The 41,038-nt window shown below is 54.0% G+C and carries 41 protein-coding genes and 1 pseudogene; 24 read left to right on the top strand and 18 right to left on the bottom strand.

Annotated elements, in window-relative coordinates; genetic code table 11:
• From NY78_RS20125 to NY78_RS20180, 13 genes are all read left to right on the top strand, one after another.
• A partial coding sequence (locus tag NY78_RS20125) for a type 4 pilus major pilin (protein ID WP_043640217.1) occupies nt 1-435 on the top strand: 435 nt, incomplete at its 5' end.
• 137 nt (nt 436-572) lie between these two features.
• Nucleotides 573-1,460, top strand: a complete 888-nt coding sequence (locus NY78_RS20130; RefSeq protein ID WP_197084284.1) for an ATPase, T2SS/T4P/T4SS family — start codon at nt 573-575, stop codon at nt 1,458-1,460.
• Entirely contained in the window at nt 1,457-1,885 is a 429-nt protein-coding gene (gene pilM / locus NY78_RS23285; RefSeq protein WP_043640225.1) for a type IV pilus biogenesis protein PilM, read from the top strand. Before NY78_RS20130 ends, pilM begins: the two co-directional genes overlap by 4 nt.
• Before the next feature lie 4 nt (nt 1,886-1,889).
• Complete coding sequence (gene pilV, locus NY78_RS20140) at nt 1,890-3,002, top strand: shufflon system plasmid conjugative transfer pilus tip adhesin PilV (RefSeq protein ID WP_043640227.1); 1,113 nt, start codon at nt 1,890-1,892, stop codon at nt 3,000-3,002.
• A gap of 2 nt (nt 3,003-3,004) precedes the next feature.
• Nucleotides 3,005-4,207: a TrbI/VirB10 family protein gene (locus tag NY78_RS20145; protein ID WP_043640232.1), complete on the top strand. Its 1,203-nt coding sequence runs from the start codon at nt 3,005-3,007 to the stop codon at nt 4,205-4,207.
• Entirely contained in the window at nt 4,197-6,200 is a 2,004-nt protein-coding gene (locus tag NY78_RS20150; RefSeq protein WP_043640233.1) for a type IV secretory system conjugative DNA transfer family protein, read from the top strand. Before NY78_RS20145 ends, NY78_RS20150 begins: the two co-directional genes overlap by 11 nt.
• Nucleotides 6,197-6,730, top strand: a complete 534-nt coding sequence (traF, locus tag NY78_RS20155; protein WP_043640234.1) for a conjugative transfer signal peptidase TraF — start codon at nt 6,197-6,199, stop codon at nt 6,728-6,730. The genes NY78_RS20150 and traF overlap by 4 nt, the downstream gene beginning before the upstream one ends.
• A complete protein-coding gene (locus tag NY78_RS20160) occupies nt 6,731-6,916 on the top strand; it encodes a hypothetical protein (protein ID WP_043640239.1) in 186 nt (61 codons plus the stop codon).
• Nucleotides 6,906-9,173, top strand: a complete 2,268-nt coding sequence (locus NY78_RS20165; protein WP_043640252.1) for a zincin-like metallopeptidase domain-containing protein — start codon at nt 6,906-6,908, stop codon at nt 9,171-9,173. The genes NY78_RS20160 and NY78_RS20165 overlap by 11 nt, the downstream gene beginning before the upstream one ends.
• Nucleotides 9,170-9,790, top strand: coding sequence for a lytic transglycosylase domain-containing protein (locus tag NY78_RS20170; RefSeq protein ID WP_231584054.1), 621 nt, complete (start codon nt 9,170-9,172; stop codon nt 9,788-9,790). The genes NY78_RS20165 and NY78_RS20170 overlap by 4 nt, the downstream gene beginning before the upstream one ends.
• 8 nt (nt 9,791-9,798) lie before the next feature.
• Nucleotides 9,799-11,808: a type I DNA topoisomerase gene (topA, locus tag NY78_RS20175; RefSeq protein WP_043640256.1), complete on the top strand. Its 2,010-nt coding sequence runs from the start codon at nt 9,799-9,801 to the stop codon at nt 11,806-11,808.
• On the top strand, nt 11,805-12,497 hold the full coding sequence (locus NY78_RS24005; RefSeq protein WP_082140121.1) for a phage tail protein: 693 nt from the start codon (nt 11,805-11,807) through the stop codon (nt 12,495-12,497). Before topA ends, NY78_RS24005 begins: the two co-directional genes overlap by 4 nt.
• 61 nt (nt 12,498-12,558) lie before the next feature.
• Entirely contained in the window at nt 12,559-12,978 is a 420-nt protein-coding gene (locus NY78_RS20180; protein WP_043640261.1) for a MucR family transcriptional regulator, read from the top strand.
• A gap of 151 nt (nt 12,979-13,129) precedes the next feature.
• On the opposite strand, the gene NY78_RS20185 is transcribed toward NY78_RS20180, so the two are convergent.
• The 4 genes from NY78_RS20185 to NY78_RS25645 all read right to left on the bottom strand — a co-directional run bounded on the left by NY78_RS20185 (nt 13,130) and on the right by NY78_RS25645 (nt 14,802).
• Nucleotides 13,130-13,393 (bottom strand): hypothetical protein, encoded by a 264-nt coding sequence (locus NY78_RS20185; RefSeq protein ID WP_043640265.1) that lies wholly within the window; start codon nt 13,391-13,393, stop codon nt 13,130-13,132.
• A gap of 15 nt (nt 13,394-13,408) precedes the next feature.
• Nucleotides 13,409-14,044 carry a ParA family protein gene (locus tag NY78_RS20190; protein ID WP_043640268.1) on the bottom strand — a complete coding sequence of 212 codons (636 nt, stop codon included), beginning with the start codon at nt 14,042-14,044 and terminating at the stop codon, nt 13,409-13,411.
• A 328-nt stretch (nt 14,045-14,372) separates the two neighbouring features.
• A complete protein-coding gene (locus NY78_RS25845; protein ID WP_331428933.1) occupies nt 14,373-14,606 on the bottom strand; it encodes a type ISP restriction/modification enzyme in 234 nt (77 codons plus the stop codon).
• Nucleotides 14,551-14,802: a type ISP restriction/modification enzyme gene (locus NY78_RS25645; RefSeq protein ID WP_043640274.1), complete on the bottom strand. Its 252-nt coding sequence runs from the start codon at nt 14,800-14,802 to the stop codon at nt 14,551-14,553. The genes NY78_RS25845 and NY78_RS25645 overlap by 56 nt, the downstream gene beginning before the upstream one ends.
• A 57-nt stretch (nt 14,803-14,859) precedes the next feature.
• Between NY78_RS25645 and NY78_RS24010 the strand changes: the two are divergent.
• Nucleotides 14,860-15,188, top strand: a pseudogene (locus NY78_RS24010) (IS3 family transposase); the annotation flags it as partial.
• 152 nt (nt 15,189-15,340) lie between these two features.
• On the opposite strand, the gene NY78_RS24905 reads toward NY78_RS24010, so the two are convergent.
• The 5 genes from NY78_RS24905 to NY78_RS20225 form a co-directional block, all read right to left on the bottom strand.
• Complete coding sequence (locus tag NY78_RS24905; protein ID WP_156181022.1) at nt 15,341-16,033, bottom strand: hypothetical protein; 693 nt, start codon at nt 16,031-16,033, stop codon at nt 15,341-15,343.
• A gap of 9 nt (nt 16,034-16,042) precedes the next feature.
• On the bottom strand, nt 16,043-19,204 hold the full coding sequence (locus tag NY78_RS24015) for an HsdM family class I SAM-dependent methyltransferase (RefSeq protein ID WP_082140124.1): 3,162 nt from the start codon (nt 19,202-19,204) through the stop codon (nt 16,043-16,045).
• A gap of 670 nt (nt 19,205-19,874) precedes the next feature.
• A complete protein-coding gene (locus NY78_RS20215) occupies nt 19,875-20,420 on the bottom strand; it encodes a recombinase family protein (RefSeq protein ID WP_043640283.1) in 546 nt (181 codons plus the stop codon).
• Between the two features lie 62 nt (nt 20,421-20,482).
• Nucleotides 20,483-21,193 carry a nucleotidyl transferase AbiEii/AbiGii toxin family protein gene (locus NY78_RS24020; protein WP_197084286.1) on the bottom strand — a complete coding sequence of 237 codons (711 nt, stop codon included), beginning with the start codon at nt 21,191-21,193 and terminating at the stop codon, nt 20,483-20,485.
• 1,137 nt (nt 21,194-22,330) lie between these two features.
• Nucleotides 22,331-22,828 carry a C-GCAxxG-C-C family protein gene (locus NY78_RS20225; protein ID WP_043640289.1) on the bottom strand — a complete coding sequence of 166 codons (498 nt, stop codon included), beginning with the start codon at nt 22,826-22,828 and terminating at the stop codon, nt 22,331-22,333.
• 163 nt (nt 22,829-22,991) lie between these two features.
• On the opposite strand from NY78_RS20225, the gene NY78_RS20230 reads away from it, so the two are divergent.
• The gene (locus tag NY78_RS20230) at nt 22,992-23,972 is read left to right on the top strand and encodes a LysR family transcriptional regulator (RefSeq protein ID WP_082140126.1); all 981 of its coding nucleotides are present in this window, start codon (nt 22,992-22,994) and stop codon (nt 23,970-23,972) included.
• 386 nt (nt 23,973-24,358) lie between these two features.
• Here NY78_RS20230 and NY78_RS25905 read toward each other — a convergent pair whose 3' ends face one another.
• From NY78_RS25905 to NY78_RS24030, 5 genes are all read right to left on the bottom strand, one after another.
• Nucleotides 24,359-24,619 carry an SHOCT domain-containing protein gene (locus tag NY78_RS25905; protein WP_082140127.1) on the bottom strand — a complete coding sequence of 87 codons (261 nt, stop codon included), beginning with the start codon at nt 24,617-24,619 and terminating at the stop codon, nt 24,359-24,361.
• A 71-nt stretch (nt 24,620-24,690) separates the two neighbouring features.
• A complete protein-coding gene (locus NY78_RS20235) occupies nt 24,691-25,179 on the bottom strand; it encodes a periplasmic heavy metal sensor (RefSeq protein WP_043640292.1) in 489 nt (162 codons plus the stop codon).
• A 525-nt stretch (nt 25,180-25,704) separates the two neighbouring features.
• Complete coding sequence (locus tag NY78_RS24910; protein ID WP_156181026.1) at nt 25,705-26,208, bottom strand: hypothetical protein; 504 nt, start codon at nt 26,206-26,208, stop codon at nt 25,705-25,707.
• 165 nt (nt 26,209-26,373) lie between these two features.
• Entirely contained in the window at nt 26,374-27,114 is a 741-nt protein-coding gene (locus NY78_RS23290) for a rhodanese-like domain-containing protein (RefSeq protein ID WP_082140128.1), read from the bottom strand.
• Between the two features lie 36 nt (nt 27,115-27,150).
• Nucleotides 27,151-27,741 carry a disulfide bond formation protein B gene (locus tag NY78_RS24030; protein ID WP_082140129.1) on the bottom strand — a complete coding sequence of 197 codons (591 nt, stop codon included), beginning with the start codon at nt 27,739-27,741 and terminating at the stop codon, nt 27,151-27,153.
• A 686-nt stretch (nt 27,742-28,427) separates the two neighbouring features.
• Here NY78_RS24030 and arsM point away from each other — a divergent pair.
• Both arsM and sigZ read left to right on the top strand, forming a co-directional pair.
• The gene (arsM, locus tag NY78_RS20245; RefSeq protein WP_043640295.1) at nt 28,428-29,225 is read left to right on the top strand and encodes an arsenite methyltransferase; all 798 of its coding nucleotides are present in this window, start codon (nt 28,428-28,430) and stop codon (nt 29,223-29,225) included.
• A gap of 11 nt (nt 29,226-29,236) precedes the next feature.
• Nucleotides 29,237-29,806 carry an RNA polymerase sigma factor SigZ gene (gene sigZ / locus NY78_RS20250; protein WP_053062282.1) on the top strand — a complete coding sequence of 190 codons (570 nt, stop codon included), beginning with the start codon at nt 29,237-29,239 and terminating at the stop codon, nt 29,804-29,806.
• Between the two features lie 145 nt (nt 29,807-29,951).
• Here sigZ and NY78_RS20255 read toward each other — a convergent pair whose 3' ends face one another.
• The 4 genes from NY78_RS20255 to NY78_RS20270 all read right to left on the bottom strand — a co-directional run bounded on the left by NY78_RS20255 (nt 29,952) and on the right by NY78_RS20270 (nt 35,564).
• Nucleotides 29,952-30,380 carry a universal stress protein gene (locus NY78_RS20255; RefSeq protein ID WP_043640298.1) on the bottom strand — a complete coding sequence of 143 codons (429 nt, stop codon included), beginning with the start codon at nt 30,378-30,380 and terminating at the stop codon, nt 29,952-29,954.
• A 123-nt stretch (nt 30,381-30,503) separates the two neighbouring features.
• Nucleotides 30,504-33,653, bottom strand: a complete 3,150-nt coding sequence (locus NY78_RS20260) for a molybdopterin-dependent oxidoreductase (protein ID WP_043640301.1) — start codon at nt 33,651-33,653, stop codon at nt 30,504-30,506.
• 9 nt (nt 33,654-33,662) lie between these two features.
• Entirely contained in the window at nt 33,663-34,799 is a 1,137-nt protein-coding gene (gene nrfD, locus NY78_RS20265) for an NrfD/PsrC family molybdoenzyme membrane anchor subunit (RefSeq protein WP_043640303.1), read from the bottom strand.
• 12 nt (nt 34,800-34,811) lie between these two features.
• Nucleotides 34,812-35,564, bottom strand: a complete 753-nt coding sequence (locus NY78_RS20270) for a 4Fe-4S dicluster domain-containing protein (protein WP_043640306.1) — start codon at nt 35,562-35,564, stop codon at nt 34,812-34,814.
• 250 nt (nt 35,565-35,814) lie between these two features.
• Between NY78_RS20270 and NY78_RS24035 the strand changes: the two genes are divergently transcribed.
• The 7 genes from NY78_RS24035 to NY78_RS20295 all read left to right on the top strand — a co-directional run.
• Nucleotides 35,815-36,162 (top strand): ArsR/SmtB family transcription factor, encoded by a 348-nt coding sequence (locus tag NY78_RS24035; RefSeq protein WP_082140130.1) that lies wholly within the window; start codon nt 35,815-35,817, stop codon nt 36,160-36,162.
• A gap of 21 nt (nt 36,163-36,183) precedes the next feature.
• A complete protein-coding gene (gene arsB, locus NY78_RS20275) occupies nt 36,184-37,281 on the top strand; it encodes an ACR3 family arsenite efflux transporter (protein ID WP_043640308.1) in 1,098 nt (365 codons plus the stop codon).
• A 143-nt stretch (nt 37,282-37,424) separates the two neighbouring features.
• Nucleotides 37,425-37,724: a nitrile hydratase subunit alpha gene (locus NY78_RS24040; RefSeq protein WP_082140131.1), complete on the top strand. Its 300-nt coding sequence runs from the start codon at nt 37,425-37,427 to the stop codon at nt 37,722-37,724.
• A gap of 82 nt (nt 37,725-37,806) precedes the next feature.
• Nucleotides 37,807-39,216: a radical SAM/SPASM family putative metalloenzyme maturase gene (locus tag NY78_RS20280; protein WP_043640311.1), complete on the top strand. Its 1,410-nt coding sequence runs from the start codon at nt 37,807-37,809 to the stop codon at nt 39,214-39,216.
• A gap of 185 nt (nt 39,217-39,401) precedes the next feature.
• Nucleotides 39,402-39,716 (top strand): ArsR/SmtB family transcription factor, encoded by a 315-nt coding sequence (locus tag NY78_RS20285; RefSeq protein WP_043640314.1) that lies wholly within the window; start codon nt 39,402-39,404, stop codon nt 39,714-39,716.
• Between the two features lie 100 nt (nt 39,717-39,816).
• Nucleotides 39,817-40,200 (top strand): putative zinc-binding protein, encoded by a 384-nt coding sequence (locus NY78_RS20290; RefSeq protein WP_043640316.1) that lies wholly within the window; start codon nt 39,817-39,819, stop codon nt 40,198-40,200.
• Nucleotides 40,201-40,285: 85 nt separating this feature from the next.
• The coding region (locus NY78_RS20295; RefSeq protein WP_043640328.1) for a permease at nt 40,286-41,038 on the top strand (753 nt) is incomplete at its 3' end.

Below are 41,038 nucleotides of genomic sequence, written 5' to 3' on the forward strand. Positions count from 1 at the left end.
ATTCTGGCCGGAGCCGCCTTGGGCCTTAACGCGGCCTTCTCCTCGTCCAAGCTGGGCGAGACCGAACAAAACCTCGTCACCCTGCGCATGCAGGTGCAGCATATGTTTTCCGGCTCAGCCGATTACAGCGGTCTGGACAATAGCTTGGCGCTCAAAGCCGGGGTGGTGCCCAAATCATTTATTAAGGGTGAAGTTCTCAAAAACGCGTTCGGCGGCAACATCACCTTGACCTCAGTGACAGCCGATGCGGCCTTTTCCATCGAGCTCACCAGCATCCCCCAGGAAGAATGCACCAAGCTGGCAAAATTCCAGACGGATGCCTGGCTCGGTGTGGATGTCAACGGCCATGTCGTGGATCGCCTCTCGGATACGGTGGTCACGGACATCGTTTCCTATTGCGAAGATACCAACACCATCCTCTTCACGGCGAGATGACCATGACCTCGCTGGCTGAGCTGTCCTTTTCGGACCTGATCATCTTGCCGGACGGGTCCGCGCGCCTCAAAGGGTGCCCCGACTCAGGACAGCAGCTCATCCCCGTCCCACAGGATTGCGCGGCCGAGGTGAGGGAGTTGCCCAAGAAGCTGATCGACGCGGTCTTGGCCAAACGCCAGACGGACCCGGCCACGGGGCTTCGCGTGGAACCCCGAACGATTCGGTATTCCCATAACGACGTGTATTACCGGGTGGCCGAAATCCAGGATGTCGATTCCGGTCAGACCTGGTTCATGCGCCGGCTACCGGCAGCAGTGCCCGTACTGCCGGAACTCGGATTGCCGTCGTACCTGACCGATTGGCTGCTTCTCGCGGAACAGCGACAGGGCCTTATCTTGGTGGCCGGGGCGCAGGCTTCGGGCAAGACCACGACGGCCAGCGCCTTGGTGGCCGGCCGGCTCAAAAGACATGGCGGCCATGCCGTGACGTTTGAAAACCCTGCGGAATTGCCCCTCGGCGGCAGTTGGGGGGACCACGGCTACTGCTTTCAGACGGAGATTCAAGGGGAGCACGAACTTCCCATGCAAATCGAGCGGGCGCACCTATACGCTTCGCCCAACGTCATTTTCATTGGCGAGATCCACACCAAGTTCGCGGCGCTGGAGGCCCTGCGCGTGGCCCTGGGGTCCCGGCAGCAACTGGTGGTGGCCACCATCCATGGCCTTGATGTCATCGCGGCCCTGGAGCGGCTCATCAACTGGGCGCAGGAGCTTGATGGGGTTAACGCCTGCGAGAACCTAGCCAATTCCCTCCTGGCCATCCTGCTTCAGGATTTGGAGAGCGAGCCAAAGTTGCAGAAGTGCCCGCAATACCTGCTTCTCCCTTTCGCCGCTTCCAACTCCGAAAGCGCCATGCGCATAAGAGGCCTTCGGGCGAAACTGCGCGAACGACAACTGCAGACGCTCGGTGACGATATGCGTGATTTGCGCAACCGCATCGCCGACCATGGACTCAAGGCCATATGAAAGCCCTGGCCGTTCTCATGATTCTTCTCGGCCTCCTGGCCACGCTGCGTTTCAGGGGCATGGACTCCCAGGATGATCAGCGGACAGAGACAATAGCCGCGAACTTCGCGGTCTACCGCAATGAAGTGCACCGCTACGTTTTTAACAGTCACAAAACGCCTGGAGAGATTGCGACGGCATCCCTGGACCTACCTACGGGCTGGTCGATGCTACGTCCTTGGCACGCCCGGATCGAGGCGGGCTGCCTCTACGTCTGGGGGGAAGCGTCGCCCGAGGAAATAGCAGTCGTCCGGGATTTGTACTGGGGAAGCTACGCCATCGGCCGCGCGGCGGCGGGCCGGCTTTTCCCCAGCTACGGCGGCGTTACGCCGGTCCCGGCCTTCGTCTCCGAGGGCGACATCGTGAGTGTGGTCAGCGTGGAGTAATCGCATGAAACTCATTGAAACTATCGGCGCGCTGCTGGTCCTTTTCATCATGCTCCCAGTTCTCTTGAACCTGTGGGAGCTGGGCGCAAACGAGCTCGAAAAACGGCAGGCCGCCGACCAGCTCGTTGCGGTGACCAAGGCCGCTTCCGCCTATGTCCGCAAGCACCAGACGGACCTTTTGACGCAAACCTCGTCCACCAGCGGCCCGACGATCAGCACGGACCCGTTGGTAACGGAAGGGTTCCTGGAGGCCGGCTTTCAAGGGCACAACGTCTGGGGCCAGACCTATCAAATCGTCTTTCGGCAGCCAGCTTCCAATACGTTGCAGGCCGTGGTGCTGACCACAGGTGGACGAGGACAGGATTCCAAGGATGTCCGCTTCGCCACCTCGGTCGTTCCTTCGGCGGCTGCGATGGCGGGAGGGGCCGGCGGCTTCATCCCCACTGGGGATATTCCAGACCAGCCGTCGAGTTCGCTACGCGGAGCTTTCGGCGGGTGGACAATCAACCTGGTCAGCGTCGGGATCACATCCCCAGGGCCTGGGCATCTTGGGGCACTGAGCACGTTCGACAGCTCAAGCCTCGGCCAGGATTTTCTCTACCGAGTGGCCGTCCCGGGCCACCCGGAACTCAATCAGATGCAGACGGAACTGGATATGACGGATCACGCGATCCGAAACCTCTACGCGGTCCAGTTCACGGCCCGAAGCTTAGGCAGCGAAGTCTGCGATTCGTCCGTGGAAGGCAGGGTGTTTCTAGATACGACCCAGGGCCTTTACATCTGCCGGAACGGCAACATGGAAATCCTGGCCGACACCGGAAACAGCACGCTTTTGAAAAACGCCACTCTGGCCAAGGACGGGGATCTCATCGACAAGCCGTCCTGTCCGCCGGGCACCGATACCACTCCGCAAATCTTCGTGACTCCGACCATCGCCGCTGCCGGGGCTGCGGCTCCACCCCTCACGTCGTTTCAGACCTGGGCGACCAGCACCAGCGATACGCAGTGGCAAGTGCATCTGCGGCTGCTGACCACAGATGACACTTTGGGTTGGGTCAATCCCGTGTCGGACTACGGCCGCATCATGGTCTGTACAACCTGCGCCAAAGGAAGTTGATCATGCTCAATGATCCCAATGAATATATTGAGACCCAAAGGATGCGGAAGTGGCCGTTTTATGCCGCAATTTTTGGCGGGGCTATACTGCTCGGCGTCTTGGTGTACTCGGTGGAGTTCTCCAGCCAAAAAAAACAGGAGGAGAAAACAAAACCACCGATTGCAGCCCGAGACGACAAACCCTTGGTCAGCGATGCCGGCGGTATGGGCATGGCGACGCCTCCAGCGTCGCCAGCGCCAACAACACCGCCCAAGCCCATCGTGCAGGTGGTCACCAGCAACGAGCCGCCGGAATATAAACGCGAACTGGAAGAATTGCGCAGACAGCGGCATCAAGCCGCCATGAGCGCACTTTCTTCGCCGCTTGTCATTCGCAAGGTCAAGGACGAGGCGAAGACAGGGCTCCTGGGTGAAAACAATGCACTGAAGCCCGAAAAAGAGCCGGCTGATCACCTCGATCGACTTGAGCGGCTCGCGGGAGCGCCCCGGGAGGGGGACTACAACCCGGCGGCGGACAAAGACAAGGAAGCGTTCTTTGATCGGGCAAAGAAGACCGATAAGCAGTGGATTTCCCCCAACACCCGAATGGCAGGCCAGCGGTATGAGGTCAAAACTGGTGCCGTGATCCCAGCGGTGATGATCGGCGGCATCAACTCCGATCTCCCCGGCCAGATCATTGCCCAGGTCAGCCAGAATGTCTTCGACACGGCCAACGGCCGGTTTCTCCTCGTTCCGCAAGGGGCACGGCTGTACGGAGTCTATGACTCCCGGATCATCTATGGCCAATCCCGTGTGCTCGTAGCCTGGAACCGCATCATCTTTCCCGATGGCTCGGCCATCACCTTGGAATCCATGCCCGGCACGGACAGCGCCGGCTATTCGGGATTCAATGATGAAGTGAACAATCACTATTTCCGGACTTTTGGCGGCGCACTGCTCATGTCGCTCATCACAGGGACCACTTCCTGGGCCGTGGACAGCATGACCCCGACATCCAACAGCTCCAATTCCACAAACAGTTCCTCGAAACCGACTCTCCAACAGGAAATGGCCTCGGCCCTGGCCACGCAGTTCGGACAGACCACCTCCAAGCTTCTCGAAAAAAACATGAACATCAAGCCGACGCTGGAAATCCGGCCTGGATACCGGTTCAACGTCATCGTCACCAAAGACCTGGTCTTCAAGGAGCCTTATCGTGAGCAGTGAGATCATTCAGCACGGCCTGGGTGGAATCAAGACGCGCCGCAAGCTTTGGCGATGGGGCTACCTCATTTTTATGGTGCTCTTGGCCTTGGTCAGCTTGTCTTTGGCTACCCAGCAGGTGGCGAACATCTTCGGCAACCATCCGTCCTTGGGCAAACCTTGGGGCTCGGTCTTCGGCATGGCCTGGTACGCTCCCTGGAAAATTCTTTCGTGGCACCAGTGGAGCAACGAATACGAGGCCGTGCGCCGGGCCGAATTCTATGGGCAGATGCTTTTTATCGTGCCCCAGTTTCTCTTTCTGGGTTTTGCCCTACTGAACATGCGCAAACCCAAGCAGGCCTCCGATCTGCATGGATCAGCCCATTGGGCGGCCGAGGATGAGATCAAGGAGATGGGGCTTCTGGGTGGCCAGGGCATCTATGTCGGCGGCTGGGTCCAGAAATTCCACGGCTGGCAGGCCGTCAGGCAATGGCTCCATGGCCGTCGCGCGCAATTGCAACGCTATCTGCGGCACGATGGTCCCGAGCACGTGCTCCTTTATGCGCCGACTCGGTCGGGCAAGGGCGTGGGTATCATCCTTCCGACGCTGCTTTCCTATCCCGATTCGACAGTGAGCCTTGATATCAAGGGCGAAAACTGGGCGCTGACGGCAGGCTGGCGTCACTCACAGGGGCACAAGGTTCTGCGGTTCGATCCCTCGGATGCCAGCTCGGGCGACGACAGGATCGGCACGTGCTTTAATCCCCTGGAAGAGGTGCGCCTGGATACGCTCCAAGCCATCCCGGACGTGCAAAATATTGCAACAATGATTGTGGACCCCGAGGGCAAGGGCCTTCAGGACTACTGGGCCAAGGCAGGATTTGCCTTCATTGCCGGTGCCCTGCTGCATTGTCTGGTTTGGGTGCGCCACAAACAAAAGCGACCGGCCACCTTGAGCGATCTGGGGAATATGCTGGCCGACAAGGATCGCACGATTGAGCAGCTCTTTGAGGAAATGCTCAATGTCGATCATGCGGCTCTTGTCGCGGAATGCTTCCCTTCCGGAGCAATCGGCGGTGAGGACATCCACACGTTTATCGCCAGCTCAGCCCGGGAGATGCTCAACAAAAGTGCCAATGAGTGCTCGGGCGTGGTGGGGACGGCGGTGTCCAACCTGGCGCTTTACCGCGATCCCGTGGTGGCCATGAACACTGCGCGCTCCGATTTTCGAATTCGCGATCTCTTGCATTTTGAAAAGCCGGTGAGTCTCTATCTCGTCGTCAGCCCAACAGATGTGAACCGGGTGCGCCCGCTGCTTCGGCTGATTCTAAACCTCATTATTAGCCGCATTTGCGAACGTATGGAATTCGAAAACGGAGTCCAGAAGAAACCGCCACGTCGCCTGCTGATGCTGCTGGATGAGTTCACGTCCATCGGCAAGATGGAGGTCGTCAACAAATCAATCGCCTATGCCGCCGGCTATGGCATCAATTATCTGCTCGTCATCCAAAACATAGAGCAACTTAATGAGACCTACGGCAAGGAAAACGGCATCAAGGGCAACTGCCACATTCGAATTGCCTACGCGCCGAACACGCTGGAGACAGGCAAAGAGCTTTCGGAAATGACGGGCAAGACGACCGTTGTGACCGAAAAGACCTCTTTATCGGGCTCTCGGAGTGGCCACTTGAAAAACGCCTCGGTCAGCGTCAGCGAAACAGCCCGTCCCCTTCTGACACCGGATGAATGCATGCGTTTACCGGGCCTTACGAAAGAGGGAGGGAAGGCCAAAAAGGCCGGCGACATGCTCATTTTCGTTGCCGGCCGTTCCCCGATCTATGGTCGTCAAATACTGTATTTCCTGGACCCCGTTTTTTCTGATCGGGTCAAGGTGCCGACTCCCGTCCAATCCGATTCCCTCAATCGGGCCACCACTGCCAATCCTAAGGCTCAAACCTCTCTTGAGAGGCAAAGCGGCTACGCCGCCTACCTCAAAGCGCAGGAGGTTCAGGCATGAGGCCCGTCGTCTTTCTCATGTGTTTCATGGGGTGCGCGGGAGTCCTTCTTTTCGAGGGCGGGTTTCGATTCAACGCCACAGCCTCGATGCCCCGGGGGTTTTACCAGCTTGTCCCTGGCAAGGCTGCGGTGATCGAGCACGGCGACCTCGTCAGCTTTTGCCTGGAAGACGCCTCCTTCACGCCGTTGGCCCTGGAGCGGGGTTACCTGCGGCCCGGGGCATGCCCGGGTGGGCTGCAACCATTGCTCAAGGTCGTAGCAGGGCTCCCAGGAGACGAGGTGGACCTGGCTCCGGACGGCATTCGGATAAACGGCCAGCTTCAGCCGGAGAGCCAGGCGCATTCGCAAGACAGCCATGGCAGGCCGCTGCCGCCTATTGCGCTCTGCCCTGTCCAGATTCCCCCGGACATGGCTCTGATTCTGTCCTCTGGGCATCCAGGCGGTTTTGACGGCCGATACTTTGGCTTGGTCCCCTTTGCCTCGCTTCAACTGGTGAAGCCGGTTCAACTCTTCGACACAGGAGAAAAATGAATGGAACGGGAAACTCTCAAAGCGGCGGCTCGGGCGGTGGATGTCCAGGCCTCGGAAAATCCGAGTCTTGGCATCCCGGCCGATCCTGAGGTGGCGGACTTCATGGGGGCGTTCGAGGAAACAGCCGTCAGCCTCGATGATCTGGATGATGGGCATGAAGGGGAGGAAAGCGGGCATGGCGCATAAAGACCGCAAACCCTTTCACGAAGAATTTGCCGCGCAGCTGATCGATGACCTCAAAAAAGGCACAGCTCCTTGGCAAAAGCCCTGGCAGCCCGGCGAACTGCACGCGCCGCTGAATCCCGTCTCGGGCACGGTCTACAGCGGCATCAACCGGGTGATGCTTTCCCGAAAAGGGTACGATGACCCGCGCTGGATGACGCTGCGGCAGGCGAACTCCTTGGATTGCCGAGTCCAGAAAGGCGAAAAGGCTCAGCCTATCGTCTATTGGCAGTTCTCCAAGGATGAGCCCGCCCGGGACAATGACGGGAAGCCGGTGCTGGACGGCGAGGGCAACCAGGTCATGGAAAAGGTGGAGCTGAGCCGCCCCATCGTGCGCTTCTCCTCGGTCTTCCACGTCAGCCAGTTGGAGGGGAACATCCCGCCTTTGGACCCGTCCACGGTCAGGCTAGCCTGGGACCCGAATCAAAAGGCGGAGACGATCCTCGAAAACTCCGGCGCGACCATCAAACATAATCAGCGCAACCGGGCGTATTATAGCCTGCGCTCCGATGAAATCTGCCTGCCTCCTAAAGACCACTTCCCCTCGGCTGATGGCTACTACGTTACGGCGCTCCACGAACTTGGCCATTGGACCGGCCATCCTTCCCGGATGGACCGGGAGTTCGGCCCCTTCGGCTCCGAGCCCTATGCCCGCGAGGAACTGCGGGCGGAAATCGCTTCTTGGATGCTCGGTCAGGATTTAGGAATCGGCCACGATCCCGGGCAGCATTTGGCCTATGTGGATTCGTGGGTCTCCGTCTTGGAAAAAGATCCTTATGAAATCGTCCGCGCCTGCCGCGACGCGGAGAAAATCAAGCAGCACGTCCTCAGCATGGAACAAAAGCAGGAACTGTCCCAGGAGATGATGGCCCAAGACAAAGCAGTCGCCAGCTCCCCGGCCGAGAAGAAAGAGCACCTCGATGCTCGTGTTCATTTGTGGCATGAAAATGAAACCGGCAAGCCCCTCCAAGAGTTTTTGGGGCTTAGCGACGACGCATTTGCCGCCTATCTGCGTGACGAGGGCGTGGGAAAAGCGCCACCCGCTCCTGCCAAAGAAAAAATCTTCCTGGCCGTGTCGTTTCGCGAAAAGGACAGGGCGAAAGCTGCCGGAGCCAAATGGGATGGCAAAGCCAAGCTCTGGTACGCGCCCGAGGGCGCGGACATGACCAAGCTCGGCACCTGGCTGCCTTCCAAAGAACCGAGCCCGGCCCCAACCATGGACCCCAAGGATGAGTTCGCCCAGGCCCTGCGCGCAGCCGGCCTGGAGCTTAAGGTGCCCATCATGGACGGGAAGATTCACCGCGTGCCTGTGACTGGCCGGTCCAACGCCCTGGATGGGGCTTACCAAGGCTTTCTCGATGGTCATCCGGCCGGATGGTTCCAAAATTACGTGACCGGCGAAAAAAACACGTGGAAAGCCCATGGCCACACCCTGACCGAAGATCAGAAGGCATCTCTCAAGCTGGAAGCGGCGGAACGTGGTCAGCGCCGGGAGCGTGAACGGCTGGCCAGACAGGACGATGTGGCCCGCCAGTGTCGCCAAGCATTTGAGGCTTTGCCTCCGATCAGACCCATCGCGGAACTCGATCACCCATATTTGCTTCGCAAAGGCGTTCCACCCCTCGGAGGGATCAAGGAATCTTCCGATGGCAAGTTGTTGCTGATACCTCTTTATAATGCCCAAGGCGAACTTCGAAACGTGCAGGAGATTGATTGGGAAGGGAATAAAAAATTCCAAAAAGACGGTCAAAAGTCAGGCTGTTTCTTCAAACTTGACTTCGACGAAAAGCACAGCACCAACGAAGTTATCCTGACTGAGGGCTACGCAACAGGGGTGAGCGTCAATGTCGCCACGAATAAACCCGTCGCCGTCGCGTTCGATGCCGGCAATCTTGAGCCTGTGGCGAAATCCCTTCGGGAGATGTTCCCGGAAGCCAAGATCACCATTTGCGCCGACAATGATCATTCCAGAGAACATGGAAACATCGGCGTTGAAAAAGCCACACAGGCTGCGCAAGCCATAGGGGGAGAAGTCGTCATCCCGGTCTTCAACAAAGAAGAACGAGCCGCCGGATTGACCGATTTCAATGATCTTCAACTATCACGTGGCCTCGCGGAAGTGGCCGGGCAGATATCTAAGGGCAAGGGAGTGGCCAGAGGCCACGACCAGCATCTTGGCCGCGAACTGAGCCGCGAACTGAGCCGCGAGATGACCCGATGAGCATGATCCCCCAGGTCTGCGCCAGCATGGCCCTGACCATGTTGCTTGCGGCGGGCTCCCCTGCCTGGGCTCAATCTTCCGAAGACCTGGTCAGCCTCTTCGATGGTCCCTGCGAACGCTACGGCGTGCCGAAGCCGTTGGCCCTGGCCATCGCTGGTCAGGAAAGCGGAGGGCGGCCATGGGTCATGAATATAGCCGGTCGGCCGATCCTCCACGCTTCGAAGGAAGAGGCCTTGGTGGTGGCCCGGGCCGCGCTTGCCGCCGGGCTCTCCTTCGACATCGGCCTCATGCAAATCAATGCGCAGTGGCTTCGGCGCTACCGTCTCCCCCTGGAGGTGGTGTTCGAACCTCGCGGCAACGTCCAGGTGGGCGTCTGGATACTGGCCCAGGCCATCAAGCGCTATGGCCTGACCTGGGAGGCCGTGGCCACCTATCACACCCCCTTGGAACGAAACCCCGAACGCGGGCGGGCCTACGCCGCCGCTGTCTTGGCCAGACTCGGCAGCAAAGCTCCTGCGATGATGTCGTCTTCCTCTTCGAGTCCGCGACAGATGGTGTCGCCGGCAGCTTCGCCAATGGTCGTCAAACGGCGAGAAGTTGCCAGCAATGAAAAGTGAGGTAGTACATGAACCTTTTGATTGTTGAATCCCCTGGCAAGATAAAAAAAATACAAGGGTTCCTGGGTGAAGGATGGCAGGTCATGGCCAGCGTCGGCCATGTGCGCGATCTGCCCCGGGATGGCATCGGCGTCAACGAGACGTCCTACCGCCCACGCTATCTCCCAACCGAACGGGGGAAAGGCGTCATCGCCAAACTGGCCAAGGCTGTTCAAAGTGCCCAGGCCGTGTATCTGGCCACTGACCCCGACCGGGAGGGAGAAGCAATCGCGTGGCACCTGGCCGAAGCATTGCGGCTCAAAGACCCGAAGCGCGTCACCTACGCCGAAATTACCGAACAGGCGGTCAAAAAGGCGCTGGCCAGCCCGCGTAGCCTGGACATGAATCTGGTGGCCGCCCAGGAAGGCCGTCGTGTTTTGGATCGGCTGGTGGGCTACAAGGTCTCCGGCCCCCTTTCGCGCGCAGTGGGCGGCAAAAAGTCGGCGGGGCGCGTCCAGAGCCCGGCTATGCGCCTAGTCGTAGATCGTGAGCGCGAAATACGAGCGTTTACGGTCACGACGCATTACGGGGTCGATCTCGTTTTTGACCATGTCGAGAACATCACGCTCGGCTGGGTGGCCACCTGGTTGGTCAAGGATTGGCTGGAACCAGGCCAAAGCTACTTGCTGAACAAGGAACTGGCCACGAGGGTGGCCACTGAGACCCGCAAAGTGACTGTCCTGAGCTGTGAGGAGACGGAGAGCCGGTCCGCACCGCCAGCTCCGTTCACCACATCGACGCTCCAGCAGGCGGCTTCGGCGGCCCTCAAGATATCCCCGAAGGAAACCATGGGACTCGCGCAGCGGCTCTATGAGGCTGGCCATATCACCTACATGCGAACGGATTCGCCAAACATCAGTGACGAAGCTGTGGCCGCTATCCAGGAGTATTGCCGCAGCCGGGATTGGCCGGTGGTTGCCAAGCCCCGGCGGTGGAAGAGCAAGGATGGCGCGCAGGAGGCCCACGAAGCCATCCGCCCCACCCACATCGAGGTCGAAGAGGCTGGAGCGATCGATGGAGAGAAGGCCCTCTATACGCTGATCCGCCGACGTACTCTGGCCAGCCAGCTCGATGACGCGACCTATGCCGTGCGCACGGTCCAATTGGCCGGCAATGTCATTTCGGATCAAGGCCCTGTCTTTCAGGCCAAAGGGCGAACCTTGGTCAAGCCGGGCTGGAAGGTCGTGCTGGAAAAAGACGACGCCATGGAAAGCGAGCCGGAAAAAGAAAACCCTGTGCCACGCCTCCAGGTTGGCAGCCTTCTGACGGTGGGCAGCGGATTGGTGACGATTCATAAAACCAAGCCACCGGCGCGCTATACCGAGGCCTCGCTCATCAAAGCCTTGGAAGAGCGTGGCATCGGGCGACCGTCCACCTATGCCGCCATCCTGGAGAACATCATGGCCAGGGATTACGTGCGCCTTGAAAAACGCAACTTAGTGCCAACGGAAGCCGGCGAGATCGTGGTGGATGCGCTACGCAGCCACTTCGGCTTTCTGGACTATTCCTATACCCAGGGCATGGAAGAAAGCCTCGATGCCCTAGCGGCCGGGAAAGCTCGCTATGTCGAGGTCATGCGCCAATTCCACACGAGCCTCGAAGGAGAGTTGAAAGGCTTCGTGTCCCTCACTTCCCATGCGTGTCCGGCCTGCGGCAAGCCTTTGCGCCGGATCACCAAGCCAGCGGGCAAGAATGACCGAGGCTACGATTTCTGGGGATGCTCGGGTTATCCGGATTGCTCAGCGACATTCGCCAATGACGGCGGCAAGCCCGGGGAACGTCTGGAAGTCCGTCAAAAGGCCCCTGCTAGCGGCATCCAGTGCCCGAAATGCAAAAAGCCTTTGATCCACCGCATAAAGGAGGGGACTGGAGGATACGATTTCTGGGGATGTTCGGGATTTCCGAAATGCAAAGAGTCCTTTCCGGATGCCGACGGCCAGCCTGAGTTTGACGCCAAGAGGACGGGAGGCAAAGCATGACCCTAATCCTGCGCATCATCTTCTTACTGGCCCTGGTCCTCTCTGTTGGCTGCGGCCGGTACACTATGGCTGCTGATGGATTGAGCTTTAATCCCACGCCGATTACGATAACCAGCCAGGGAACCATTCCTGTCGGAACCGTCATCCCGTGGCCATCTACGTCACTCCCGGCAGACGCCAGCCGTTGGCTGGAGTGCAACGGCCAAGCCGTGCCTTCGGGCAGCCAGTATGATCGTCTCAGGGCCGTCGTCGGTACGAACGTGCCGAATTATGGCGATCAATTTTTACGAGGGACAACGACGCCAAGCCTTGTGGGCACCATGGTATCCGATTCGATCAGAAGCCATACGGTCTACGTGCCAGGGCAAAATGCGCCTGTCAGTGGGAATCTAAACTCAACAGGTCTTTCCGGTTCAGCCGCACCGCAAGGCTATTCTTATCAGGCTGTGACTGGTTCACAAACTGTTCTTACTTGGGCTGATGGATTGCCTAACTTTGGACAAACTCAAACTCCAAATATGGGTTGGTCTAACGGATCGACGAGCGGTGGCAGCATTTCAGGCTCACTCAACAGCGGTTCATTGACGGGTACTGCATATGTATCCAGTCAAACCGGATCGTATACAGGTGGATCGGAAACCGCTCCTGTTCATACCAGAGTTAGATATCTCATACGAGCTGTGCCGTAATGAGTTGATGTGTCGTCATGATAACCATAATCTCGGCCAACGTGGCCGTCAGGGGGATGTCGTGGATAAAAATGAAGCAGTGGCAGCGGCTCTGGATATTGTGAAAGCTCAAGCTGGAGCCCGGTCCATGTCCGAGGACGAAATCCTGTCCATGGTCAAATCTGTTGCTGACGGTATCCTGGCTATGGCTGGCGATGGCCAGTGTCAGGATAGCGAAGTTGCCGGCGCTCCTGTCCTTGATCCCAAAAAAGCCGTCAAGGAAGCCTCCATCGTTTGCTTGGAATGCGGCAAATCCTTCAAAGTCATCACGAAGAAGCATTTAGCTTCCCACAACCTCAGCGCTGAAGAATATCGTGCCAAGCACGGCTATAAAAAGACACAGGCTCTGGTCTGCAAGTCCTTGGTCCGGGAGCGTCGCGCCAAAATGAAAGATATGAAGCTGTGGGAGCGGCGGACGAAGTCATCGTCATCTGCCGACTAGGCAAAGTAGCTGTCGCTGTCTGCTGCGAGAATGGGGTGGTCTAGCTAGCCTAGACCACCTCTAGCTATCCACAAGGTACTTCCCTGAGCCAGCAACCGCTCCATCTTCTCACACACAACGTATCCATTGCCCGGTCTCATCATTTTTCGTGTTATCGTGTTAAGTGTTTCTCTTCCCATGCAGCCAAGGCCTGGCGTAACAGTTCGTTGAGCTTCAAATCTGCCTCGGCTGCACGTTGCCGAAACCTCCGGCGAAATGTTGCGTCCACCTTGAAGTTTAATGGAGAAGCCTTGACAGAGGCCTCGGCGGGCTCAGCTTCCAGGTGCCTTGCAGGCGCGTCGGCACCAACCACAGCTTGGCCTTTGACGGCAACCAACCCAGGGGATAGGTCAGCGGTCTTTTTCTTCGTGCTCATGGCTATATCCTCTTGCTATCGTGCTTTCTTGTTTCCGTTCATTCGAGCTTTCACGAATTCCCACAGCTCGGCAATCTCCGAGGCTGACCGACCACGCGGGTCGATCTCCATGACTGATCGTCCGTCGATCATGGACGAGGCGAAATCCACCCGATCATGAATGACGGAGGGCGCGACCACACCATGCTCGGATAAGGCGGCCATGGCCTGGACCGTCAGACGTGAGTTCGCCTTGGCCTGGGTCAAGGCGAAGGCGAACGGACGTCCCGAACCGGAAGCCAAGGAGACGGTGCTCCCCACCGCACGCAGATCGTGAGGACTCGGCCGGGTGGGGATCAGCACAAAGTCAGCCAAGGCGACCACCGTCTGGATCGCATCGGTGATGGCCGGAGGCGTGTCAATGACGGCATATTTGAATTTGGCCTTGGCCAAGGCCTCCAACTTTTCCGCGAGCTCTTTCAAGCTCGTAGGTGCGAATGCGGGCGTTTGCGCCTCTCGCCCATTCCACCAGGCCGCAAGACTTGCCTGCGGGTCAGTGTCGATCAGGACGCATGGACCATCTCCGGCCCGCTCGGCCATGACAGCCAAATGTGCAGCCAGAGTGGTTTTCCCTGCGCCACCTTTCTGGCTAGCAAGAACTATGGTTTTCATCTTTTCGTCCTTTCGAGTTAATTCATTTTCGATTAAAAACGAAAAAAAATAACTCCATAGACGGACACGGGCAAGCCAAAAAGCACGAAAGAACGAAAAAATACAGGCTCGAATTTGAGCAGGACTGAGGATCCCAAGAGTCCTCCGGACCAAACAAGCGAATCAAAGCCAGCCCTGGACGCTTGAGTAGCTGCCAGACTAAATAAACCTTGTGCCCGACTACTGCTCGCTTTAAATACTCAATTCCGGCAATCCATTAATGATTCGTATAGTCTCCAGGCTCACGGTACTACACGCTGAAAAAGTTCCAGGGGATAACGAGGATTCTTCATCGTCTCAATAGCCAGTCATTGGCGTTGTTGACGATGCCGCTGGCCTTGTCGGTCCTCACGCATTGCCGCTCCACCACCCAGTCCAGGGCAGTCTTACCGTTGACCACGTAGTCATAGGCTTCCACGGGAATGCCAGTCAGGGTGATCTTGTGGTTGTAGACGAGGGTGGTGCGGTCAGTTTCCTTTCCTTTTTGCCATCGCGCATCTTGCCACCCGGTAGTCGGCGTCAGTCAGGCCCACGCCTCCGCCTTGGATGACAAGCGGATATCGTTCGATCGTCTCATAGCGCAGATGCCAATGGGCTATTGCGCGACCAGTTTTGCTGAAGGCCCAGTAGTCGGCAGTGGTCTTGACGCACGGGATACGTGGCAGTTCCTTGGTCAGATTGTCAGCATAGCGTTCGCGGTAGTCCGGCGAATGGAGCAAGCAAGTATGTCCAGACAGAGTGCTAACGAGTTTTCCACGGTCGAGGTGGTCAACGTGAAACGATTCGGAACAAGCCACGCACCGTATCGAGTCGAATGGCTCACGGACAACGGTTCCTGTCTCGCGGCCAAGGACACCGTTGAGTTTGCGGCATGGCAAGGCCTGATCAGCCGATTTACGCCGGTTAGAAGCCCCGAGAGCAACGGCATGGCTGAGGCGTTCCTAAAGCCCCTCATACGCAATTACCCGTCCATGACACCCGGACGCGCAGACCGTCCTCAGTCAACTGGCGGACTGGTCCGAGGACTATAACGAAGTGCCTCGCGCAAAGGGTCCCATCCGGGGAGTTCATCCGCTTGTCAGCAACTGCGGGGTGTCTGGTTTAGCGGAGGAAGCTCTATAGCAAGCCCACTTATTCCATTGCGATAATGGAAGAAGTGGGTTTTTAATGTGCACAAACGATAGATTGTACAATCAGCTTTGTTTAACTTGATATACCGACAAGCACAACGACTCGATTTTGTTACACATGCAACAACTAACTAACATAAGATTTGCGCATGTCTATCCAATAGTGTATGAGCTTAAAATCCCTAGGGGCTAGAGTTTTTCTATTCCATACTTGTATAGAAGTAAATAAATTTTCTCCATAAAAAGAAAAAGATAGCGTATCCTTGGCCTCTGATAATTTGGAGATAAATTTATTTACTTCTGACTCAATTTTATTTTGGTCCATACTAGTAATAAAACCGATCATTACTCCTGAAGGCGCACGATTGCCATACCTGTGCACTCCAGAATCGAATCTAAAGATACCATTTTTAACATAATTTTCATTCAATATCCATGAGGAACTCGTTTTCATGCCAAGTCGCTTACATTCTATGTGCAATGGTATCTCGTAATCTTCTTCAGTTAGAGCGAATGAATTGACAAGCGTACAGGTAAAGTCAGGCCTTTTCCGAATCTTGCCACCTGTAAGTTCGCCATTAGAAACTGGATGAATAGGTCTTTCCCAGGAAGGGACTTGAACTTCACAACCACCATTCTTGCCTTTTTCAAAACATAAGCGGTTAAGAATAGGACACAACAGTTCGCAAAGGGCATCTTCGTCACCATTTAAACGATCTTTTTTGGCCAATAAAATTAATGCTTCTTTGAATAAATTTGAATAGACAGCTTCATGACGAGACCATATATCGTAAAAAGATGAAAAAAGTTTTCTGGCCACAGAACCCACCTATTGTGAAAGTATAGACATGAGCTTGCATAAGGTTGTTTCTGCATCTTCTCGAGCCATACTTTTTGTCCAAAATCTTAGTGAATTTTTTTTGATAACTATGATAGAATTTCGTGAAACACTATGGACAATATTTTCAAAAAAAACATTAGTTGCCCCGGCATTGCGAAAAGAGTTGTTTTTAATCTGAGTCAACAAATAAGCCCAAGTGTCTTTCTGAGGTATAAGATCCCACGGATCACTTGAATCGGATGGAAAGAATTCAACGCCTATCATGGACCCAAGATCTTCTACATGCACTTCAGCGCGCATCTCTTCATTTTTTTCTAGATATACTTTCCATCTTTTACAAAATATTGAAATATAATCCTCTATAAATTTTGAGAATTTCTGAGAAGTAACTAACATCTGGCCGTCTTTATTGAGCGGGCTGTACAAAAATGGCAGCGTTATATTGCAAAAATCATCAATTAAATCAATACGCGCCTGGTCAAGTTCGTAGAGTTTATAGACAGCCATGTCTAACTCATGTTCAAGTTTTTTGATTATACTATAATCACTCGATCTTTCTAAAGCTTGTTCCAAATTGTTTCCAGGCAAACTTAAAAGTTTGCTTACAATTTTGACGATGCTTTTCGATGTAGCACTAGAGAGATCATATACTATTGGGAGTTGCAAAAGCTCATCTAGATAAATCTCGTGATGCCACACTCCCCAATTCGAAGAGGTATGGAATAGAAAATATCTAGAAAGTGATGACAAGAGTATGCCAAGGACTAATTTGTAAGCCTCATGATTCGTGTCTTTGAGTTTTAGACCATAAACAGAATTTTTGAAGCAAAAAACTCTATCTTCGTAACGTGCAACAATTTTCCCTTTTGCAGTCGAATCTGATTCATCTATTCCTCGTTTTACAAGAAGCCTTGCTCCTTCATAAATATCTAGCACACCAAACCGCTCGACTTTGGGGGGGAGATCTTCAAATCTTAAAGGATCATAGCGCGAAAAACTTTGTACCGTTAGCATCTTATTAAATTTTGTTAGTTTCTCAACACCATAGGCCTTACTTGCCTCCTTGAATCCTTGGCCAGAGCGCTTTCTGTCAACTAGATTCACCAGAGGCTGGGCATGCTTTAAGTACTTGATAAGTCTAAAATCGTTAACTCTACCAAACCAAAAAGTTTTCCATGTCCAATGGAACGTCGAGTCACTGTAATCGATTAAATTTATATCATAATTGGAAAACGATATTGCTTGAAGTTTGTTGATGTATAAAGATTCTTTCGCAGAGTAGTAAACAACTTGTTTATTTCTTGGCGTACCCTTTGAGAAAATAATAGAGATAAATGGGGAGACTACGTTTTGAAAGAAAAAGCGTCTGACATGACTAAAATTGTAGATCTCAGAAACGTTCGCTTCAGAAAACCATTTCTCCCGAAACTCTGTTGTAGTTGTACTGTGCTTAAATAATACCCCCACAGAAACTAAAAGCGAACAAAACCCTCCTGTTTTTAATAAATCCAGGGATCTCCATAAAAAAGCCTGAGATGGTTCGTTATCGCCAATAGGCTTTTTATGGAAAGAGCACCATTCAAGAACAGTTTTGTGCCGCTCCCTAGTTGCCTTGTCAGCATTAGGTCCTGGGGCCCCCCAAGGAGGATTACCGACTACAATGTCAGCACATTCCTGGCCAAATTTATTAATCCATTCTGGATTGGATTTTATTGTTTCTTCATCAAAAGCATTGCCCCAAAAAATTGTGTTATATTCATTTGCTCTATTCTCTCTTGAGGCTATCAAGTGCGGCAAAGTGTTCTTATTGTTAATGTAGTCAATTATAGCAGGCGGATCGAGATAATGGAGCATAGCCAGGTACAAACTGAATACGGTGATACGTGCGGCTTCCTCATTAATTTCTATGCCGGATATTTGATTTTTTAAAATAGTCGTCAACTCAACAAAAGTTAGTCGTCGTCTTTTTGTCACCAACTGAAAACGAACTATTCTCCTGAAGGATTCAACCAAAAATATACCAGATCCACACGCAGGATCAATTATACGCGGATTTGTACTTAGAACTTGAGGTGTTAAAATACGAGAAAGAACAAACTCCACGAGAGCATTTGGTGTGTAAAATGCACCATCCTCTTTAGCTTTTTTGTTTGTTTTTCCTGATGGGAGATGATAAAACTCTTCATATATTGAGCTTATTAGATCCAATGGAACAACATTAAAATCATAGCAGTAAAAGCATAATTTTTTTTGAATCCCAGTATCACCATACAACAAATCCCTGATAAGATTTATATGACGCTGGGTTACAATTTTTTTTTCGAATTCTATATTAGGGAAAAGGTCCCCATTAAAATCTATAAAGAGCTGGGCGTATAGCGCATAGGTAAACTCGATAGAGTTCAATACCTTTGGATAAAGTACGTCTTTGCCAGAATATACTCCTCCATCGTTATCATTTGGAAGGGTAAGTAATTCAACCCATTCGGTATTGCGTTGAGCGATATTTTCAAAATACTTTCTAGTTAATACCCCTCGATCTTCAAGATATCTTATAAAGATTGACCGGCCAATTAGTGCATGGGCAAATCTAACCTTATTTCCGGACAGGCCGGCGTCGATAAGTTCACGCCTGACCGTCTTTAGATCACGAATAAGCGAGCGATCAGCTCTCCCGCTAATATTGCCAAAGCGTTTATCTGCAAATGTTTTACCAGATTCTATTTGCTCTCTGTTGAATTGAGAAAGCCTCGATAGTACTTCACTGGCTAACTTTATAGTTTCGAGAGATTTTAATCTTGTCGTTCTCTTGGAAGAGCTCATGTTTACTGGTGGCTTAGCAAGATCATATATAGAAAGTTCAGTTGGAGTGCTTAAAAATAGCAGCCTTGGCCTTCCAAGGCACCAAACACTATTAAATAATTTTGCCTTTGCGTCAGTATTATCTTCGCTAGTTGCAAAAACGACAACAGGGTTATTGTTGACAAAAAAAATTTTTTCTGCTCCAGCTCGTTTCCCGGCTGCCAACCATTCTCCTTTTTCAAGCCAATCTTGATCGTTCTCTCCAAAAACAGGAAAAAGAGCGGCATCTCTTAATGCGCCGCTGCAAAAATCAAGCTTGGAATATATGTCGTCAAGCACAGTATTCATAAATTCAACCGATTCAATGCAATGCCTGCCTTGCAATATTTTCTCTAGACTACAGTTTCAAATTTAAAACACTTTACATTATTTTCTAGAAAAGATCAAGTTGGAAATTATTTTTGTCCTCTCCGGATCAACGTGTCATGAGGGTGGATGAATTCAATCAATAAAACATGACGAGTGCGTAAAGGTGTTGCTGTTGGTCAACATTAACTAATGATAGCGCCTTGCCATGTCATCGTCGCATTTTAAAAAAATTAATATTTTCCTATCCTGCTCTCCTTGTAACGAGAAAAACAAAATTTTGAGATAACGAAAAGTAAAGGACCTTACACCTCCAATTTGTCAAGACTTTTATCATTCCATCGAGTGGTGACACGAGTCACGATATTCCTCTGCCGTAAACTCAACACGTTGAATGTCATGAATCCTAACGCTATCAACAATGATTCGAAACGTTGGCAGTCTCAAGCCGTCATTGGTTGAATCGCTCAACATCGCAAAATATCCTAACTGACCTGTAACTTCCCGTTGCTCACCTATGTATTTCGTTGGTGACGGAATACGTTCAAATACTCGATAGCCCAACTCCCAATCAACAGTTTTACACAAGAAGAGGCCCCATATCCGCAGAAACTGGAGAACCCCAAGCTCCGGCCGTTTTGACCGTGGGATTCTATAGTTGCGCAAGACGACGAAGGAAGGTGGCTCGGCTGATGCCTGCGGCCCGGGCCGCTGCGGCTTTGGAATGGCCTTCAGCCAGGAGGCGTTGAGCAAGTTTGATCTTGGCGTCGTCGATCTTGGGCCTACCAGGCATATTACCATTGGCTCTGGCCACGGCCAAGCCATCACGAGTTCGCTCGGCTATAAGGCCGCGCTCAAAGTCGGCCAATGCGGCAAAAACATGAAAGACCAAGGAACCAGCTGCCGAAGTAGTGTCGAGCTGTTCCTCCAGGGATTTGAAACCCACCTTGAGGGCCTTAAGGCGGTCCATTATCTCCAGGAGTTCCCGCATGGAGCGCCCCAAGCGATCAAGGCGTACCACACAGAGGGTATCCCCCTCTCGCGCAAACTCCATCATTTCGGTTAATCCCGGTCGGTCGAAGCGTTTTCCACTCATGACATCCTGGTAGATACGCTTGGCCCCAGCTTGTTTTAAACGTACTATCTGGGAACTAAGATCTTGTTTGTCAGTGCTAATTCTTGCGTATCCAAGTATCATTTACTCTGCTCTATACATTTTAAGCACGTTAGTTCTTCTCAGGAAAAAGGGGATTGTCGATTCTAAAGTCCAAAGTCATTGTTCAGTTTCCTCTCCTCTTTCTCCGCTCTTTCGAGTTCTTTTGACAACTTTTCAATAGCTATGTCCGGAGCTTCGCTTAACACATTATTTGAGACTTCAATCGGCATGACATACTTTTCAATGTCAATTTTATATTCATTTCGTAATGTTTTAATTCTATCAATTGCCAGGGGCAGTTTTTCAATGACGTCAGGGCTCAGGCGATTCAAGACTAATTTATCTTTCTCTACAACAGCTGCAACATCAAATATATCTCTAATAGTAAATTGAGAGGCGCGATGGAAAATTTTTTTAGACAAAATTTCCTTTGGTGTTTCAATTCTTATAACTTGCACAATGCCGTTGTGTGAGAAATTATATAATTTTACTGGGCTGTCTTCGAATGTTCTGCTTACTAAAAAATCAATTTCGCCTTTGTCGTATTTTACTAATTTAATATAATGACCTGGCTGTTGCCACTCATCGCAAATACGCCTGGTTCGTTCGTTTGTGCTGGGAGCTAGAAGCTTGAGTGCTCTTGCATTTTCAAAAAAAATATCAACATCTTTGCTTAGTCTGTGATTAATCGACAACATCAACGCTGTTCCGCCACCTAACTCCCATTCTAGTTCTTTGGGCAATTCGTTTAATGCTGGAATCGCAGAGAGCAATAAGTCTTTCCAGGAATTTATGGAACTATTTTGCCATTTCATGAACCCAACTCCTCGCGTGTGAAGAACTTGCATAGTGAAGATAAAGGCTTTCAAGAGTCCTGAAGTCAGTTGCCCCAGATAAGACGAGGTTGTGAATAAGCTCCACGGGGGATTCTTGAAGGAAAATCTTTACATGACAAGCCCATTTGTCATCACTTTCGCCAGATATTAATATTTTTTCAAATTGCACATCAGATATTTCAACGGGGAGTGACGTGTTAATGCTTCTTGTCGCAGAGCGTATATATTTGTTCACTTCTTCACCTCAATGGCGAGAGCCTGGGCGTGGAGTCCTGACGGCGTTGCCTCAAAAACGGTCGTTTTTGCACTAGAGCCATCTGTCCTGGTTTTTTGCGTTTCAAAAACGTATCAAAAGTCTAATTCTGTTTCAAAATTCGGTCAACCCTTTATGCAACACTCCGTGAGGCGGCACCGGTTTTCCTGGAGCCGGACTTGCAGGAATCTTTGTGCCGAAAAAACCGGTAAGTCCTAGCCCGGATATTTCATGAACATCCCAGGAAGTCGTTTTCCTGGCGTAAAAGAGGTGTTGGCCGAGGGTATTCGCATCTTTTGCGCTGTCCCTGGCCATTCCGCTACAAGTTTTGTGAAGTTGAGTGGATTCTAGGTCATATTGCCGATTTTGGGAGTGGATTGGCCGGTGCAGCGCCGGGAACGGGCCAGAGCCTCTCTGGCGCTACGCCGCAAGTCACGAAATGCCAATCACAAGTTGACCGATTTCATGAGGCGGCTGGTTTCCTGCGTAAGCCCCGTGTTCACCCAGGGCGATGAGTCCACCCGAGAGCGCGCCGCACAACTATGTCTTGCTGCGGCCAACGTCCGCGCCAAAGGCCGTGCCCAACCGCGTGACACCTTCGTTCCAGTCCCTGGCCGGCAAGCACCACCCCGAGCACCGATTCCACACAGTTCAGCCCGCTGCAAAACAAGTCCTCGGCTTGCTGTTCAATGTCCTGTCTTTCCATGTGCATGCTTCTTGCTTGTGCCGGACGGGTTGATTTCGGCCCGTCCGGCGAATTGAATTGATCTGTTTTAGCGAATATGCCTGAAGTGTTGATCGAGACTTTCGAACGCACTGCTCACATACGGGAGGCCGGATAGAACATCGTAATATGCGAACCCTTACCCACAGCAGCATCCACCGGTGCTGGCGGGCGTGCTTTGCCGTCCTGAACAGCCGCAGGGAGCCGCAGTCTCCACCGCCTGGGGATTGCGCAGGGCATCGTGGAAATAGCCGGCAGTTTTGGCTGAAAGCTGGATGCACTTGTCCATGTCTTCCTGAGTGCCGAGAGTCGCCAGCACGGCGGCGCAGGTCGTGCAGCCGAATTCGGCTTCAAACCGACGACGCACCCCGGCGGCCAGGGCGGCCACGTTGTCCCAGCGTTCGTCCCCGTTGCTGCGGCCCTGCAGATAGCCCAGGGCGATGAGTCCACCCGAGAGCGCGCCGCACACCTCGGCCTTGCTGCGGCCAACGCCCGCGCCAAAGGCCGTCCCCAAACGCGTGACACCTTCTGGCTCGAGTCCCTGACCGGCCAGCACCGCCGCCAGCACCGATTCCGCACAGTTCAGCCCGCTGCAAAACAAAGCTTCAGCTCGCAGTTCAACGTCTTGTCTTTCCATGTCCATGCTCCGTGCTTGTGCCGGGCGGGTTGGTTCCGGCCCGTCCGGCGAGTTGAATTGATCTGTTTTTTTGTTTAGACCAGCCCGACGATCGGTTCCAACGAATATATCCGAAAGGGTCGATCGAAATTTCCGAACACACTGCTCGCATACGGGAGGCCGGATGGAACTGCGTGATGTGCGAACCTTCGTGGCCGTGGCGCGGCATTTGAGCTTTCACCGGGCAGGGCAGGAGGTGCACGCGGCGCAGTCCACGGTCTCGGCACGCATCGCCGCCCTGGAGGAGGAATTGCAGGTCCGCCTGTTTGACCGCCTGGGCCGGCGCGTAGCCCTCACCGAGGCAGGGGAGCGGCTGCAGCAATTCGCGATCAAGCTGCTGGACCTGGAAGACGAGGCTCGGGCCTGGGTGGCCGGGGCCTCTGAGGCGCGCGGGGCGTTGAGCATCCGGGTGCCGGAGTCGCTCTGCGCCTGGCGCATGGGCGGGCTGATTCGCGGGTATCGGGAACAGTTTCCGCATCTGCAGCTGCGCTTTATCTCATGCACCTTGGACGGGCTGGAGAAGGATCTGCGCCAAGGCGTGACGGACTTGGCCTTCCTTATGGCCGACAGTGTCCGGGCCGGGGATCTGGTGGTGGAGGCCCTGGGCGTGGAACCCCTGGTGCTGGTGGCCGGGCCTGGGCATCGGCTGGCGCACGGCGGCCCCTGCAATGTGGAAGATCTGGCCGGCGAAACGTTGGCACTCTCCACGGCGGATTGCGCCACGCGCAAATCATTTGAACACATGCTGGCCGAAGCCGGGGTGCGCCCGGCGGCCAGCCTGGAATTTTCCAGCGCCGCAGCCCTGCGGGGCTGTCTGGCCGGCGGGCTGGGGGTGAGCATCCTGCCGGCCCTGGCCGTGCGGGACGACCTGACCGCCGGTCGCCTGGCCCTGCTGCCCTGGGCCGGGCCGATCCTGGAGACGGCGGTGCTCATGCTGCACCACAAGGACAAATGGCTCTCCCCGCCGCTGGCCGCCTTCATGGATCTGATGCGCCGGGAACTCATGGGCGGGGCAGTTGCCTCGCCTCCCGCCTGCCTGGATTCACTCGCTGCGAAAGAGTGTATAACGGGGAAGAGCACCGACTGCTGCAGGGCAGGTGGGTAACGAAGCGACAGGAATCCGGCTAGAACCAATTCCTCCCAGTGTGCAGCATTAAAGACCCTTTGTCAGAGTTTGACGAGCGTGGTGGGAGGAGGCTTTTTACCACCCAGGGATTCCCCATCGTTTGGGCTACCGGGGCGTGGGCATCGCCGCGCAATGAGTGGGGCGGCACCCTGGCCGTAAGCAGGCCTTAGGACGGAAGCCAATCTCCGATATCTTGGGCTTTCCGCCTCGTCCTCCCTGGTTTCCTTGAGAATGTCGGGGGAGAGAAGTCTTCACTAGGGCAAGGGGTGGGATGATCGGTTGGGGGCCAGCAAAATGGAGGCGGATGAGGGAGGTGTGTCTGGGAGGGATCGCCCATGCCCTTAACGAACGATTAGCCCAACGGCCTATCTGTTCCCGTCGCTTTCCAGGGGATCAACGGCTCTTCGCAGTCGCTCGAATTCATCAGGGGTTATTGCACCTTCGGCGAGGCGCAGGCGCAGGATGCGTAACGCGTCGTCTCGGTCGGCGGCAGCTCCACGGCGAAAATCAAACCGCTTGGGAGGATGAAACATTCGGACCAGGATCACGGCGGCTGCAAGCCCAACAAGGATCACCCCAAGCGTTTGCCAACCGCCCATGAAAAAGATTCTGTAGGTCGCACACATAGCTGGATGGGTATTTGATTGACCCTGAGCCGGCAGCAGGGACCGCCGGCTCAGGGAGTGTCTTTGTGTGGCTACTGACGGCCACCGCCCTGGTAGCCTGCCATCATGCCGCTACCCATGCCGCTTCCCATGCCGCTTCCCATACCACCGCCCATGCCGCTGCGCATTCCCCTTCCCATCCCAGGGCCGACATCCTTTGTCACCTGGATACGAAACTGAGTTCGCTCGGACAACAGCTTGCCCTGCAAATCGCCGATCTGCTTGGACAGGGCGTCTATCTTCGCCTGATCGGGATTTTGGGGCACAGACAAAGCGTTGAGTTCCGCCATTTTCACGCCAAGCTCGGCCCGCAGTTGCGCTGTCTTGGCAACAAATGCGTCACGAAGCTTTTGAAAGGTTGCCTGCTTTTCAGGGGTTAGCTGAGACATGCCGCCCCCCATGTTGGAGCAGCCGCCCTGCCCCGCGCCAGGTCCGCCGCCGGGGCGAGCCAGGGCCAGGGAAGAAGTCATAGCCAGAACAGCCAAAGCAGTCAGTGCAATATGAAACGTCTTAACGCGCATGATAAAACCTTCCTTTGGATATCCGGCCGCAACCGGAGTCGCTTGGTTGTGGAGAGGCGAGCGCCCAGAGCCTGCACAAATTTAGCAGCATCCGTGCCATAGCAGTTTAAGTCCAGGAATGCAGTCTATTGCGGGAGAATGAGCCACGGTGATGTTCGCTGAACTGTATAGATAGTGACCATTATGACAGCTCAAAATTGATCTGTGTATACTTTCAACGCAAATCAGCTCGCGCTAACAGCGAGAATGATCCACCCACCAGATTTGGCTGGTGCGTTTTCAAGCGAACTGAAAGTCTAGATTTAAACGCGAAGGCTGTGCATGGCGTTTACGAGAGTTATCTCTGCCATTCTACTTCAGGAGGAATCGTTGTGAAACTCACGGACAAGAACTATACTTGAAAAGATACAACTGCTAGCTGAAAAAATACCAAGCCATAAGCCTTGAAATTAAACATTTTATTTAAAAATATGATGGAATAGAAACGATCTTTTATGATGGCAGGATATTTTTACTGGCCGCCAATCATGGCTGGATACATGAGCACTTCATGTCATTAGTTATTTGGCTAATTTCGACAACGATTGTCATATTGTTTGAAACACTCGCGGTGTGAAACCGTAAGCTTTTTCCGTCATGTTGCCAGAGATCGATGATTTCACCCTGGACAAGACTTCCGGACAAAAGAGGCGGTCCGTATCGCGCTGAGACTTGAGCGACTAAATTCTTATACTGGTCTATGCTCATTGCATCCGTTTCAAAACTAGCCTCATAAAATACGTCATTTACAAAAGAATAATCAATCCATTTTACATCTATTCCAAAAAAATTGTCACGACGGTCTGTTCGTATCGAGTAGTTCTTGTCGTGATTGGCTATTTTTGCTTTATCTTTGCCGAGCAATTCTTCCGGAACTGGATTTCCAAACTTTAGATCGCCAAATCCATCAGGGAGTGATTCGGCGCTAACAGAGTATGACGTGCTAAAAAGAAAAATTAGTACAGTTAAAAGCAATAGGTATTTTTTCATTTAAAAACTCCTTGGCCCTGTTTAAGTATGTACGCTGACCAATGCCCGGGGTCAACGGCATACTGTATGTTTGAGACCAGCGGAAGAGGTGTTAGCTCCTCTCGCTGGCCCCAGGGCTGATTTTTTGCAAAGTGTACGCCTTTGATCCCATACAGGCCGAATATCTTATTTGGCATCACCTAAGACAACATTATTGCCGGCTTGTTCCCACCCAGAAAGACCTTCTGATGAGGCGATCACGTTTTTAAAGCCATTACTCTTCATAAAAGTTATTGCTTGTGGAGTCCACCGTCCTGCAAAACAATAGACCAAGTAGGTCTTACTCTTATCCATCATCTGGATGTTCTTTTCAAAATCAGGATGATTTGCAGGCATGTTTATTGCCCCGTCGATGTGGCGTTGCGCAAAAGCCGGCGCGGGGCTTACATCGAGAATGACAAAGTTATCATTTGCTTTGTTTTCCGCAATGAATTTCTTCATTGACTTTGTATCTAATTGATTCGCTGTCTGAGTGACTACACTATTGCCAGCCTTCATCCAACCCTCTTTCCCTTCTGCCGAAGCAAAGAGGTTTTCAAAACCATTTCTTTTCATGACCTCGATGGCCTTTGGAGTCCATTTCATTTTATGGCAATACACGAGATAACTTTTGTTTTTGTCGAGCTTTTGTATGTTTTCTTCAAAGTTTTGGCTTTCTGCCGGCAATGAAATGGCTCCTTCAAGATGACTGCTTTCGTAAGACACTGTTGGACTTACGTCAATTACTACGAAGTTTTTATTGTTAGCATTCTCGGAAATGACAGACTTCATTGTTTCCGTATCGCAATTTTGAACGTCTGCTAATGCGAGACTGCTTAGACCAAGCAAAAAAAATATAGCCAAAACAATATGGCGCTTAATAGTCACAATGTACTCCGTGTTAGTCGTTCCGTTGTTGCAAGGTTATTTATTTTTATCGGCTGGGCAGCAGGCTTCTTCTGCACTCAACACTTTTTGCGCAGTAACATTAAATTCGGTAGCAGCTGGACACACGTTCAATCCGCATTGGAACAATGTAGCTACCGAAAAACAAAGACATGCCCCCACAGCTAGACCAAAAAATCCTTTTTTGTATCGAGATAAAACTATTGTTTCCTCATGATTTTTTTGAGCACCCATAACAAGCGTCAAGCTTGAAGCTAGGATACAGCTCATAAACACAAGGAATGCCCAAGTATACGTGTGGACTCCAAACACAACAGGGCCGAATCCTGGGTTTCCAGGCATTATATAGGAAAGAATTTGCCGAACAGAAACAGAAGCTCCAAACAGAGAAAAAATTATAATTAGCCCATAGTGGCTTGCTCTTTGGCCAAACTTTATGTTCATGAGCAGCAATGTAACGATAATAAACATGGCCATTCTTTGCCAAGTACACAAACGGCACGGCTGTTCGCCAATAAAGAATTGGATATAAAGCGATCCTAGTAAGACACACATTATCACAGTAATCCAGACAAGGTTACAAAAAACTATAAACTTCGAAATTTTCATCTCATAGTCCTTAGAGGGATATATTTAAATAGAAATTGATGTTGTAAACATACCACATGATAACGACAGGGAGGAGTGCGACAAGAATATAAATGGCTTGCTTTCTGTGCCCTAGGTACGTCAATACCATTGAGGCAGAAATTGCAAAGAAAAAAAATGCGTCCAAGGGGCATTCTCCTTTAAATATTGCTTTTGAAAACCGACTAATCCCAGAGATTTTTGCGAGACCGATGGCTTGTGAATTGTTTTGTCAGGATGCTTGTAGCCGCGATACGTCCGCCAATGCATTCTTTTGCCTCCGAAATATTCACAATAGAGTAATAAGCCTCATTGGAAAATATTCTTCGAGGATTGGCTCATTCCGAACGCCTGCCCCCCCTGACCAACTCGGAGATTTGCCTCCCCTTAAGCATTTTTTGTTCCAACAAATTTGTCCATAATTACAGCACTGTGGCATCGACGCATCTCGATTGTGTAAGATAATCATGCAGTTATTTAGTTGTATGCTCATTTTCCATACACAGAGTGTGTCTACAAATCTTACAAACCACTGCAATTCCATACTTTTCTGTAGGGATATTGAGTGTTGGTGTGTCTTCCGAAAGGAAGGAAAGTTCTGCATCCTTTTTTCTCGGATTCCGTCTTCCTCCAAAAGCCGCACATTTTGTGGGTACAGGAGAACTCAGATGAAAGAGCATTGCGATGTCGAGATCAGAGAATCAATCCGTACAAAATACGCCGAGACAGCCTTGTCCGGGAAGTCCGGCTGTGGCTGCGGGAGCGGATGCGGTGGCCCAAACAGCGCCACTTCATCGGAGGATTTGGCTCGGATGGCCGGGTATGCCACGGCGGAAGTGCAAAGTGTCCCGGAAGGGGCGAACATGGGCCTCGGCTGCGGCAATCCGCAAGCCATAGCCGCATTACGCCCGGGCGAGGTTGTCGTGGACCTGGGCAGCGGCGGTGGTTTCGACTGTTTTCTTGCGGCCAGACAGGTGGGGGAAACCGGGCGCGTCATCGGTGTGGACATGACGCCGGAGATGGTTGAAAAAGCGAGAAGAAATGCGGTAACTGCACAATGCGGCAACGTGTCGTTTCGCCTTGGCGAGATCGAATATCTTCCGGTCCCCGACGGCATCGCCGATGTCGTGCTTTCCAACTGCGTGGTGAACCTGAGCACGGACAAGGCCCAGGTATTCCGGGAGGCGTATCGGGTACTCAAGCCCGGCGGGCGACTGGCCATATCGGATATCGTGGCGACGGAGGAACTCCCCGAAACGGTGCGTCGGGACATCAAGCTGCATGCGGCCTGTGTGGCCGGAGCCGAGCGAATTGTTGTGCTCGAAGCGATGATGCGAGAAGCCGGATTCAGGCAAGTTTCCATCCGTCCACGGCCGGAAACCAAAGCACTGCTTGCGGCGTGGCTTCCGGGACTTAACTTGGAGAATAGCCTTGCCTCGGCGAGCATCGAGGCCGTCAAGGCTTAGGGACGGTTGTCATGCAGGAAGAGCTGGAAATCATGTGGATTGCGCATCGGGATGAACTCAGGGCTTTCATCACCCGGCGGGTGCTTTGTCAGGCTGCCGTGGACGATATCCTGCAAGACGTATTCTTAAAGACCTTATCTCATTTGGCACAAAGCCATGTTACGCAACCGCGAGGCTGGCTTTTCGCGGTTGCCCGAACAACTATTGCCGACCATTATCGCGGCAAGCGTCCCACGGTCGAACTCCCGCCGTCGCTGGCCTCTGCAAGCCCTGACCCGAGTGTGGGTTCCCCCAAAGAAATGGGAGCTTGCCTGAAGCCGATGATCGAAGCCTTGCCGGAGAAGATGCGAGCACCATTGGTTATGGCCGATTACGAGGGGATGCGACAACGGGAGGTGGCCAGCCGGCTGGGTATCTCCCTGGCTGCGGTCAAGTCCCGCGTTTTGCGGGCGAGGCTGCAAATGCGACGCATGATCGAGGATTGTTGCCAGTTGGAGTTGGATGCCCGGGGAAGCATCACGGATTTTGTCGTCAAACCGGGAGGATGTTCCCGGTGGAGTGCCGTGGGCACCGAAAACTGATGCGTCAAGCCTCGCATCAGTTGGAGGTTGGGCACAACGCCGATACAGACTCCATCCCCGACGCATTCATCATGTCTACCCCAAAAATGGCTGCCCCGGGGAGGACTTCGGGGCAGCCAGGTGGAGGGGTGAGACGGAAATACTGTCAGCGTTTACGGGCTATCAGAACATCGCATTTGGCGTGGGCCGCAACTTTGCTGGAGACGCTGCCGAGGAGAAACCGCTCAATGCCATGTGTTCCTCTGGAGCCAAGAACGATCAGGTCCGCGTCAAGTGTCTCGGCGGCTTCCAGGATTTTGCCCGCAGGATGCCCAAATTCCAGTATCGACTGGGCGCGTATCCCCTTGTCGGCCAGTAACGCGCAAGCCTTGTCCAACAGCTCTTTGCATTCTTTGGCGAATGCGTTGTTTACCGTCTCGCAGTAGCCTTCCGGAAATCCAGCCGCCGAGCAACTGAGTTCCGGGATCACAGAGATGACAAATAATTGCGCGTCGAGCGTTTGGGCCAGCCTAGCCGCACGCTCCATGGCAACTTCGGCATAATCGGAGTTGTCGTAGGCGAGAAGTATTTTCACGCGATACTCCTTTAAGCGAGTGGCTTTGTTCGGTTGGCATAACGATGCCTGGACTGACGCGGCAACATCAAAACGGGCTGCCCGAACGCACTACCAGGGCAGCCCGTATGCGCCGCGCTGCCGCTACACCTTCACCAGTTTCACCTGGGTTTGGTAAAACACTGCCGAGCCGCCCACTTTGTCCACAAGACAGGTGTTCTTGAGCACTGGGTCCACCCGCATGGCCGCATTGCCGTGCACGCCCGTGGCCCGGCGCGGGTCGGGCGTAATGGCCTGGCCGTCAATTTGCCACTGCCCAGCGCCGTAGGCCCAGTGTCCGTGCCCCAGGGAGAAGGCGGTGACACCCGGACGCAGCCCTTCCAGGATGCGGACCTTGCCGATCATGAACTTTTTGCCGAACGGTCCCAGATCCCACACCCCTTCGGTGTTGGAGGCCGAAACGATCTTGACCGCATCGCCGGCCTTGAAGCCCAGGCGGGCCGCGTCGGCTGCCGCCAGCTCCACGAAGTTTTCCGGATACGGGGCCTGGAGCCAGTAGTCGCCCGAGGTGCGGCTTTTGGTCTGGGTCACGGCCTTGTAGGTGATCATGGTCAGGTCATAGCCGGCGGCCGCGTCGTCGAGGGGCTTGTCCGTGCAGTCCAGGGGCGAGGGCAGATAGCCGCCGTAGGGGAGGTAGGCCTTGCCGGTCATGGAGTCCTTGGCCTTGACCATGTTCTCGAAGTACAGACCCACCATTTTGCCGTACTTATTAACGAGCTGCCCATCCTTGTAGGCCTTGTCATAAGCCTGGAACCGCCCGCCCCGGTTGAGCATGGCCACTACCGACGGCCACAACTCCGGCCCCACCAGCGCTTCCCAGCGCTTGGCGTCGAACACCGTGGCCGGCAAATGCTTGCGCGCGGCCAGGAAGATGTCCATCTCGGTCTTGTCGGCAGCCGGGATTTTCTCCGAGCCGTCGGCCTTGTCGCCGTAAGCCATGTTGGCGCACATGGGCAGGTACAGGTCGTCCATACGCTTGAGGTGTCGGCCCGGACCGAAGGCATTTTCGCCAAAGCCAGCCAGTCCCATCTTTTCGGCCAGCCCCAGCAGCATGGACTCCAGGCAGATGGGCATCTGCTGGCCATAGACCGTGCAGGAGTCAGTCAGGGGCGCGGCCGCCGGCTGACGGATGGCCCCCACCTTGGGCGTCATGGACGGGTGCGATCCTACGAATTCCCAGCGCTCCAGATAGGTCACGTCGGGAAAGACGTAGTCCGCGAAGATGCTCGTCTCGCCAACCGTAATATCGGAGGTGATGAACAGCGGAATCTTTTTCGGATCGGCCAGGATTTTGGCGATCTCGTGCCCGGCCGGCAGGGAATAGACCGGGGTGCCCATGTAGAGCATGAGGCACTTGAGCGGATAGGGATAGCCGTCCCCGGCCGAGGGGATGACCTCCTGGTAGATGTCGGAGCAAAACGGATACCAGACGCGCTTGGCCGGATAGCCGGAAAAGAGCGTGGATTTGTCGTAGGCCGTCTGATGGCGGATGATTGACACTCCCCAGCCCTTGAGCTTGGCCGGATGTGCCGTACAGTCGTAGGGTTTGCCCGGCGCGGCACCGTCGTAGTTGAAGTTGGTGGCCTTGGACAGGCCGCCCATCCAGTCGTGGTTGCCGATCAGCGTGTTGACCGTATACCAGGCTACCACGTTGTAAAAGCCGTTGGTGTGCTGGGACACGCCCCGGTGCAGGTCGGCCACGGCCCGCTTGCCGTGGGAGGTAAACTCCCTGGCCACTTCCACGACGTCGACTTCGGACAGGCCGGCCAGCTTGCACCACTCGGCCAGGGGTTTGGCGCTCGCTTCCTCCCAGTAGATCTGCAGGACTGTCTTGGCCGGGACACCGCTGGGCTCGCCGCTCCACAAGAGCTGTCCCTCGGCCACGCTCTTGTCGTCATTGGGATCAAACAGAACCGGGTTGCCGGCATCGTCCAGGCAGACAAAGGGATCGAAGTCCCAATCGCCCTTGCCGTCCTTTTTCGGGCGCTTTTCCGGCGTCCCACCCAGGTCTGAGCCGCGCAGATACGGGCCGGGTTTGCCGTTGGCGTCGAGCTTCACCAGCCAGCAAGCCTGGCTCCAGGTCGGCTCGTTGTCGGCCTTGGCCGCAGCCTTGTTGGCGTTTTTGAGGTAGCGTTCGTCAAAGCGCTTGTTCTCAATGATCCAGCGGATCATCGCCTGGGCCAACGCACCGACGCCGTCGGGTTTGTTGGGCAGCCATTTCCAGGCCCGGGAGGCAGCCTTGGAGCAGCGCGGGTCCACTACGGCGACTTTGACGCCCTCGTGCTGGAGCCGCGTGATCTTGCCGGCCCGAAGCGGCGGTCCGTAGTTGGCCTCGAAGGGGCTGGCTCCCACAAACAGCAGGAATTCGGCATTGCCGGTGTCGCCCTGCCAGTAGAACTTGGACCCGTCGGTGAATTTTCCTTCCACGAACTGATCCGACATGGCCTTGCCCGAGAAATAGAGCGAACCCTGGCAGACCGTGGTGTGGCCGTGGTAATTGTAAGAGCCGCAGGAGAAATCGGTAAAGCGCCGGATCAGTTCGCTGCGCCCGCCCTTGAGCCGGCCCCAGTTGAGGCAGAACTGGTTGTTTTTAAGTCCCAGGTCCGGGTGGTCCGGGTCGATCAAGTATTTGAGATTGGCGGCCTGTTTGGTCTTAAAATCTTCCAAAGTGAGCTTCTTGGCCAGGACATCGGCCGTGTCCTTTTGCAAGGCCTCGGCAATCTTGGGATCGCGGCAGGCGATGATGGCGTTTAATCCATCGACATGCCCTTCGCCAAACAGGTCGCCGCCGGCCACGACTTCGGCCACGGCCTGTTCAAAGGGGATGCTCTTCCACCTGTTCTCACCGCGTTTGCCGGCCCGCTTGAGCACCTTAACGATGCGGTAAGGGTCGTAGAGCGTCTGGATGCCGGCATAGCCCTTGGGGCACAGGGAGGCGTCGAAGCTGGCCGCCTCGGCCATGGCCGTGGCGTAGGGCAGCTGCGGCGTCATGGTCCAGGGGCTAAATGGGTTTCCGTCAATCTTGGCCACCTGACCATCTTTAATCTTCACCTTGATGCCGCACTGGGTGTTGCACTGCTGGCAGGCTGAGAAAATCATATTTTCTGGCATGTTGCCGGTGTATGGAGAAGTGGAGGCCGAGGCGTCGGCCAAAGAGTCCGGGCGCAGCCAGCCCGAGACGGCCAAGGTGCCGCCAAGCAAGGCTGAAGTCTTGATAAAACATCTGCGATCCATGGCGTCACCTCATCGGGCCAAGGGTTGAAGCCAGGCCGGCCGGGAAAAAAGCCGTGGGAACAAACGCGGACCGACAACGAAGCCGGCCAAACCCAGGGAAAAGACCCACAGCGTCAGCAGCCATTCGCCAAGAGTCGGTGTGTAGGTCAACGTCAGGCGCGGGTCCTGCCAGGCCTTATCCAGCCCCGGCAGCATGGGCACGGACTGGGGAGCCACCACGAAGGCGTAGCGGTAGGCCAGGAAGCCGGCCACGATGCACAGGCCAGCCCAGGCCACGGCGGCGGGTGAATTGCGACCGACAAGCAGCAGGGCCAAGGGCAGGAAAAGTCCCAGACCAATATGGAGAAGCCAGAAGCTCCAGGCCGCTTGCCCGGTCAGCATGGCGGTCAGAGCCGCAGCGATGTCCGGGCGTCCGCCCCGGTAGCCGGCCGAAAAATACAACCACTCAAAGATGAGAAAACAGGCCAGGAGCACGGCCAGGGTCCGGCCCAGGCGCAGCGTGACTTCGGATTCGTCCTGGCTAAACCAGGCTAGGGCGGTGACCAGCCCGCCGCCGGACAAGAGGGCCGCCAGCACGAACCAGATGGTGGTGAATGCGCCGCTCCAGGCCGGATGGCTGGTGATGATGGAGAAAAAATAACCGTTCGTAGCGTAGAAGCACAGACTTACTGGGATCGAAACGAGCGAGCACAATCGGGCCAGAGGCTGATTGTTGGTCACGATGGCCAGGGCCTTTATGGCATAAACCAGAAGGACGGCATTAAAGAAAATAAGCATCCAGAACATGGGTGAGGTCAGGCTGGGAGAGACGATAAAACGGTACATCCGCTCCCAGTGTCCAAGGTCCAGGGCGATGGCGATGCCGGCGCAGACTTCCGTTAAAAGTGTTGCATAGGTGACTACGCCAGCGATGCGGTCCAGTTCCTTCTTCCCAAGGATGTAGACCAGACAATTGACGAGAAGCCCGCCGGCCGACAGCCCCAGAAAGAGCAGATACAGCGCCACACCAAGTCCCCAGGGCACATACGACCCCAGCCCCGTGGGTTCCGTTCGGTAGACCAGCGCTTCAAAGACGCCATAGAGGCCGGCGAGCAACCCGAGGCCGGCAACAATGAGCAGAGGGTTGGAGCGTTTCGTATAGGCCATATCGCACCTCCCTTAAGCCAGATAGTAGACGTTGGGTTGGGTGCCCTGCTCTTCTTTGAGCCGGAACACGCGCGGCGACCCCATGCATTCCCGGACATAGGACGCGGGATCGTTGGCGTCGCCAAAGACCGTGGCCCGGCCGATGCAAGAGGTGACGCAGGAGGGGAGCTGGCCCACGGCCAGACGGTGCTGGCAGAAATGGCATTTGCGGGCGTTACCGATAGGCGAACCATGGCCGCGCGGGGGCCAGGCCTTGCCATATTCCGGGGCGGCGGCGTCCTCGTACCCCTTGGCGGCGGCCTTGCGGCCGAGAATCAGGCCGTCGGCCTCGGCTGTGGCGTTGGTGTAGAAGCCGGCAAAATCCGAGCAGCGCGCGCCATAGGGACAGGCGGTCAGGCAGTAGCGGCAACCGATGCAACGGTCGTAGTCGATGACGGTAACGCCTTGTTTGTTTTTCCAGGTGGCCGTGACCGGACACACCGCGACGCAGGGGGGATTCTCGCACTGCATGCAGGGCCGAGGCAGAAACCGGCGGCGTACGTTAGGATAAGCGCCGATCTCTTCCTCCATGACCGGACGGTAGACCACGCCCGGCGGCAGCTTGTTCTCCGAAACGCAGGCCACAGCGCAGGCGTGGCAGCCGATGCACCGGGCCAAGTCAATGACCATGACCCATTTGGCCTTGTCCGGGTCTTTGTTCAGCGCCCGGGCAAGTTCCCGGTGCATGCGAACAAGCGGGTCTTCTAAAGGAAGGCTTGGACTCATGGCGTTTCCCCTTTTCAGCCATTATTTCGAAGAGATAGAGGAAGACACGAAAATAAGAACATTCGTGATGCTTGTATATTTGCATAGCCAAATATAAAGGCTGTTGCAAGGGGCTTCTTAAAAAAGAGAATTTCTCCCGGCTGGAGGGTTTTTGCGCGGCAACCCTAACCCCAAAGAACTGTCGGGGTTGTCCATGCTTGGCTTGCCAAAACATATTGACAAATTCGCCTAAACGAATACTTGAGGGGTCATGAACGAGCTTGCTGCAGGATTAAAAGCCTTGGCGGACCCGACCCGGTTGCGCTTGCTCAATCTGCTCCGGACTGGGGAATTGTGCGTGTGCGATTTAACGGAGTCGCTTGAACTGCCACAACCAAAAGTGTCAAGGCATTTGAGCTACTTGAAAAACGAACGATGGGTTAGTGGGAGGCGAGGCGGCAAATGGATGTATTACAAACTCTCCATCCCGCGTCATCCCATCCTCATCAGGGTGATGGAAGCGTTGCACGAGAATCTTGGCAGCCACGAAATCGCCATCGCAGATGAGGCAAGACTCCGTAAATATTTGAAAACAAAAACGGGTACCCACTGCGGATAGCAGTTCCCCAGGAGGATCGTTATGAGTGAGAGCGTTGTAAATAAGCTGTCCTTTCTTGATCGCTTCCTGACCGTGTGGATTTTTGCGGCTATGTTCGTTGGCGTCGGGATGGGATATTTGTATCCTGGAACGAAAGACATCATTAATGCCTTTCAGGTGGGGACAACCAATATCCCCATAGCCCTGGGACTCATTTTGATGATGTACCCACCGCTGGCTAAGGTGAAGTACGAGAAGTTGGGGCAGGTATTTCGTAACGGAAAAGTGCTTGCTCTTTCGCTGGTGCAGAACTGGATCATCGGTCCAGTGCTGATGTTCTTTCTAGCCATTGCCTTTCTCTCGGGACATCACGAATACATGGTCGGTCTGATTCTTATAGGACTGGCCCGCTGCATCGCCATGGTCATCGTCTGGAACGATCTGGCCCAAGGTGACCGGGAATACTGCGCCGGGCTGGTGGCTTTCAACTCCATTTTTCAGGTACTTTTCTTTTCGGTCTACGCCTATTTCTTTATCACGGTGCTGCCCAAAGTGTTCGGCCTTGAGGGTGTTGTGGTCGACATCTCCATGGGACAGATCGCCGAAAGTGTCTTCATCTATCTTGGCATACCGTTTATTGCCGGCATGATCACGCGGTTTGTCGGACTCAAAATGAAGGGCGAACACTGGTATGAAACCGTCTTCGTTCCAAAAATCAGCCCGCTGACCCTCGTTTTTCTGCTCTTTACCATCCTGGTGATGTTTTCGCTCAAGGGTGAATACATCGTGCAGTTGCCATTCGACGTCGTGCGCATCGCCATCCCCCTTGGCATCTATTTTTTGCTCATGTTTCTGGCCTCGTTTTATCTTTCGGCCAAGGCCGGAGCGACTTACGAACAGTCGACGACGCTCAGTTTTACCGCCGCATCCAACAATTTTGAGCTGGCCATTGCCGTAGCTATTGCCGTTTTCGGCATCGATTCCGGCGAGGCCTTTGCCGCAGTGATCGGCCCCCTCGTGGAGGTACCGGTGCTGATCGCGCTTGTGAATGTCGCTCTGTTTTTCCGGCGCAAGTACTTTCCGTATGCGGTGGAAACGCCGACCGGCGTCTGTCATGTCGCCTGTCCGCCCGAGCGGTAACATTCTGACGTGTGCATCTTTCGACTGTTTACGCCACGGATTCTGTCTATTAGGGCTATTTTGCTGAAGGTAAGGAGCTCACTGAAGTCTTGTTATTGGCCGTCATGTCGGTTGAATGAACTACGTAAAAACTGGAGGACAAGGTGGATATCAACAATTGGAATTCGATTGTAAAAAAATCTTTTTCCAACCCTCAGTATAAGAACAGATTACTTGCTGAATCAAAGCAAGTTTTGGCCGAAGAAGGCGTGGTTGTCCCAGAAGGCGTCACAGTTCATGTTGTAGAATCAACCCCAACAGAAGTGTGGCTAGTTTTGCCAAGTCACATGGAAAGCGTCAAATTCTTGAGTCCATATGTGGCAGTGTGCGAAGTTGATGGGGTCGAAGTCCAAGGGTGTGATCCAAAAAAATGCATAAATCCTGCGGCCGGATGTGCCAGATAATAACACATCAAGCACTATCGTACGCAGTTCTTGAAAATGCTAGAAAGCGTTCTTTATGAGTATGCTATAATCGAGGCGCATAATGACAAGCGTTGACAACCCACACGAGGACCTGTCGCAGGGAGACCACCCTTCGCGACTTTTTGTCGAGGTGACGTCCAGATGCAATCTTCGTTGCGCCATATGCGTAAAGCAATCTGGAGCTGCGAAGTCAATTGACGGCGATATGCTTTCAGAAACATTCAATGCGTTAGCACCAGAATTTAAGCACCTTCAAGCTCTGGTCCTCAATGGCATAGGCGAACCGCTGCTGCATCCGCTGCTCGAAGAATTTATACGAACGGGCAAACGCTTGATGCCTGCCCAAAGCTGGGTAGGTTTTCAAACCAACGGGCACCTGCTCGATACGGCTCGTTGTTCCTCGCTCATTGCTGCCGGGCTGGACAGAATCTTTCTTTCCGTGGACTCAACTTCTCCGGAGCTTTTCAAGGCCGTCCGGAATGGAGGCAGCCTGGGGCATGTCGAACGTGCGTTGGCTGCTTTGGCTCAAGCGAAAAAGGAGCACCCGGGGAACGCACTGGAGGTCGGCGCGGAGTTCGTTGTCATGCGCGACAACATCGCGGAACTTCCTGCGATCATTGCATGGCTTGCCAAGCGTGGCGTAACCAAGCTTGTCGTGTCCCATGTTTTGCCTTTTAGTTCTACGGTGGCGAATCAGACGGTCTTTGGGATCAATACAAATTCGGCGAAGTATTTTTACCAGGCTTGGTCTGACCGGGCGCGCCAAGAGGGAATAAATATTACACAATACTTCAACGTGCTGTGGAAGTATCACAAGACGCCGCAAGACCTGCGGTTGGTTAGTTTTGTCCAGCGGATGGTGTCCCAGGCACTTGAAAACGACATCCCGCTCCATGTTGCGAATCTGACCGATGGCGATGATGTTGGTCCGGTGGAGGCGGTATTCCGCAAGGCAGAGGCCGTTGCCGATGCTGTTGGCCTTCGGCTTCTTCTGCCGTCTGTAAGGCCAGTCAGCGGGCACGCCTGTTTGGGAGTCAAACAGGGGGGTGCGTTTATTGCCTGGGATGGCAAGGTATCTCCGTGCCATTTTCTATGGCGAAGCTTTAACTGTTATTTCTATGGGAGAGAGAAGCAAGTCGCTCATAAAGTATTCGGAGATTTATCCAAGGATTCGCTATCTGAAATATGGAATCGCTCGAATTATAAAGCATTTCGCGCTGATGTCATGCATAAAAGATACCCACATTGCCCTGGATGCAATGTGTATCCCTGTGAAGACATCAATAGCATTGATTTCGAATATGACTGTTACGGCGAAACAGTTCCCTGCGGCGATTGCTTATGGAGCATGGGACTCCTCCAATGCATGGGGCAAGAAGATGAATTTGGAGAGTTCCACGATTGCTGCGATGGTATCCAGAGTGTTGACAAGTTTGAGCATACTGCCTTTGGTGTGCCTGCACAGGCATAATCCAAGCAACATCGACAGCCGGCTGCTAATACAATAGATAGCAGCATTTTCTTTGAAGCAAAATTGTCGGGAGTGCGTTTTCGGTTGAGCGACAACCCAATCCGCTCCCGCTGCGATAAGGAGCTTGACAAGGACCTGCTTTTGGCTATTTTGCCAAATAGAAAAGATTGAGCAATGGAGAGTCGATGCCAACGCGAAAATTCTCGTCACAAGCCAAGGTCTTCAAGGCATTAGGCCAGGAAACCCGCCTGTTTATTGTTGACGAGCTTTCGCGCGGAGAACGCTGTGTCTGCGAATTGACGAAGATGGTCGGTGTGGATATGTCGACAATTTCCAAACACTTGAGCCTGCTTCGCGAAGCAGGGATCATCGCTTCGGACAAGAGAGGGGTGCAGGTATACTATCGCCTGCTGACCCCCTGCGTTTTGCAACTCTTCGCATGCGTCCAACGTGTTTATTCGCACACGCCATGTGAGCCTTCAGAATCGAATCCCGGGTAATTTTTTTGTGCTGATATTTTTCCATTTGGCAAAACATACAAACACTGTCTAGATTGCCTCTCCCAGGAGGTCGTCATGGCAAAACACTGGAGACAAAACCATGTCCGAGAAAAAAAGCTGCTGCTGTTCCGCCGCTCCCAAACTCGTATTCGCCTGCTCCGGCGGTGCCGATGTCGGGGCCTTGGCTGATCAAGTTGCTAGGAAACTCACAGCGGACGGTGTGGCCAAGATGTTCTGTCTGGCCGGTATCGGCGGTCGCGTCAGCGGCATCCTCAAGACCACGGAAGCAGCGTCCAAAATCGTGGCCATTGATGGCTGTCCCCTTAACTGCGCCCGCAAGTCGCTGGAAGAGGCCGGATTCACCGACTTCGCCCATGTGCAATTGGCTGATCTGGGTTTTAAAAAAGGGGAAAGCCCCGTGACCGAGGAGCGTGTGCTGGCGGCTGCCATGGCCACGGCCCCGCATTTCGCCAATCTGTCCTGACCACGTTTCCACGAAAGGCCTGCGTGAATCTGGTGGGCTGCTCTGTCGGCCCGGCCGCGTCAGCGGCAATTGAGGAGATGTTTATATGGAACCACTTGGGAAAATGACCTGCTGTACCAAAGAAGCCGTGGCCGAAAGCGCACACCCGCACAACGGGAAGCTTGTCCGCTATCTTTTGCTGCTTGCGCCGGCCCTGGTCGTCTGGTGGGTGGTGTACGGAATGCTGCCCGGGTTTTCCCGCCTGCTGACCTATGATGTTCTGGGGATCGCCCAGGGAAGCCATCTTGGCGACTCCGTCGAATTTTTGCTTTACGACACGCCCAAGGTGCTCATGCTGCTGACCCTGGTGGTCTTTGGCGTGGGCGTCATCCGGACTTTTTTTACGCCGGAGCGCACCCGGCGCGTACTGGCCGGAAAACGCGAATCGGCTGGCAACGTGCTGGCCGCCTTGCTCGGCATCGTCACACCCTTTTGCTCCTGCTCGGCAGTTCCGCTCTTTATTGGCTTCGTTACGGCCGGCGTCCCCATGGGCGTGACCTTTTCCTTTCTGATCTCGGCCCCCATGGTCAATGAGATCGCTTTGGTGCTGCTTTACGGCCTTCTTGGCTGGAAGGTGGCCGCCCTTTATCTCGGCACCGGTTTGGCCATTGCTATCGTTGCGGGCTGGGTGCTCGGCAAGCTCAATCTGGAGCCCTATGTCGAAGATTGGGTCATGAAAATTCGGACCGACCCCTCGGTCTTGCCCCTTGATGAACAGACCTGGACGGATCGGATCGAAGCGGGCTTTCATGCGGTTAAGGACATCGTCGGCAAGGTCTGGATTTATGTTGTGATCGGT

It is taken from the genome of Desulfovibrio sp. TomC, assembly GCF_000801335.2.
GTDB lineage: Bacteria > Desulfobacterota > Desulfovibrionia > Desulfovibrionales > Desulfovibrionaceae > Solidesulfovibrio.

What these genes read in the sequence shown, in the direction of transcription:
- nrfD (WP_043640303.1), bottom strand. Translation starts at nt 34,799, where the DNA reads ATGGCCTATACGAAACGCTCCAACCCTCTGCTCATTGTTGCCGGCCTC.
- NY78_RS20165 (WP_043640252.1), top strand. Translation starts at nt 6,906, where the DNA reads ATGGCGCATAAAGACCGCAAACCCTTTCACGAAGAATTTGCCGCGCAG.
- NY78_RS20270 (WP_043640306.1), bottom strand. Translation starts at nt 35,564, where the DNA reads ATGAGTCCAAGCCTTCCTTTAGAAGACCCGCTTGTTCGCATGCACCGG.
- NY78_RS20190 (WP_043640268.1), bottom strand. Translation starts at nt 14,044, where the DNA reads ATGAAAACCATAGTTCTTGCTAGCCAGAAAGGTGGCGCAGGGAAAACC.
- NY78_RS20160 (WP_043640239.1), top strand. Translation starts at nt 6,731, where the DNA reads ATGGAACGGGAAACTCTCAAAGCGGCGGCTCGGGCGGTGGATGTCCAG.
- NY78_RS20185 (WP_043640265.1), bottom strand. Translation starts at nt 13,393, where the DNA reads ATGAGCACGAAGAAAAAGACCGCTGACCTATCCCCTGGGTTGGTTGCC.
- arsB (WP_043640308.1), top strand. Translation starts at nt 36,184, where the DNA reads ATGAGTGAGAGCGTTGTAAATAAGCTGTCCTTTCTTGATCGCTTCCTG.
- NY78_RS20260 (WP_043640301.1), bottom strand. Translation starts at nt 33,653, where the DNA reads ATGGATCGCAGATGTTTTATCAAGACTTCAGCCTTGCTTGGCGGCACC.
- topA (WP_043640256.1), top strand. Translation starts at nt 9,799, where the DNA reads ATGAACCTTTTGATTGTTGAATCCCCTGGCAAGATAAAAAAAATACAA.
- NY78_RS20235 (WP_043640292.1), bottom strand. Translation starts at nt 25,179, where the DNA reads ATGCGCGTTAAGACGTTTCATATTGCACTGACTGCTTTGGCTGTTCTG.
- traF (WP_043640234.1), top strand. Translation starts at nt 6,197, where the DNA reads ATGAGGCCCGTCGTCTTTCTCATGTGTTTCATGGGGTGCGCGGGAGTC.
- NY78_RS20280 (WP_043640311.1), top strand. Translation starts at nt 37,807, where the DNA reads ATGACAAGCGTTGACAACCCACACGAGGACCTGTCGCAGGGAGACCAC.
- sigZ (WP_053062282.1), top strand. Translation starts at nt 29,237, where the DNA reads ATGCAGGAAGAGCTGGAAATCATGTGGATTGCGCATCGGGATGAACTC.
- NY78_RS20215 (WP_043640283.1), bottom strand. Translation starts at nt 20,420, where the DNA reads ATGATACTTGGATACGCAAGAATTAGCACTGACAAACAAGATCTTAGT.
- NY78_RS24910 (WP_156181026.1), bottom strand. Translation starts at nt 26,208, where the DNA reads ATGAAAAAATACCTATTGCTTTTAACTGTACTAATTTTTCTTTTTAGC.
- NY78_RS20225 (WP_043640289.1), bottom strand. Translation starts at nt 22,828, where the DNA reads ATGGAAAGACAAGACGTTGAACTGCGAGCTGAAGCTTTGTTTTGCAGC.
- pilV (WP_043640227.1), top strand. Translation starts at nt 1,890, where the DNA reads ATGAAACTCATTGAAACTATCGGCGCGCTGCTGGTCCTTTTCATCATG.
- NY78_RS20170 (WP_231584054.1), top strand. Translation starts at nt 9,170, where the DNA reads ATGAGCATGATCCCCCAGGTCTGCGCCAGCATGGCCCTGACCATGTTG.
- NY78_RS25905 (WP_082140127.1), bottom strand. Translation starts at nt 24,619, where the DNA reads ATGTGTGCGACCTACAGAATCTTTTTCATGGGCGGTTGGCAAACGCTT.
- NY78_RS20290 (WP_043640316.1), top strand. Translation starts at nt 39,817, where the DNA reads ATGTCCGAGAAAAAAAGCTGCTGCTGTTCCGCCGCTCCCAAACTCGTA.
- NY78_RS20145 (WP_043640232.1), top strand. Translation starts at nt 3,005, where the DNA reads ATGCTCAATGATCCCAATGAATATATTGAGACCCAAAGGATGCGGAAG.
- NY78_RS20285 (WP_043640314.1), top strand. Translation starts at nt 39,402, where the DNA reads ATGCCAACGCGAAAATTCTCGTCACAAGCCAAGGTCTTCAAGGCATTA.
- NY78_RS24020 (WP_197084286.1), bottom strand. Translation starts at nt 21,193, where the DNA reads ATGAAATGGCAAAATAGTTCCATAAATTCCTGGAAAGACTTATTGCTC.
- pilM (WP_043640225.1), top strand. Translation starts at nt 1,457, where the DNA reads ATGAAAGCCCTGGCCGTTCTCATGATTCTTCTCGGCCTCCTGGCCACG.
- NY78_RS24015 (WP_082140124.1), bottom strand. Translation starts at nt 19,204, where the DNA reads ATGAATACTGTGCTTGACGACATATATTCCAAGCTTGATTTTTGCAGC.
- arsM (WP_043640295.1), top strand. Translation starts at nt 28,428, where the DNA reads ATGAAAGAGCATTGCGATGTCGAGATCAGAGAATCAATCCGTACAAAA.
- NY78_RS24005 (WP_082140121.1), top strand. Translation starts at nt 11,805, where the DNA reads ATGACCCTAATCCTGCGCATCATCTTCTTACTGGCCCTGGTCCTCTCT.
- NY78_RS20230 (WP_082140126.1), top strand. Translation starts at nt 22,992, where the DNA reads ATGGAACTGCGTGATGTGCGAACCTTCGTGGCCGTGGCGCGGCATTTG.
- NY78_RS24035 (WP_082140130.1), top strand. Translation starts at nt 35,815, where the DNA reads ATGAACGAGCTTGCTGCAGGATTAAAAGCCTTGGCGGACCCGACCCGG.
- NY78_RS24030 (WP_082140129.1), bottom strand. Translation starts at nt 27,741, where the DNA reads ATGAAAATTTCGAAGTTTATAGTTTTTTGTAACCTTGTCTGGATTACT.